The organism is Paraburkholderia bannensis, assembly GCF_014200455.1.
Taxonomy (GTDB): Bacteria; Pseudomonadota; Gammaproteobacteria; order Burkholderiales; family Burkholderiaceae; genus Paraburkholderia; species Paraburkholderia bannensis_A.
Genome location: NZ_JACHBW010000003.1, coordinates 230,687 through 288,357, shown reverse-complemented (window position 1 = coordinate 288,357; position 57,671 = coordinate 230,687). Strand labels below are relative to the sequence as shown.

48 protein-coding genes (2 of these 48 running past the window's edge) are annotated in these 57,671 nt (G+C 64.2%); 15 read left to right on the top strand and 33 right to left on the bottom strand.

Annotation, left to right across the window (positions count from 1 at the left end; all coding sequences use genetic code 11):
* Nucleotides 1-596, bottom strand: the 5' end (the start) of a protein-coding gene (locus tag F4827_RS07010) for an amino acid permease (protein ID WP_183723156.1). The gene continues 820 nt to the left of window position 1, outside the view; only the first 596 of its 1,416 coding nucleotides appear in the window; it begins with the start codon at nucleotides 594-596; its stop codon lies off the left edge, out of view.
* A 254-nt stretch (nucleotides 597-850) separates the two neighbouring features.
* On the opposite strand from F4827_RS07010, the gene F4827_RS07005 reads away from it, so the two are divergent.
* Complete coding sequence (locus F4827_RS07005; RefSeq protein ID WP_167055793.1) at nucleotides 851-1,324, top strand: Lrp/AsnC family transcriptional regulator; 474 nt, start codon at nucleotides 851-853, stop codon at nucleotides 1,322-1,324.
* A 253-nt stretch (nucleotides 1,325-1,577) separates the two neighbouring features.
* Here F4827_RS07005 and guaA read toward each other — a convergent pair whose 3' ends face one another.
* The 3 genes from guaA to guaB form a co-directional block, all read right to left on the bottom strand.
* Entirely contained in the window at nucleotides 1,578-3,161 is a 1,584-nt protein-coding gene (gene guaA, locus F4827_RS07000; protein ID WP_183723154.1) for a glutamine-hydrolyzing GMP synthase, read from the bottom strand.
* Between the two features lie 199 nt (nucleotides 3,162-3,360).
* Nucleotides 3,361-4,050, bottom strand: coding sequence for a hypothetical protein (locus tag F4827_RS06995; RefSeq protein WP_183723152.1), 690 nt, complete (start codon nucleotides 4,048-4,050; stop codon nucleotides 3,361-3,363).
* 6 nt (nucleotides 4,051-4,056) lie between these two features.
* Nucleotides 4,057-5,517, bottom strand: a complete 1,461-nt coding sequence (gene guaB, locus F4827_RS06990; RefSeq protein ID WP_183723150.1) for an IMP dehydrogenase — start codon at nucleotides 5,515-5,517, stop codon at nucleotides 4,057-4,059.
* 284 nt (nucleotides 5,518-5,801) lie between these two features.
* Between guaB and F4827_RS06985 the strand changes: the two genes are divergently transcribed.
* Nucleotides 5,802-6,851: a DMT family transporter gene (locus F4827_RS06985; RefSeq protein ID WP_183723408.1), complete on the top strand. Its 1,050-nt coding sequence runs from the start codon at nucleotides 5,802-5,804 to the stop codon at nucleotides 6,849-6,851.
* Between the two features lie 30 nt (nucleotides 6,852-6,881).
* Here the strand turns inward: F4827_RS06985 and F4827_RS06980 are convergent, their stop codons facing one another.
* Together F4827_RS06980 and F4827_RS06975 are read right to left on the bottom strand one after the other, a co-directional pair.
* Complete coding sequence (locus tag F4827_RS06980; protein WP_183723148.1) at nucleotides 6,882-7,229, bottom strand: RnfH family protein; 348 nt, start codon at nucleotides 7,227-7,229, stop codon at nucleotides 6,882-6,884.
* Nucleotides 7,230-7,231: 2 nt separating this feature from the next.
* On the bottom strand, nucleotides 7,232-7,669 hold the full coding sequence (locus F4827_RS06975; protein ID WP_027814808.1) for a type II toxin-antitoxin system RatA family toxin: 438 nt from the start codon (nucleotides 7,667-7,669) through the stop codon (nucleotides 7,232-7,234).
* 104 nt (nucleotides 7,670-7,773) lie between these two features.
* Here F4827_RS06975 and smpB point away from each other — a divergent pair, with 104 nt between their 5' ends.
* The gene (smpB, locus tag F4827_RS06970; RefSeq protein ID WP_183723146.1) at nucleotides 7,774-8,220 is read left to right on the top strand and encodes an SsrA-binding protein SmpB; all 447 of its coding nucleotides are present in this window, start codon (nucleotides 7,774-7,776) and stop codon (nucleotides 8,218-8,220) included.
* Between the two features lie 76 nt (nucleotides 8,221-8,296).
* On the opposite strand, the gene F4827_RS06965 is transcribed toward smpB, so the two are convergent.
* The 3 genes from F4827_RS06965 to ppsA form a co-directional block, all read right to left on the bottom strand.
* Nucleotides 8,297-9,253 carry an SPFH domain-containing protein gene (locus F4827_RS06965; protein ID WP_183723144.1) on the bottom strand — a complete coding sequence of 319 codons (957 nt, stop codon included), beginning with the start codon at nucleotides 9,251-9,253 and terminating at the stop codon, nucleotides 8,297-8,299.
* A gap of 47 nt (nucleotides 9,254-9,300) precedes the next feature.
* Nucleotides 9,301-9,738, bottom strand: coding sequence for an NfeD family protein (locus F4827_RS06960; RefSeq protein ID WP_183723142.1), 438 nt, complete (start codon nucleotides 9,736-9,738; stop codon nucleotides 9,301-9,303).
* Between the two features lie 141 nt (nucleotides 9,739-9,879).
* Complete coding sequence (gene ppsA / locus F4827_RS06955) at nucleotides 9,880-12,279, bottom strand: phosphoenolpyruvate synthase (RefSeq protein WP_183723140.1); 2,400 nt, start codon at nucleotides 12,277-12,279, stop codon at nucleotides 9,880-9,882.
* Between the two features lie 412 nt (nucleotides 12,280-12,691).
* Here ppsA and F4827_RS06950 point away from each other — a divergent pair, with 412 nt between their 5' ends.
* The gene (locus tag F4827_RS06950; RefSeq protein ID WP_183723138.1) at nucleotides 12,692-13,507 is read left to right on the top strand and encodes a pyruvate, water dikinase regulatory protein; all 816 of its coding nucleotides are present in this window, start codon (nucleotides 12,692-12,694) and stop codon (nucleotides 13,505-13,507) included.
* A 71-nt stretch (nucleotides 13,508-13,578) separates the two neighbouring features.
* Here F4827_RS06950 and F4827_RS06945 read toward each other — a convergent pair whose 3' ends face one another.
* From F4827_RS06945 to rpsB, 16 genes are all read right to left on the bottom strand, one after another.
* Complete coding sequence (locus tag F4827_RS06945) at nucleotides 13,579-14,364, bottom strand: RNA methyltransferase (RefSeq protein WP_183723136.1); 786 nt, start codon at nucleotides 14,362-14,364, stop codon at nucleotides 13,579-13,581.
* 94 nt (nucleotides 14,365-14,458) lie between these two features.
* Nucleotides 14,459-15,169, bottom strand: a complete 711-nt coding sequence (gene rnhB, locus F4827_RS06940; protein ID WP_183723134.1) for a ribonuclease HII — start codon at nucleotides 15,167-15,169, stop codon at nucleotides 14,459-14,461.
* Complete coding sequence (gene lpxB / locus F4827_RS06935; RefSeq protein WP_183723132.1) at nucleotides 15,166-16,335, bottom strand: lipid-A-disaccharide synthase; 1,170 nt, start codon at nucleotides 16,333-16,335, stop codon at nucleotides 15,166-15,168. Before lpxB ends, rnhB begins: the two co-directional genes overlap by 4 nt.
* Nucleotides 16,336-16,338: 3 nt before the next feature.
* Nucleotides 16,339-17,127, bottom strand: a complete 789-nt coding sequence (gene lpxA / locus F4827_RS06930; protein ID WP_183723130.1) for an acyl-ACP--UDP-N-acetylglucosamine O-acyltransferase — start codon at nucleotides 17,125-17,127, stop codon at nucleotides 16,339-16,341.
* A gap of 70 nt (nucleotides 17,128-17,197) precedes the next feature.
* The gene (fabZ, locus tag F4827_RS06925) at nucleotides 17,198-17,662 is read right to left on the bottom strand and encodes a 3-hydroxyacyl-ACP dehydratase FabZ (protein WP_167055848.1); all 465 of its coding nucleotides are present in this window, start codon (nucleotides 17,660-17,662) and stop codon (nucleotides 17,198-17,200) included.
* A gap of 265 nt (nucleotides 17,663-17,927) precedes the next feature.
* Nucleotides 17,928-19,004, bottom strand: coding sequence for a UDP-3-O-(3-hydroxymyristoyl)glucosamine N-acyltransferase (lpxD, locus tag F4827_RS06920; RefSeq protein WP_183723128.1), 1,077 nt, complete (start codon nucleotides 19,002-19,004; stop codon nucleotides 17,928-17,930).
* An 18-nt stretch (nucleotides 19,005-19,022) separates the two neighbouring features.
* Nucleotides 19,023-19,568: an OmpH family outer membrane protein gene (locus F4827_RS06915; protein ID WP_183723126.1), complete on the bottom strand. Its 546-nt coding sequence runs from the start codon at nucleotides 19,566-19,568 to the stop codon at nucleotides 19,023-19,025.
* Nucleotides 19,569-19,612: 44 nt separating this feature from the next.
* Complete coding sequence (gene bamA, locus F4827_RS06910; protein ID WP_183723124.1) at nucleotides 19,613-21,919, bottom strand: outer membrane protein assembly factor BamA; 2,307 nt, start codon at nucleotides 21,917-21,919, stop codon at nucleotides 19,613-19,615.
* 67 nt (nucleotides 21,920-21,986) lie between these two features.
* Nucleotides 21,987-23,492, bottom strand: coding sequence for an RIP metalloprotease RseP (gene rseP, locus F4827_RS06905; protein WP_183723121.1), 1,506 nt, complete (start codon nucleotides 23,490-23,492; stop codon nucleotides 21,987-21,989).
* A 133-nt stretch (nucleotides 23,493-23,625) separates the two neighbouring features.
* A complete protein-coding gene (locus F4827_RS06900) occupies nucleotides 23,626-24,804 on the bottom strand; it encodes a 1-deoxy-D-xylulose-5-phosphate reductoisomerase (protein ID WP_183723119.1) in 1,179 nt (392 codons plus the stop codon).
* A gap of 30 nt (nucleotides 24,805-24,834) precedes the next feature.
* Nucleotides 24,835-25,644, bottom strand: coding sequence for a phosphatidate cytidylyltransferase (locus F4827_RS06895; RefSeq protein WP_183723117.1), 810 nt, complete (start codon nucleotides 25,642-25,644; stop codon nucleotides 24,835-24,837).
* Nucleotides 25,638-26,420 carry a polyprenyl diphosphate synthase gene (gene uppS / locus F4827_RS06890; protein WP_183723115.1) on the bottom strand — a complete coding sequence of 261 codons (783 nt, stop codon included), beginning with the start codon at nucleotides 26,418-26,420 and terminating at the stop codon, nucleotides 25,638-25,640. Before uppS ends, F4827_RS06895 begins: the two co-directional genes overlap by 7 nt.
* Before the next feature lie 63 nt (nucleotides 26,421-26,483).
* Nucleotides 26,484-27,044, bottom strand: a complete 561-nt coding sequence (frr, locus tag F4827_RS06885) for a ribosome recycling factor (RefSeq protein WP_183723113.1) — start codon at nucleotides 27,042-27,044, stop codon at nucleotides 26,484-26,486.
* 92 nt (nucleotides 27,045-27,136) lie between these two features.
* Nucleotides 27,137-27,853: a UMP kinase gene (gene pyrH, locus F4827_RS06880; RefSeq protein ID WP_027814826.1), complete on the bottom strand. Its 717-nt coding sequence runs from the start codon at nucleotides 27,851-27,853 to the stop codon at nucleotides 27,137-27,139.
* A gap of 281 nt (nucleotides 27,854-28,134) precedes the next feature.
* Entirely contained in the window at nucleotides 28,135-29,016 is an 882-nt protein-coding gene (gene tsf, locus F4827_RS06875) for a translation elongation factor Ts (RefSeq protein ID WP_027814827.1), read from the bottom strand.
* A 212-nt stretch (nucleotides 29,017-29,228) separates the two neighbouring features.
* Nucleotides 29,229-29,984, bottom strand: coding sequence for a 30S ribosomal protein S2 (rpsB, locus tag F4827_RS06870; protein ID WP_183723111.1), 756 nt, complete (start codon nucleotides 29,982-29,984; stop codon nucleotides 29,229-29,231).
* 335 nt (nucleotides 29,985-30,319) lie between these two features.
* Here rpsB and map point away from each other — a divergent pair, with 335 nt between their 5' ends.
* The 3 genes from map (at nucleotide 30,320) to F4827_RS35940 (ending at nucleotide 36,306) form a co-directional block, all read left to right on the top strand.
* Nucleotides 30,320-31,144: a type I methionyl aminopeptidase gene (gene map / locus F4827_RS06865; protein WP_183723109.1), complete on the top strand. Its 825-nt coding sequence runs from the start codon at nucleotides 30,320-30,322 to the stop codon at nucleotides 31,142-31,144.
* Nucleotides 31,145-31,413: 269 nt separating this feature from the next.
* The gene (locus tag F4827_RS06860; protein ID WP_183723107.1) at nucleotides 31,414-33,993 is read left to right on the top strand and encodes a [protein-PII] uridylyltransferase; all 2,580 of its coding nucleotides are present in this window, start codon (nucleotides 31,414-31,416) and stop codon (nucleotides 33,991-33,993) included.
* Nucleotides 33,994-34,017: 24 nt separating this feature from the next.
* A complete protein-coding gene (locus tag F4827_RS35940) occupies nucleotides 34,018-36,306 on the top strand; it encodes a pseudouridine synthase (protein WP_184123783.1) in 2,289 nt (762 codons plus the stop codon).
* A gap of 109 nt (nucleotides 36,307-36,415) precedes the next feature.
* On the opposite strand, the gene def is transcribed toward F4827_RS35940, so the two are convergent.
* The 5 genes from def to F4827_RS06830 form a co-directional block, all read right to left on the bottom strand.
* Entirely contained in the window at nucleotides 36,416-36,949 is a 534-nt protein-coding gene (gene def / locus F4827_RS06850) for a peptide deformylase (RefSeq protein WP_183723101.1), read from the bottom strand.
* Nucleotides 36,946-39,006: an NAD-dependent DNA ligase LigA gene (gene ligA / locus F4827_RS06845; RefSeq protein WP_183723099.1), complete on the bottom strand. Its 2,061-nt coding sequence runs from the start codon at nucleotides 39,004-39,006 to the stop codon at nucleotides 36,946-36,948. The genes def and ligA overlap by 4 nt, the downstream gene beginning before the upstream one ends.
* A 336-nt stretch (nucleotides 39,007-39,342) precedes the next feature.
* The gene (locus F4827_RS06840) at nucleotides 39,343-40,671 is read right to left on the bottom strand and encodes a cell division protein ZipA C-terminal FtsZ-binding domain-containing protein (protein ID WP_183723097.1); all 1,329 of its coding nucleotides are present in this window, start codon (nucleotides 40,669-40,671) and stop codon (nucleotides 39,343-39,345) included.
* 179 nt (nucleotides 40,672-40,850) lie between these two features.
* Nucleotides 40,851-44,369: a chromosome segregation protein SMC gene (gene smc, locus F4827_RS06835; RefSeq protein WP_183723095.1), complete on the bottom strand. Its 3,519-nt coding sequence runs from the start codon at nucleotides 44,367-44,369 to the stop codon at nucleotides 40,851-40,853.
* Nucleotides 44,370-44,579: 210 nt separating this feature from the next.
* Nucleotides 44,580-45,728: a DMT family transporter gene (locus F4827_RS06830; RefSeq protein ID WP_183723093.1), complete on the bottom strand. Its 1,149-nt coding sequence runs from the start codon at nucleotides 45,726-45,728 to the stop codon at nucleotides 44,580-44,582.
* A gap of 234 nt (nucleotides 45,729-45,962) precedes the next feature.
* On the opposite strand from F4827_RS06830, the gene dapC reads away from it, so the two are divergent.
* From dapC to cls, 6 genes are all read left to right on the top strand, one after another.
* Nucleotides 45,963-47,198, top strand: a complete 1,236-nt coding sequence (gene dapC / locus F4827_RS06825; RefSeq protein ID WP_183723091.1) for a succinyldiaminopimelate transaminase — start codon at nucleotides 45,963-45,965, stop codon at nucleotides 47,196-47,198.
* Between the two features lie 144 nt (nucleotides 47,199-47,342).
* Nucleotides 47,343-48,170: a 2,3,4,5-tetrahydropyridine-2,6-dicarboxylate N-succinyltransferase gene (gene dapD, locus F4827_RS06820; protein WP_183723089.1), complete on the top strand. Its 828-nt coding sequence runs from the start codon at nucleotides 47,343-47,345 to the stop codon at nucleotides 48,168-48,170.
* On the top strand, nucleotides 48,170-48,538 hold the full coding sequence (locus tag F4827_RS06815) for an arsenate reductase (protein ID WP_167055900.1): 369 nt from the start codon (nucleotides 48,170-48,172) through the stop codon (nucleotides 48,536-48,538). Before dapD ends, F4827_RS06815 begins: the two co-directional genes overlap by 1 nt.
* Before the next feature lie 154 nt (nucleotides 48,539-48,692).
* Nucleotides 48,693-49,832: a succinyl-diaminopimelate desuccinylase gene (dapE, locus tag F4827_RS06810; protein WP_183723087.1), complete on the top strand. Its 1,140-nt coding sequence runs from the start codon at nucleotides 48,693-48,695 to the stop codon at nucleotides 49,830-49,832.
* A 32-nt stretch (nucleotides 49,833-49,864) separates the two neighbouring features.
* A complete protein-coding gene (gene prmB / locus F4827_RS06805; protein WP_183723085.1) occupies nucleotides 49,865-50,761 on the top strand; it encodes a 50S ribosomal protein L3 N(5)-glutamine methyltransferase in 897 nt (298 codons plus the stop codon).
* 177 nt (nucleotides 50,762-50,938) lie between these two features.
* Complete coding sequence (gene cls, locus F4827_RS06800; protein WP_183723083.1) at nucleotides 50,939-52,414, top strand: cardiolipin synthase; 1,476 nt, start codon at nucleotides 50,939-50,941, stop codon at nucleotides 52,412-52,414.
* Between the two features lie 24 nt (nucleotides 52,415-52,438).
* Here cls and F4827_RS06795 read toward each other — a convergent pair whose 3' ends face one another.
* The gene (locus F4827_RS06795; protein ID WP_183723081.1) at nucleotides 52,439-52,921 is read right to left on the bottom strand and encodes a glutathione peroxidase; all 483 of its coding nucleotides are present in this window, start codon (nucleotides 52,919-52,921) and stop codon (nucleotides 52,439-52,441) included.
* Between the two features lie 216 nt (nucleotides 52,922-53,137).
* On the opposite strand from F4827_RS06795, the gene F4827_RS06790 reads away from it, so the two are divergent.
* Both F4827_RS06790 and F4827_RS06785 read left to right on the top strand, forming a co-directional pair.
* Entirely contained in the window at nucleotides 53,138-55,087 is a 1,950-nt protein-coding gene (locus F4827_RS06790; RefSeq protein ID WP_183723079.1) for an ATP-binding cassette domain-containing protein, read from the top strand.
* A gap of 71 nt (nucleotides 55,088-55,158) precedes the next feature.
* Nucleotides 55,159-56,367 carry a CaiB/BaiF CoA transferase family protein gene (locus F4827_RS06785; RefSeq protein WP_409258773.1) on the top strand — a complete coding sequence of 403 codons (1,209 nt, stop codon included), beginning with the start codon at nucleotides 55,159-55,161 and terminating at the stop codon, nucleotides 56,365-56,367.
* Nucleotides 56,368-56,468: 101 nt separating this feature from the next.
* On the opposite strand, the gene F4827_RS06780 is transcribed toward F4827_RS06785, so the two are convergent.
* Both F4827_RS06780 and radA read right to left on the bottom strand, forming a co-directional pair.
* On the bottom strand, nucleotides 56,469-56,732 hold the full coding sequence (locus F4827_RS06780) for a DUF2866 domain-containing protein (RefSeq protein ID WP_167055917.1): 264 nt from the start codon (nucleotides 56,730-56,732) through the stop codon (nucleotides 56,469-56,471).
* Between the two features lie 154 nt (nucleotides 56,733-56,886).
* Nucleotides 56,887-57,671, bottom strand: partial view of a DNA repair protein RadA gene (radA, locus tag F4827_RS06775; protein WP_183723077.1) — the 3' portion only. Its footprint extends 592 nt past the window's final position; the window shows 785 of its 1,377 coding nt (coding positions 593-1,377); the start codon falls outside the window, past its right edge; it ends in the stop codon at nucleotides 56,887-56,889.

The window sequence follows — 57,671 nt, the reverse complement described above, 5'->3', positions numbered from 1 at the left end:
CACAGGTTCGAGATGCCGGCCTGCGGGCCCGCATTGCCCGAGACCAGCAGCCAGCCGCCGAAAGCGATCATGCCGACGATCGCCAGCACCTTGATGATCGCGAACCAGAACTCCAGCTCGCCGTAGGACTTCACGCTCGCCAGATTGATGCCGTTGATGACGACGAAGAAGCCGAGCGCCGATACCCACGTCGGCAGATTAGGCCACCAGTAATGCATGTAGATGCCGACTGCCGACAGCTCCGCCATGCTGACCAGCACATAGAGCACCCAGTAGTTCCAGCCGGAGAGAAAGCCTGCGAACGGGCCGAAGTATTTGTCGGCGAAATAGCTGAACGAACCGGCGACGGGCTCGTCAACCACCATCTCGCCAAGCTGCCGCATGATGAAGAACGCCACGATGCCCGCAATCGCATAACCGAGCAGCACCGAGGGGCCGGCCGTCTGGATCGTCTGCGCGATGCCGAGGAACAAACCCGTGCCGATTGCGCCGCCCAGCGCGATCAGCTGGATGTGACGATTCTTGAGCCCGCGCTTGAGATGACCGTTCTGGTCGTCGCGCTCGCCCGGGGACTTACCTGAAGTAGTGGAAACCATGTCTCTTCCTGTTTCTTTTTTATCGATGCGCCGACTGGAAAGCGGTTTGGCTATCCAGCACGGTCGCGCGAAATAATATTGCGCACGCAACTTGATGCGCTGGCGCGCTCCCAGAACCGCCGGGTGTGGCCGTCAGCCCTGTCAGGTGCGCCCAGTGTATAGGCGGCGAGGAAAAATATGATTTCATCTGATACGCAGGCAAACCCTGATTGGTACAATTTCATTTCGCATTGAACTAATTCCGAGCAAGAAAAGTGCAAACACTCGCCCTCGACCCCATCGATCTGCGTCTGCTCGCCGCGCTGCAGCAACACGGACGCGCCTCCAATCTCGAACTCGCTGAAGCCGTGAAGCTCTCGCCCGCGCAGACGCTGCGGCGTCATCGGCGGCTGGAGGAGCTAGGCGTCATCAAGCGCTATGAGACGCGCCTCGACCCGCAGGCGCTGGGCTTTGGCGTGGTCGCGTTCATTCAGGTGACGATGGAGCGCGGGCACATGCGCGAACTCGTGAAGTTCAAGGAACTCGTCGCGAAGTTGCCGCAGGTGCAGGAGTGCTATTCCGTGACCGGCGATATCGACTACGTACTGAAAGTGGTGGCACGCGATCTCAAGGCGCTATCCGAATTCCTGCTCGACACACTCATGCGCGCGCCCGGCGTCAGCAGCGTGCATTCGATTGTGTGCCTCGATGAACTCAAGGGGACGAGCGCGATGCCGTTGGAGGCGTGAGCGGAGCGCGGTGAAGCAGCTCGCTGGGGATAAGTCCAATGCGGATACGCAATTTTATCTCATTTGAGGGGCGTGGATGAGGGATGATTGCGTTTTGGACCTTGAATTGGACGGGAAATGGAACTGATTGCAGTCGCATCACGCCGATAATCCCGATGCCACAGCCCTACGATCCCTTAAAGAAAAAAGCCCGCGATCAACGCGAGCTTTTTGTCTTACTGCAACGTGCTATCAGTCGTCATGCAACGCCTGATCACTCCCACTCGATTGTCGCAGGCGGCTTGCCCGAAATGTCGTAGACCACACGGTTAATGCCGCGCACTTCATTGATGATGCGGTTCGACACATGGCCGAGCAGCTCATGCGGCAGATGCGCCCAGTGCGCCGTCATGAAGTCCAGCGTCTGCACGGCGCGCAGCGCGACGACATACTCATACGTGCGGCCATCGCCCATCACGCCCACGCTCTTCACCGGCAGGAACACCGCGAACGCCTGGCTCGTCAGTTCGTACCACGACTTGCCGGTTTCCTTGTCGATGGTGTTACGCAGCGTCTCGATGAAAATCGCGTCCGCGCGGCGCAGCAGATCCGCAAAATCGCGCTTCACTTCACCGAGGATACGCACGCCCAGACCCGGGCCCGGGAACGGATGGCGATACACCATCTCGTGCGGCAAGCCGAGCTTCACGCCCAGTTCGCGCACTTCGTCCTTGAACAGTTCGCGCAGCGGTTCGAGCAGCTTGAGGTTCAGCGTTTCCGGCAGGCCGCCCACGTTGTGGTGGCTCTTGATCGTGTGCGCGCCCTTCTTGCCCTTGCCTGCCGATTCGATCACATCCGGATAGATCGTGCCTTGCGCCAGCCACTTCGCGTCTGTCAGCTTGCCCGCTTCGGTCTGAAACACTTCGACGAATTCCGCGCCGATGATCTTGCGCTTGGCTTCCGGATCGGTCACGCCCGCCAGCTTCGACATAAACGCTTCGCTCGCGTCGACGTGAATCACCTTCACGCCGAGGTTGTCCGCGAACATCGACATGACTTGTTCCGCTTCGTTCAGACGCAGCAGACCGTGATCGACGAACACGCAGGTCAGCTGGTCGCCGATCGCGCGATGCAGCAGCGCCGCCGCCACCGACGAATCCACGCCGCCCGACAGACCCAGGATGACGTGCTCATTGCCCACCTGCTTGCGGATCGCTTCGACGGCTTCGTCGATGTAGTGACCCATTTCCCAGTCGGCCTTCGCACCGCAGATGCCCAGCACGAAGCGTTCGAGCATCGCGCGGCCCTGCACCGTATGCGTGACTTCCGGGTGCCATTGCAGGCCATAGAAGTGGCGCGCTTCGTCGGCCATGGCCGCGATCGGGCACGACTCGGTCGATGCCATCAGCTGAAAGCCGGCCGGCATTTCGATGACCTTGTCGCCGTGGCTCATCCACACCTTGAGCATGCCGTGGCCTTCGGCCGTACGGAAATCTTCGATGCCGTCGAGGAAGCTCGTATGGTTGCGCGCGCGCACTTCGGCGTAGCCGAATTCGCGCAGGTGGCCGCCGTCGACCTTGCCGCCGAGCTGTTCAGCCATCGTCTGCATGCCGTAGCAGATGCCGAGCACCGGCACGCCCAGCTCGAACACGGCTTGCGGCGCGCGCGGCGTATCGGTTTCGGTCACCGAGTTCGGGCCGCCCGAAAGGATGATGCCCTTCGGTGCGAACTCGCGGATGAACGCGTCGTCGACGTCGTACGGATGGATTTCGGAGTAGACGTTGGCTTCGCGCACACGGCGCGCGATCAGCTGGGTGACTTGCGAACCGAAGTCGAGAATCAGGATTTTGTCGTGCATGGCAGCGGACGAGACCTAAAAAAGAACGGATACAGAAAGCCGCGCACTGGCGTTCAAGCTCGCGCGCGGCGTGAATTCATCGGCGCCCTGGGCGCCTGCGCTTTAGCCCGGCAAACCGGGGGGGGGGCCGGTGCAACGCGGTTCGGGCGCAATCTGGCGGATGTCGCGTCTGACGGTTGGCGTCGACGCGCACCCCACCTCAACCTCGCAGCGGTGGCCGCTGCGCGTCGGCCGCTTCGTCACGGGCGGCCCGGCGCGCTTGCCCGGCCTGCTCCGCTCGCTCAACCGATGCTGCCTGCTGTGCCTGCACTGTCGTGTCTGGCGTCACGGCAGGCTTGACGCGCTCCACCGGCACCTCACCCGGCTCGGGACTGGTATGCGAGGCAGGCGAGAAAACCGGCTTCGAATAGACCACCGGCTCATCACGCCTGGCCTTGACGGCAAGGCGCGCTTCGCGTTCCTGCGCAGCGGCCTCGAGCGCCAGCGCCTTGTCGCGCAGCTTCACGCGACCGGCGAGACGCGCGCCGCCCAATCCAATGATGACGAGGCAGGCGGCCACCGCACCGGCCACCAGCTGACCGAATCCGGTGAGCTGCGGCTTATGCAAACCGATCAGCCAGACCAGCATCAGCACGCCGGCGATCCAGTTGACGTGTCCCGCCGTGCGACCGACCGTGGCAGTCAGCGCGCCATCGAAGGCCGCACGAAGCGCGAGCCAGGCAAACCCGGCCAGCACCACACCGAACGCCTGTCCGATGAGCGCCGGCTGCGCCTGCACCAGTTGCAACGCGTCGTAGAGCAAGGTCCAGGGCGTGAGGAGAAACAGCACGCCGAAGCCCAGCAATATCAACGCATCGACAATCAGCACTACGCGCAGCAGCGGCTTCATCGAGGCTTAGTCCACGTGGTAGTTGGGCGCTTCCTTGGTGATCTGCACGTCATGGACGTGCGATTCGTTCAGGCCGGCGCCCGTGATCTGCACGAACTCTGCCTTCGCATGGAGTTCGTCGATCGTGCGGCAACCGCAGTAGCCCATCGAGGCACGCACGCCGCCGATCATCTGGAACAGGATCGCGTTGATCGGGCCCTTGTACGCGACGCGACCTTCGATGCCTTCCGGCACGAGCTTGTCGATGTTCGCCGAGTTGTCCTGGAAGTAACGGTCAGCGGCGCCGTCCTTCATCGCACCGACCGAACCCATGCCGCGGTACGACTTGTACTGGCGGCCCTGGAACAGGAACACGTCGCCCGGCGATTCTTCGGTGCCTGCGAACATGCTGCCCATCATCACCGCGTTCGCGCCGGCTGCCAGCGCCTTCGAGACGTCGCCCGAGTAACGCACGCCGCCGTCGGCGATGCACGGCACACCGGTGCCCTTGAGCGCTTCCGCGACGTTCGAGATCGCCGTGATCTGCGGCACGCCCACGCCTGCGACGATACGCGTCGTGCAGATCGAACCCGGGCCGATACCGACCTTCACGCCGTCCGCACCGTATTCGACCAGCGCACGCGCGGCGTCCGCCGTCGCGATATTGCCGCCGATGACTTCAACGTGCGGGAAGTTCTGCTTGACCCAGCGAACGCGCTCCAGCACGCCCTTGCTGTGGCCGTGCGCCGTATCGACGACGATGACGTCGACGCCCGCCTGCACCAGCAGTTCGACGCGCTCTTCGTTGTCCGCACCGACGCCGACTGCCGCGCCTGCGCGCAGCTTGCCGTGTTCGTCCTTACAGGCGGCCGGGTGTTCGGTCTGCTTGGTGATGTCCTTAACGGTCATCAGGCCGCGCAGTTCGAAGGCGTCGTTGACGACCAGCACGCGCTCGAGGCGGTGGCTGTGCATGAGCGATTTGGCTTCGGCCAGCGGCGTGCCTTCCTTGACGGTGACGAGGCGCTCGCGCGGCGTCATGATCGAGCGCACGGGCTCGTCAAGACGGGTTTCGAAGCGCAGGTCGCGGTTCGTGACGATACCGACGAGTTGCGCGCCTTCCACGACCGGGAAGCCCGAGATGCCATGTTGCTGGGACAGCGCAATGACGTCCGCGACCTTCATCTGCGGCGGCACGGTGATCGGATCGCGCACGACGCCCGACTCGAAACGCTTCACCTTTGCGACTTCACGCGCCTGTTCGGCCGGCGTGAGGTTCTTGTGGACGATACCGACGCCGCCTTGCTGCGCCATGGCGATAGCAAGACGCCCTTCCGTGACGGTGTCCATCGCGGCCGAGACGAGCGGAATGTTCAGGGAGATGTTGCGGGTCAGCCGGGTCTTCAGGCTGGTGTCGCGCGGGAGAACGTCGGAAAAGGCGGGAACGAGGAGCACGTCATCGAACGTGAGTGCTTTCTGGATCAGACGCATGGCAAATCCTATAGGCGCAAAAGCAGATTATACGGGATAGCGCCCTGGAAATCATCAGTGCGTACAGTAGCTTAGCGCCGATTTCGGGATTTTTTTGAATTCCGGAGGCCACCGGGAAGGCACGCCAGGCCCCGGTTTCCGACCCGAATTTCTATTCATTTCGCAAGGATCGGGCGATGCTCCGTGAAAGCGCGCCGTGCAGAATTGAACAAGACGCCTGCGCATTGTCGCGGTTAAGCTGCGTGCCACTGAATGGGTATCACTGATTTGCGGAGGCAATGGAAATGCAGCGTGGTGTGTTGTACGGCGTGCTCGCCGGAGCGTTATGGGGAACGGTGTTCTTGGTGCCCCGGCAACTGGCGGAATTTTCGCCCCTGCTCCTGAGCGCCGGACGCTACGTGATGTACGGGCTGATATCGCTGGCTGCCCTGCTGCCGATGCTCAAGCGCGTCTGGCCGCGCCTCACGCGTGAAGACCTTGTCGCACTCGTGAAGCTGGCGCTGATGGGCAACCTGCTCTACTACCTGTTTCTGGCCAGCGCGATTCACCTCGTGGGCATCGCGCCGGCGTCGCTGATCGTCGGCGTGCTGCCCGTGACGGTCACGCTGCTCGGGCGCGCGGATCATGGCGCGGTGCCCCTCTCGAAGCTGGTCTGGCCGCTCGCGCTGATCGCGGCAGGTATCGTGTGCATCAACGTCGATGTATTTACGGCGTCCGCCAGCGCGGGCGACTCCGCGGGCACGTTCACCAAGATCGCGGGGATTGGCTGCGCAGTCGGCGCGCTGATGTGCTGGACGTGGTTCGCCGTGGAGAACTCGCGCTATCTGCAGCGCAATGCACATTTCAGCGGCAACGAATGGTCAGTGTTGTGGGGCGTGGTGACGGGCGCGCTCGGCGGGCTGCTGTGGCTCGTGATTCTCGTGCTGCCGGCGGGCACCGCGCAGGAGACGGTCGCCGACGGGCGCTGGACCACCTTCTGGCAACTCAATCTGGTGCTGGCGATTGGCGCGTCGTGGCTCGGCAACGGTCTGTGGAACGCCGCCGCCAAGCGGCTGCCGCTCACGCTATCCGGTCAGATGATCGTGTTCGAAACGCTGTTCGCCCTGCTCTACGGCTTCGTGTACGACCATCGTCTGCCGCGCGGGCTGGAGATCGCGGCCATCGTGCTGCTGGTGGTGGGGGTGAGCTGGTCGGTGCGCCAGCATGCGGGCGGTCCCGAGGACACGATGCACGGCGACGGCATCGTGCCGCAAGGCGATCTTCCCGGCATCGGGCAAGCGCAGAAGATCCATCGCAACGAAAACGGCGCCGAGCGGCGCCGCGCAGCGAACTGACTGCGTAATTGAGCACTGATTAGCGCAAGCTCAGCGCGAATCCTTGTTCTGCCACTTGCGCCCCTCGATCGAACCCGCCTTGCGGGTTTTGTCGACGCGGCGCTGGCGTGCGAGCTTGGGGTCCACAACCAGCGGCCGGTAGATCTCCACCCGGTCGTGATCGGCGAGTCCGGCGTCGAGCGGCTTGAGCTTGCCATACACGCCCACCTTCAGTTTCGTCAGATCGATCTCGGGATGACGCGTCAATATGCCGCTGGCGTCGATGGCCTGCTGCACCGTGGAACCGGCCGGCAACTGCACGTCGATGACCGTCTGCACATCGGGCAACGCGTAGCAGACTTCGATGGACAGGCTGCTGGAGGACAGATTCGCGCTCATGGTCAGGCCTTGCCGTAACGCTGATCGGCGCGTTTCACGAAAGAATCTACAAACGTGTTCGCGATGTGATGAAACACCGGCCCGATGATCTTTTCGAGAATGATGTTAGAAAACTCGTAGTGCAGCGCGAACTCGATCTTGCAGGCGTCCGCGCGCAGCGGCGTGAAGCGCCACGACCCGGTGAACTTCTTGAAAGGGCCGTCGGTGAACTCCATATCGATACGTTCGGGGCGCTTCTGCACGTTACGCGTGGCGAAGTGCTGCTTGATGCCCTTGAAGTTGATATCGATCTTCGCCTCCATACCGGTTTCGTCCTTGCGGCGAACCTCGACGCCGCCGCACCAAGGCAGGAAGTTGGGATAGTCGTCGACGTCGGTGACGAGGTCGAACATCTGTTCCGCCGAATGGCGAATCAACACGGTTTTCTGGACATCCGCCATAAATTGCGCAATGCGATGCAAGGGTGAAGAGGCGCAGCGGGCTTTCGCTGGCCCGCTTTGCTAAAATCGTAATTTTAAACGAGTTGGGCGTTTCCCATTTTCCTATGAGCATCATCGACAACAGAAAAGCCTTCTTCGATTACTTCATCGAAGAGCGCCACGAGGCGGGGCTCGTGCTCGAAGGATGGGAGGTCAAGGCCATGCGCGCCGGGCGAGCCAACATCAAGGAAGCCTACGTCATCATCAAGGATGGCGAGCTGTTCCTGATCGGCACGCACATCAGCCCGCTGCCGGAAGCCTCGACGCACATCCATCCGGACGCCACGCGCACCCGCAAGCTGCTGCTGCACCGCGAGGAAATCGACAAGCTGATCGGCAAGGTCGAGCAGCGCGGTTTCACGCTGGTGCCGCTGAACTTCCACTACAAGGGCGGTCGCGTGAAGTGCGAAATCGGCCTTGCCAAGGGCAAGAAGCTGCATGACAAGCGCGAAACCGAGAAGCAGCGCGACTGGCAGCGAGAGAAGGCGCGCCTGATGCGCAATCCCACTTGAGCGCGCAGGCATGACAAAGGGCGGCCCGGGCCGCCCTTTTGTCGATCTGGCACTTCTGAAACGCCAGAGAACGCGCTCAGACGCCCTTGGACGAATCGCGGCTCATCTGGGTCTCCTTCATGCCTGTGCGGTTCACGATCGTCAGCGCCGAAGCAATCATCGAGCTCAGATCGCTCATATTGCCCGGCACGATCAATGTATTACCCTGCTTCGCCAGGTTGCCGAAGGCTGTCACGTATTGCTCGGCGACCTTCAGGTTCACCGCATCCATGCCACCCTGCGCCTGGATCGAATTGCCGATCTTCTGGATCGCTTGAGCGTTGGCCTCCGCCACCGCCAGAATCGCCGCCGCCTGGCCCTGCGCCTGGTTGATCGCGGCCTGCCTCTCGCCTTCCGACTTCTGGATCGCCGCTTCGCGCGCGCCCGCCGCGAGGTTGATCTGCTCCTGCTTGCGCCCTTCCGAGGCCGCGATCAGCGCGCGCTTCTCGCGCTCGGCCGTGATCTGCGCCTGCATCGCGTGAAGAATTTCCTTCGGCGGCGTCAGATCCTTGATCTCGTAGCGCAGCACCTTCACGCCCCAGTTCGACGCCGCTTCGTCGAGCGACGACACCACGCTATGGTTGATGAAATCGCGCTCCTCAAAGGTCTTGTCGAGTTCGAGCTTGCCGATCACCGAGCGCAGCGTGGTCTGCGAGAGCTGCGTGATTGCGAACACGAAGTTGCTCGATCCATATGACGCCTTCATCGGATCCGTCACCTGGAAGTACAACACGCCGTCCACCTGCAGCTGCGTGTTGTCGCGCGTGATACAGATCTGGCTGGGCACGTCGAGCGGGATTTCCTTGAGCACGTGCTTGTAGGCCACGCGGTCGATGAACGGCAGAACGATCGTGAGCCCCGGCGTGAGCGTGCCGTGATAGCGGCCCAGCCGCTCCAGCACCCACGCATGCTGCTGCGGCACGATCTTGACGGTCTTCGAGATCAAGACGATGACGATCACGAGCAGAATCAGCCCGACAACTGGTACTTGCATGCGCTTCCCCTTGTTTTGATTCGACCGCTCTGGAACGTTGATGCGACTTACGCGTGATGCGCGCCCGCCACGATAAGGCAACTGCCGCGTACGGCCTTGATCTGATAGAGGTGGGCGTCTTCGGGCTCGCCGGGCGCGAGTTCGACGTCCCATTCGGCGCCGCGATACATGGTGCGCGCGCGGCCTTCATGCCAAGCGGCCACCGTGAGCGTGGAGCCAATATCGAGATTCACGCCGGGGTCGCTCGATGCATCGACCATGCGGCGCTTGCGTCCGAAGCGCGAGCGCCGCAGCGCGATCACGGCTACCAGCGCCACCAGCGCGGCGATCGCGAACTGCGCGTCGAGCGGCGCGCCCAACTCGAACGCGAGCGCGCCAGCCAGAAAGCCCAGCGCGATCATCAGCAGATAGAAGGTGCCGGTCATCAGCTCGGCCACGATCAGCACGCCCGCGCCGATCCACCAGAACAAACCATGCGGACCCACAGCGACCTCCCAAAGTAAAACACCCCGGATAGACCGGGGTGTTATAGCACGAAGCTGACACTCATTTCCGCCGCGTGCGAGCGCGCAATGCAAGCTGCATCAAGCCTCGTGCGCGGCGGCTATTTCGCGCTTACTTCACGCTCACTTCGCTTGCGCCTTCGCCAGCGCCTGCCACGTTTCGACCACCGTGTCGGGGTTCAGCGAGATCGACGCGATGCCTTCTTCCGCGAGCCATTGAGCGAAGTCCGGATGATCGGACGGCCCTTGACCGCAGATGCCGACGTACTTGTTCAGGCGAAGGCAGGTTTCGATCGCGCGCTTGAGCAGGAACTTGACGGCCGGATCGCGTTCGTCGAAGTCGGCGGCGAGCAGTTCCATGCCCGAATCCCGGTCGAGGCCGAGCGTGAGCTGCGTGAGGTCGTTCGAGCCGATCGAGAAACCGTCGAAGTACTGCAGGAACTCTTCGGCCAGAATCGCGTTGGTCGGCACTTCGCACATCATGATCAGGCGCAGGCCGTTTTCGCCGCGCTTCAGACCGTACTTCGCCAGCAGCGCGACCACGCGCTCTGCCTGCTTGAGCGTACGCACGAACGGCACCATGATCTCGACGTTCGTGAGACCCATCTCTTCACGCACGCGCTTGAGCGCCAGGCACTCCATTTCGAACGCCTGCGCGAAGTCGTCGGCGATGTAACGCGATGCGCCGCGGAAGCCCAGCATCGGGTTTTCTTCGTCCGGCTCGTAGCGCGAACCGCCGATCAGCTTCTTGTACTCGTTCGACTTGAAGTCCGACATACGCACGATGACGGGCTTCGGATAGAACGCCGCGCCGATCGTGGCGATGCCTTCCGTGAGCTTGTCGACGTAGAACGCACGCGGCGACGCATGACCGCGCGCCACGCTCTCGACCGCCTTCTTCAGGTCCGCGTCGATGTTCGGATATTCGAGGATCGCCTTCGGGTGAACGCCGATGTTGTTGTTGATGATGAATTCGAGACGCGCGAGACCCACACCGGCGTTCGGCAACTGCGAGAAGTCGAACGCGAGTTGCGGATTGCCGACGTTCATCATGATCTTGACCGGAATAGCCGGCAGCTCGCCACGCTGGACTTCGCTCACTTCGGTTTCCAGCAGACCGTCATAGATGCGGCCTTCGTCGCCTTCCGCGCACGAAACCGTCACCAGCGCGCCGTCCTTCAGCACGTCGGTTGCGTCGCCGCAGCCCACCACGGCCGGCACGCCCAGCTCACGCGCGATGATCGCCGCGTGGCAGGTGCGGCCGCCACGGTTCGTGACGATCGCCGCTGCGCGCTTCATCACCGGCTCCCAGTTCGGGTCGGTCATGTCGGCAACCAGCACGTCGCCCGGCTGCACGCGTTCCATTTCGGACGGGTCGTGAATCACCTTCACGCGGCCCGCGCCGATCTTCTGGCCGATGGCGCGACCCGTTGCGAGCACCTGCGACTGGCCCTTGAGCTTGAAGCGCTGCTCGGCTTTGCCGCCGGCCTGGCTCTTCACCGTCTCCGGACGCGCCTGGAGAATGAAGATCTTGCCGTCGAGGCCATCCTTGCCCCACTCGATGTCCATCGGACGCTGATAGTGCTTTTCGATGATGACGGCGTACTTGGCCAATTCGATCACGTCTTCATCGGTGATCGAGAAGCGGTTGCGCTGCTCGTGCGAAACGTCGACCGTCTTCACGCGGCCCGGCTCGCCCGGCTGCGTGAATTCCATCTTGATGAGCTTCGAGCCGATCGAGCGGCGGATGATCGGCGCCTTGCCTTGTGCGAGCGTGGTCTTGAAGACGTAGAACTCGTCCGGATTCACGGCGCCCTGCACCACGGTTTCACCGAGACCGTAGCTCGACGTGACGAAAACGGCGTCCTTGAAGCCCGATTCCGTGTCCAGCGTGAACATCACGCCGGCTGCGCCTCGGTCCGAGCGGACCATACGCTGCACGCCAGCCGACAGCGCGACTTCAGCGTGAGTGAAACCCTTGTGGACGCGATAGGAAATGGCGCGGTCGTTGTAGAGCGACGCGAACACGTGCTTGAGGCGGTCGAGCACGTCTTCGACGCCCACCACGTTCAGGTAGCTTTCCTGTTGACCGGCGAACGATGCATCGGGCAGATCTTCTGCCGTTGCCGACGAGCGCACGGCAAACGACAGCTCGGACGGCGAGCCGGCCTGCAGCGTGTCGAAGCCGGCGCGGATGTCCGCTTCCAGCTTCGGCTGCAGCGGCGCATCGACGATCCACTGACGGATTTCCTTGCCGGCCTCAGCCAGCGCCTTGACATCGTCGACGTCGAGCGTTTCCAGACGAGCGGCGATCCGTTCGGTCAGGTTGTTGTGCTTCAGGAAGTCGCGGAAGGCGAGCGCAGTCGTGGCGAAGCCCGTGGGCACGCGCACGCCGGCTTCAGCCAGCTGGCTGATCATTTCGCCGAGCGAGGCGTTCTTGCCGCCCACGATCTCAACGTCGGTCATCCGCAACTGCTCGAAAGGCACTACATAAGCCTGATCCTTGGCAACGGTGTTAGTCATACAAGCCCCTAAGTGTGAAAAAAATTCACGGCTGCGCAAGTGGGCTCGAACGCGAGTCACCCATTGGGGCGATTTCGCGTCTTGCGCAACCTGTTGGAGAAGCAATCGCCGAGGCTCCATGGGGCTGGAGCAGGCTTGAGGAAAAGCAGGGAGATGCGCGCGATTGCAGGAAGTTATACAGAATCGCTGCAAGTTGACGCCAGTTTGAGCCACGATGGACTCCGCTTTGGCGCGGTTGCACTGCAATTGCTTATCCAACAGGTTGCCGCTATTCTACCGTGCCGACTACGGAAAATGTGTCAGTCGGCGAGAAACGCGCGCCGGAATCGTCCCACAGCGGTCCGCCCAGCGCCTACCGGGCTTTCCAACCCGTCACGAGCGCACCAGCAGCTCACGTACCCAGCCTCAACCGATGCCGCCTACCGTATTCATCGTCTCCGACGGTACCGGGATCACTGCCGAAACGTTCGCGCATTCGATCCTGTCGCAGTTCGACCAGAAATTCCGCCTTGTGCGCGTGCCCTTCGTCGATTCTTCGGACAAGGCTTATGCCACCGCCGAAAAGATCAACGAAGCCGCGGTACAGGAAGGCCGTCGCCCGATCGTCTTCACGACGCTGGTGGACAGCAGCTCGAACGAGATCGTCAAACGCGCGAACGCGCTCGTGCTCGACATGTTCCAGACCTTTGTGGAACCGCTGGAGCAGGAACTGGAGCTGAAGTCGAGCCACGCCATGGGCCGCGGCCACCAGAACGCGGACACGGACGAATACAAGAATCGTATCGAGGCGATCAACTTCTCGCTCGCGCACGACGACGGCCAGTCCGACCGCAATCTCGCCGACGCCGACGTGATCCTGGTGGGCGTGTCGCGCAGCGGCAAAACGCCGACCAGCCTGTATCTGGCGATGCAATACGGCGTGAAGGCGGCGAACTATCCGCTGATTCCGGACGATTTCGAACGCGGCAAGTTGCCAACTTCGCTGCTGCCGCACCGCTCGAAGATTTTCGGGCTGTCGATCGATCCGCAGCGTCTGACGGAGATCCGTAACGAACGGCGTCCCGGCAGCAAGTATGCGGCGCTGGAAAACTGTCGCTACGAGGTCAACGAAGCCGAAGCGATGATGCGCCGCGAAGGCATCAAGTGGCTCTCGTCGACGCACAAGTCGATCGAGGAAATCGCCACGACGATCCTGCAAGAGATCCGCATCGACAAACCCGCGTACTAATCGCGGTTTGCAACAAAAAAGGCCTGCGATTGTTCATTCGCAGGCCTTTTTGCTTTACGCGGCGCGTCAGGTCAACGTGCGTGACGCTGCTGCCGGCATTGCTCGAACACGCACACCGCCGCCGCCGCCGCTACATTGAGCGACTCCATGCCGCCCGGCTGCGGAATCGTCACGCGCAGCGCCGCCGCGTCGCGCCACACCTGCGATACGCCCGCGCCTTCGTTACCGAATACCCAGGCGACCTGCCCCGTCAGATCGGCTTCGTCGATGGCCTTTGCGCCGTGCGAATCGGTGATGACGACCGGCACGCCGAGCATGTCGATCAGCGCCTGCGGCTCGACGTTCTCGTAGACCTTCAGCAGAAAATGCGCGCCCATCGCCGAGCGCAGCACCTTGGACGACCACGCGTAAGCCGTGCCCGGCGTGCAGAACACCCGTTCGATGCCGGCCGCCGCCGCGCTGCGCAGGATCGAGCCGACATTGCCTGCGTCCTGCAGACCGTCCAGCACGATACAGGTCGAGTCGACGCGCTGCGGCAGGCTCGCCTCGGGCATATCGACGAGCAGCAACATGCCCGCGCCGTGCACGACGTTGGATAGCTGGCCGAACAAGGCATCGGGCAATGTAATGACGCGGCGCTCGTCGACGCGCGCGACGATATCCTGCGCCTCTTCGTGGCCGAGTGCGCCTTCAGTGACGACGCAATATTCCGGCTGCGCGCCGCCATCGAGCCAGGCGCTCGCGAGGTGGAACCCTTCGAGCAGGGCCTGATGGGCACGCCGCTGTTGATGCGTCGAGCCGGCCAGCGCCTTGAGGCGCTTGTAGAGCGGATTGTCGCGCGAGGTAATGGCTTTCACGGGCAGGCCTGGCGAATCGAATGTTGATCGGTAAAAAGGAAAACGGCGCCGCACGAGGCGGCGCCGGATAAGTTCGGCAAGCGCATCGGCAAGCTCAGGCGGATACGATCACGCCATGCAGCTCATAGGCTTCGCGCACAGGCGCAAACGAGCGCCGATGATGTGCGCACGGGCCATGCGCGCGCAGCGCCGCCAGATGCTGTGGCGTGCCGTAACCGGCATGCGCGTCGAACCCGTAGGCGGGAAACGCCGTATGCAGCTCCAGCAGCATGCGGTCACGCGTGACCTTCGCAATGATCGAAGCCGCCGAGATCGCCGGGACCAGCGCGTCGCCGCCGATCACGGCTTCGCTGCGCACCGGCAGGACCGGGCAACGGTTGCCATCGATCTTCGCAAGCGTCGGCGTCACGCTCAGGCCCTCGACGGCGCGGCGCATCGCCAGCATGGTCGCGTGCAGGATATTGAGCGTGTCGATTTCCTCGACGCTCGCTTTGGCAACGCACCAGGCGAGCGAGCGTTCGACGATCAAGTCGTAGAGCGCGTCGCGCGACTTCGCAGTCAGCGCCTTGGAGTCGTCAAGACCTGCGATCGGACGCGCCGGATCGAGAATCACAGCCGCCGCGACCACGGGACCGGCCAGCGGTCCGCGCCCTGCTTCGTCTACGCCGCAGATGATGTCTTCAGGCGATTCGAACAGCAGGCCAGCCTGCTCCGCAAGCTGTAGACGAATGGCGCGTTTTTGCGCGGCCTGCGAAGGCGCTTTAGCCTTTGCAGCCTTGGTACGTTTGGTGATCCCCTCGCTCATGCCCGACCCTTGCGGCTTTCCAACACGCGCGCGACCACTTCGGCCGCGCGCTCCTGGGTGTTCTGACGCAGCGTGTGATGCATCTGCGTGAACACTTCGGTGAGCGTGCGCCGGTTTGCCTCGTCGTGCAACTGCGTGAGCGTGGCATCCGCGAGCGCTTCAGGCGTGGCGAAATGCTGGAGGATTTCCGGCACCACGAAGCGCCCTGCAAGAATATTGGGCAGCCCCACGTAAGGCAGATAGCCCTGACGGCGCATGATCTGCCCGGTGAGCCAGGGCACCTTGTACGAGATCACCATCGGCTTCTTGAGCAGCGCCGCTTCCAGCGTGACCGTGCCGCTTTTTACGAGAATCGCGTCGGCGGCCGTCATCGCGAGTTGCGACTGACCGTCGACGATCGTGAGCGCAAGCCCTTGATGCTGGCTCGCCAGCTCCTGCAACTGTGCATGAATCGCAGGCGTGGCCGCCGGCATCACGAAGCGCAGACCCGGTTCGCGCTCCTGCATGATCTGCATGGCGTCGAAAAACGTCGGGCCGATCAGGTTGATCTCGGAACGGCGGCTGCCGGGCAGCACCGCGATAATCGGGCCGCCATCGGGCAAGCCGAGCGCCCGGCGCGCGCCCGGCACGTCCGGCTCAAGCGGGATGTCGTCGGCGAGCGGATGACCCACGTAGGACGCCGCCACGCCGGCTTTTTCCAGGATCGCGGTCTCGAACGGGAACACGCAGAGCATGTGATCCACGGACTTCTGGATCTTCTTGATGCGCCCGCCCCGCCACGCCCAGATCGACGGACAGACGAAATGGATGGTGGGAATGCCGGCTTCGCGCAACGAATGTTCGAGGCCGAAGTTGAAATCCGGCGCGTCCACACCGATAAAAACATCGGGTTGCTCCGCAAGCAGCTGATGCTTCAACTCACGGCGGATGCGCAGGATTTCGGGAATATGCTTGAGAGCCTCGACGTAGCCGCGCACCGTGAGCTTGTCCATCGGCCAGTGCGCGTCGAAACCGACGGCCTGCATGCGCGGGCCGCCGATTCCGTAGTACTGCGCCGTATCCGGCAGCTTGCTGGTCAGCCCCTTGAGCAGCGACGATGCGAGCAGGTCGCCGGACGGTTCGCCAGCAACCATCGCGAGGCGCAACGGATGGGTTTGCAACGCCATCGTTTAACGGATGATGCCGCGCTGCGACTGCTCGACGAAGCTGAGCAGCGCCTTCACGTGCACGTCGCCGTCGCCGCCGGCCTGGGCGAGTTCGGCCAGTTGCAGCTTCGCTTCCTCAAGCGACAGGCTGTTCTTGTAGAGCGTGCGGTAAGCCGCGCGCAGCGCCGAGATCGCGTCGGGCGAGAAGCCGCGGCGGCGCAGACCTTCGACGTTAATGCCGTGCGGCACCGCCTTGTTGCCCGCGGCGATCACGAACGGCGGCACGTCCTGCACGAGCGCCGAAGCGCCGCCCACCATCGCGTGCGCGCCGATGCGCACGAACTGGTGCACGCCCGTCATGCCGCCGACGATCGCGTAATCGTCGACGATCACGTGCCCCGCGAGCTGCGCGTTGCTCGACATGATGATGTTGTTGCCCAGACGACAATCGTGCCCGACGTGCACGTAGGCCATGATCCAGCAGTCGTCGCCGATCGACGTGACGCCGGTGTCCTGCACCGTGCCCGTGTGCAGCGTCGTGAATTCGCGGATCGTGTTGCGGTTGCCGATCACGAGCTTCGTGGGTTCGCCGCGGTACTTCATGTCCTGCGGGCGGCCGCCGATCGAGGCGTAGTGACCGATGGAATTGTCTTCGCCGATCGTCGTGTGGCCTTCCAGCACGCTATGCGAGCCGACCTGGGTGCGTGCGCCGATGGTGACATTCGCACCGATCACCGCATAAGGGCCGATCTCGACCGATTCGTCAACTTGCGCGCCCGGCTCGACGATCGCAGTGGGATGGATCCTGCTCATTCGTCATGCTCTCCGATTCTGTTGTCGTGCCGAGGCGCCTGCAGGCGCGCTGCGGCACGCGAGGCGCAATTTACTGCGCCGCGTCCATTTTCTTGACGGTGCACATGAGTTCCGCCTCACACGCGACCACGCCGTCCACGTCGGCTTGCGCCTTGAACTTCCAGATGCCGCGCATGTAGCGCTCGAACGTCACGTTCAGGATCAGCTGGTCGCCCGGCTCGACCACGCGCTTGAAACGCGCGCCGTCGATACCGACGAAGTAGTACAGCGTGTTCTCATGGTCCTGCTCTTCTTCCGAGAACGTCAGCAGCGCGGCGGTCTGCGCCAGCGCTTCGAGGATCATCACGCCCGGCATCACCGGACGCTGCGGGAAGTGGCCCGTGAAAAAGGGCTCGTTGATCGTCACATTCTTCAACGCCTTGATGCTCTTGTGCGGCTCAAGTTCGAGAACCCGGTCCACCATCAGGAACGGATAACGGTGCGGGAGCAGCGTGAGGATCTTGTGGATGTCGAAGTTGAGTTTTTCGATGTTCATGGTGTTTCTGCTCACGCAGGAATTGCGTGTCACTTTCGATTGCGTCGCCCGAAGCGGCTGCCTGCGCAAAGCGGCGATAACCCTGCCGGTCAAAACTGCCCTGCGCTGCCCTGCGGCTCGCGCTTGAGGCGCAGTATGCGCCACGCGCGCGACTTCGGGCATGCGGATTCCCCCGGGCATGTGGACGAGGCGCGCGGCCAGGTTCACCTTGCACGAGGCTCGGCCCGGCATGCGGCGTGAAAGCCGCGATGCCAGACCCGTTTTCTTATGCGTCGCCCTGCGGTTTCTTGGCGACGGCGGCTTCGAGTGCACGGATGCGGTCGCGCAGCTTGTCGATATTGCGCAACAGCGCGGCGCTCTTGTTCCAGTCGCCGTGCTCCACGGCGGGGAACGCGCTGGTGTAGATGCCGGCCTTCGGCAGCGACTTCGACACGCCCGACTTCGCCGTGACGATCACGTAGTCGCCCAGCGTGACGTGTCCGGCGACGCCGACCGCGCCGCCAATCATGCAATGCTTGCCGATCGTGGTGCTGCCCGCGATACCGGCGCAACCGGCGATCACGGTATACGCACCGATCCTGCAGTTGTGGCCGATCTGCACGAGGTTATCGATCTTCACGCACTCCTCGATGATCGTGTCGGCCATTGCGCCGCGATCGATCGTGGTGTTCGCGCCGATTTCGACGTCCGGCCCGATCGACACGCCACCCACCTGCGGAATCTTGACCCAGCTACCGGTGCGCGCGTCGCCTTGGCCGGTGAAATCGGGGGCAAAACCAAAACCATCGGAACCGATCACCGCGCCCGCATGCACGATGGCGCGCGCGCCGATCTTGCAGCCGTGGTAGACGGTCACGCCCGGATAGAGATGCGAGCCCTCGCCCACTTGGGTGCCGCGGCCGATCACGACGTTGGCGTCCAGACGCACGCTCTCGCCGATCACCGCGCCCGCTTCCACCGTTACATTCGGACCAATCACGGCGCTGGCCGCAACCTTGGCCGTCGCGTCGATGTGCGCGCTGGCGTGCACACCCGGCTGCACTTTCGGTGCGGCGAGGTCGATGAACGCCTGCGCGACGCGCGCGAAATAAGCATACGGATTGGGTGTGACGATGAAGTTGCGAGCGTCGCGCGAAGCGAGTTTCGCCAGATCCTCGGGACTGATAAGGACCGCGCCCGCGCGGGTCGTTTCGACCTGCGAGAGATACTTCGGATTGGCAAGGAAAGCCAGTTGCTGCGGACCCGCCTGGTCGAGCGGCGCGAGCGAGCCGACGCGTTGCGTCGCATCGCCCACCACCTCGCCGCCGAACTGGGCGGCGATTGCCTCAAGCGTAAATGCCATGCGCGTGCTGCTCCTGCCTTAGTTGCTGTTGCTGCCGGTGGCGCCGTTGGCGAGCGCCTTCAGCACCTGGTCGGTGATGTCGATACGCGGACTCACGTAGACCGCTTCCTGCACGATCAGATCGTAGTGCTGCTGCTCGGCGATCTGCTTGATTACCTTGTTGGCGCGATCCAGCACCGCCGCGAGTTCTTCGTTGCGACGCTGGTTCAGATCTTCGCGGAACTCACGCTGTTTGCGCTGAAAGTCGCTGTCGAGCTGCGACAGATCGCGCTGCTTCTGCGCGCGATCGGCTGCTGCCAGGCTGGGCCCGCTCTTGTCGAGCGAGTCCGACATCGTCTTCAGACGCTGCGCCATGTCCTGCAGGTCCTTGTCGCGCTTCGCAAACTCAGCTTCGAGCTTGGTCTGCGCAGCCTTCGCGGGGGCGGATTCGCGCAGGATGCGGTCGGAGTTGACCGCCGCGATTTTCGCTTCCTGCGCATGGGCCGCGCCCGTGCCGAAAGCGAGCATCGCCAGCGACAGCGTCATGGCCCCGATCGTCCGCCTGGAAAACAGTCCCGTTAGCAAAGTTATCCTCTCGTTTCTGTAAATGCCTGTTCCTGCGCGTGCCGTCAGAATGCCGTGCCGATCTGGAACTGGAACTTCTGGTACTGATCGCCTTCGTGCTTCGTGACCGGGAAGCCCAGGCTCAGCTTGAGCGGGCCGATCGGCGAAATCCACGCAAGACCCACACCGTAGGCGTAGCGCAGGCCGTTCGAGCCGATGCTGGTGCCTTCGTCGCCCCAGACGTTACCACCGTCGATGAAGGTGAAGACGCGCAGCGTGCGGTCATAACCCGTGCCTGGCAGCGGGAAGGTCAGTTCGATATTGCCGACCACCATCTTCGAGCCGCCGATCGGGTCGTTCGTCTTGGCGTCACGCGGGCCCAGCGAGCTCGGTTCATAACCCCGCACCGAGCCGATACCGCCGGCGTAGTAGTTCTTGAAGATCGGGTACGGCTTGCCGCCGAGGCCGTTGCCGTAGCCGGCCTGGAAGTTCATCCCCAGAACGAAGCCGCGCGCGAACGAGTAATAGTACTGCGCCTGCACATCGGTCTTGTAGTACTGCGTCGAGCCGACGGGCGTGCCGTACTCGGCGTTGGCCTGCAGGAAGTAGCCGCGGCTCGGGATCAGCGCGCTGTCACGCGCGTCGCGCGACCAGCCAATCGTCAGCGGGATGTTGTTCGACACGCGGCCGAACGCGTTGACGTAGTCCTTGTAGGCCTGCGGCGTTGCGTCGTCTACGTCCAGGCGATCCTGCTCGAAGCCCACGCCGAAGAAGACGGTGTCGACTTCCGAGAACGGAATGCCGAATTTCAGATCGCCACCGGCGGTGATGATCTTGAAGCTCGAATCGGTCGAGTAGTACAGCGGCTGGTACGTGCGGTAGTAGACGTCGGTAATGCGCTTGATGCCGTCCACGGTGAAGTACGGGTCGACCTGCGTGACAGCCAGGGTACGGTACGACTTCGCCGTGTTGACGTTCACCGAAAGCGACGTGCCCGAACCGAACACGTTGTCCTGCGAGACGCCCGCCGAGAGCACCACCTTGTCGGTCGACGAGAAGCCCGCGCCCAGCGTGATCGCTCCGGTGGGCTTTTCGGTGACCTTCACGTCCACGTCCACCTGGTCGGCCGTGCCTTCCACGGGGACCGTGGTGACGTCGACGTCGGTGAAGTAGCCCAGACGGTTGATACGGTCCTTCGAGAGCGCAAGGCGGCTCGAATCGAACCACGAGCTTTCGAGCTGGCGCATTTCGCGGCGCACGACTTCGTCGCGCGTGCGGGTGTTGCCCACCACGTTGATGCGGCGCACGTAGACGCGGCGGCTCGGATCGACCTGCAGCGTGAGGTCGACGGTGTGATTCGCCTGGTTGATCTGCGGCAGCGCGTTGACGGTTGCGAACGCATAGCCGTATTCACCGAGCTTGTCGACGATGGCCTTGGTGGCCGCCTGCAGCTTTTCAGCCGAGAAGCGATCGCCTGCCTTGATCTTGACCAGCTTGTTGAGTTCCGCCTCGCGATCGAGCAGATTGCCCGCGAGATGGACGCCCGAGATCTTGTACGGCTCGCCCTCGTGAATCCCGATCGTGAGGTACATGTCCTTCTTGTCGGGCGAGATCGAGACCTGCGTCGAGTCGATGTTGAACTCGAGATAGCCGTGATTCAGATAGTACGAACGCACGTTCTCCAGGTCGCCCGTGAGCTTTTCCTTGGAGTAGAGGTCGTTCTTCGTGTACCACGAGAACCAGTTCGGCGTGGACAGCTGCATTTCGTCCAGCAACGTGCCGCTGCTGTACGTCTTGTTGCCGATAAAGTTGATCTGGCGGATCTTCGCGCTCGGACCTTCGACGACCGAGAACAGCAGACCGACGCGGTTGCGGTCGATCGGCGTGACGGTGGTCGTGACTTCGGCGGCGTAGAAACCGCGCGTGAGGTACTGGCGCTTGAGCTCTTGTTCGGCCTTGTCGACCAGCGCCTTGTCATAGTAGCGGCCTTGCGAGAGACCGACTGCGCGCAGCGCCTTGGTGAGGTTGTCCTTGTCGAACTCGTGGATGCCGGCGAAATCGATCGTGCCGATCGCGGGCCGCTCCTGCACCTGCACAACGACCACGCCGCCCTCAGTGGCGATGCGCACGTCGTTGAAAAAGCCGGTTGCATACAGTGCGCGAATCGCTTCGGAGGCCTTGTCGTCGCTGAACGTATCGCCCTGCTTGATAGGCAGGTACGCGAACACCGTGCCCGGCTCTACGCGTTGCAGTCCTTCGATGCGGATGTCCTGTACCACGAACGGCGTCGTTGCAGCATGGGCCACAAGCCCCTGTGCGGCAAGTGCCGCGGCCGCAACCGTTTTTGGAACCAAGCGATGAGGTCTAAACAACGTGCTTCCCCAGTGTGTATAGCTGCATCAGATCAGGCGGCCCGCCCACGGACGCCGCCAGACATCTTTAAAAATGGATTAACCGAGCCAGGTCGTTGAACAACGCGATCGCCGACAGCGCGACGATGCAGGCAAGTCCCGCACGCTGCAGCACCATCTGCCAGCGATCCGAGACGGTTTTGCCCGTTACGGCTTCAACCGCATAATATAACAGATGCCCCCCGTCCAATACCGGAATTGGGAGCAGGTTCAGTACGCCAAGGCTAATACTGACAAGGGCGAGAAAGGAAAGGAAAGCCGACGGACCGAGTCTCGCGCTCTTGCCGGCATAGTCAGCAATCGTCACAGGCCCCGAAAGATTCTTCAGCGAAGCCTCGCCCGTGAGCATGCGGCCGAACATCCGCAGCGAATACACGCCGATGTCCCACGTGCGGTTCGCGCCCAGCCGCGCACTTTCGAGCAGCCCGTAACGCACCTCCACCGACGGCCCCTGGGCGGAAAGCGCCGCGCCAATACGGCCTACCTGCTGGCCGGTTTCTTCGTCGCGCTGGATGGCGGGCGTGACGGCGATCGTCAGCGACTGCGGCGTCGTTGCCGTGGCTGTATTTGCTGCGTTGTTTTGCGCCTCGCTCTGGTCATCGGCCAGCGAGCCGTCCTTGTTCGCATCCTTGCGCGCGTCCTTGTTCACGTCCGGCACGGGGCCGCCGCGCAGGATCTGCAACTGCACCGGCTTGCCCGCATGAGCCTTTACATACGTGATGAAACTGCTTGCGCTGTCAACGGGATGCCCATCGATCGCGCTCAAACGATCGCCCTTCTGCAGACCCGCCTGCTGGGCCGCGCTGCCCGGCTCCACGCCCGCGATGCGCAGCGTGCCGCCGCCCGGTTCGAAGCCGATCCTCGACATGAAATCGTCGTCGAGGTCCTTGCTTTCGAGGTGCGAAAGATCGAGCGAATAATCGGAACTCGCCGAGCCCGCGTGAGCGTCGCGCGCCGCCACCACCACATGGCGATGATCGAAAGCCGCCGAAAGCAGCTTCCAGCGCAGATCGGCCCACGAACGCACCTGCTCCATGCCGTTGCCATTGGCCGCGCTCACGGCCAGCACGGTTTCGCCTCCCTGGAAACCGGCTTGTGCGGCAACCGACTGCGCGGGCGGCGCTGCCACGACCGCGGCAGGCTCGCTCACACCGCTCGCATAAACGACCGCGAGCAGCACGATGGCAAGAATGAAATTGGCGATGGGACCCGCCGCGACGATGGCGATGCGCTTGCCGACCGATTGCCGGTTGAAGGCATGCGGCAGATCGTCGGGGGAAATCGAATTCGGCCGGTCGGCGAATTCGCGCTCGTCGAGCATCTTGACGTAGCCGCCGAGCGGCAACGCCGAGATCGTCCATTCAGTTCCGCTCTTCTTGCTGACCCACTGCAAAAGCGGACGACCGAAACCAATGGAAAATCGCAGAACCTTGACGCCGCACAAGCGCGCGACACTGTAGTGTCCATACTCGTGAACGACGACGAGTACGCCAATCGCCACGACAAAAGCCACCAGTTCGGTGAGCAGATTCATATGTGCCTCCTATGCTGGAAGCAGCACGCCAGTGCGGGGAGCGGCCTGGCCTGCAGGCCGAACCTCGTGAGCCGCCGGGACGCCAGCCGTTGCTGCGCGGGTATCCCAGGCGGGGCCTGAAAGGCTCAATGCCTCAGGCCGGCACCGGCAGGCTGTCGATGATCTTGTTTGCCGCGCGGCGCGCGGCGGCGTCGGCTTCGAGCACCACGTCGAGGCTGGTGGCGCTGCGGTTCTGCAGCGCGTTCAGCACGGCGTCGACTGTCTGCGCGATCGCCATGAAGCCGATACGACGATTCAGGAACGCTTCCACCGCGACTTCGTTTGCCGCGTTGAGCGTCGCGCTGGCCACGCCACCCTCGGCCAGCGCTTTCATCGCCAGCGCCAGACACGGGAAACGCTGGTAATCGGGCTTCTCGAAGTTGAGCGTCGCGACCTGCGCGAGATCGAGTTGCGCGACGCCCGAATCGATCCGATCCGGGTAGGCCATCGCATGCGCGATCGGCGTGCGCATGTCGGGGTTGCCCAGTTGCGCGAGCACCGAACCATCCGCGTAGGACACCATCGAATGGATCACGCTCTGCGGGTGGATCAGCACGTCGATGCGATCGCCCGGCAGATCGAACAGGTAGTGCGCCTCGATCACTTCGAGGCCCTTGTTCATCATGGTCGCCGAGTCGACCGAGATCTTGCGGCCCATCGACCAGTTCGGATGCTTGCAGGCCTGCTCCGGCGTCACGTCCACCAGCGTCGAAGGCTCGCGCGTGCGGAACGGGCCGCCCGATGCGGTCAGAATGATCTTCGTCACGCCGCCGTGCGCGCCGTCATGCGGCATGCACTGGAACACGGCGTTGTGCTCGCTGTCGAGCGGCAGCAGCACCGCGCCGCTATCGCGCACCGTGTCCATGAAGATGTCGCCCGACATCACGAGCGCTTCCTTATTGGCCAGCAGGATGCGTTTGCCGGCCCTGGCGGCCGCGAGCGAAGGCTCCAGACCCGCCGCGCCGACGATGGCCGCCACCACCGTATCGCAGCCGTCGCTCTTCGAGACGTCGATGAGCGCCTGCGGGCCATGGGCCACGACGGTCTTCGAACCCGCCGCGCGCAGCTTTTGCTCGACGTGCTGGGCCGTTGCGGCGTCGCCGACCACGGCCACTTGCGGCGCGAAACGCAGACATTGATCGACGAGCTTGTCGCCGTTGCGGTGCGCCGTGAGCGCGTAGACGGAGAAGCGATCCGGATGACGTGCTACCACGTCAAGGGTGCTGTCTCCGATCGAGCCCGTGGAACCGAGCAGGGTGAGTCGTTTTTGCATTTTCATTTCTCTAACCGGGCGCGTTTGGCGTTAGCCGAGCAGCAGCATGGCCAGTGGCAGGACCGGCAACAGCGCGTCGATGCGGTCGAGGACCCCGCCATGACCGGGCAGGAGGCCGCTCGAATCCTTCACGCCAGCCTGGCGCTTGAGCATCGACTCGAACAGATCGCCGATCACGCTGAACGCGACCAGCACCGTCAGCACGAGGAGCGCACGGCCAACGCCCAACTGGGCGGCCAGCGCCGAATACAAGGTGGGCTCGAAAGCATGCAGCGCCAGCGCCGCAACCGACACGACCATCACCGCGACCCAGCCGCCCACGGCGCCTTCCCAAGTCTTGCCCGGGCTGATCGAAGGGGCCAGTTTATGCTTTCCGAATGCCTTCCCGGAGAAGTATGCGCCGATATCGGCCAGCCAGACCACGAGCAGCAGTGACAGCACAAAGCCCACACCGAGCGCTCGCGCGCCAACCAGCGCGTGCCAGCAGGCGGCGAAGATCACGAAACCGGCAGCCAGCAGGAAAGCTCGCCAGGCGCCGGCGGCCAGCACCGGCTTGCGCACCAGCACATAGGGGCCCGCAACGAGCCAGAAGATGCCTGCGGCCTGGTACAGCGGCCGCACGGATTCGAGCCGCGCACTGGCGAACACGAGAACCGCGGCGATAGCCGCATAGACGATCGAACCGGCCTTGCCGGCCTTGAGCAGGCGCGCCCATTCCCACGCGGCGAACACCACCACGAGGCCGATCAGCGCGCCAAAGGCGGCCACCGACGCGAACAGCGTAACCGGCAGGAAGACAGCCAGCAGGACGAGCGCCGTGATGACACGGGTCTTTAGCATGAAAGCGAGTCGGCGTTCTGGTTTTGGGTGACGAGCTGGGCGCTCGTGCGGCCGAAGCGGCGCTCACGATCGGCATAGGATGCGATGGCGCGATTGAGCGCGTCCGCATCGAAATCCGGCCAATACGTGTCGGTGAAATAGAATTCTGCGTAAGCGAGCTGCCAGAGCAGGAAATTGCTCACGCGCTGCTCTCCGCCAGTACGGATAAAGAGATCAGGCTCCGGCGCGTAGTTCATGGCCAGATACTGGCCGACCGTGTCCTCGGTCACCGGCACCGCCTCGCCCGCCGCTACGGAAGCCTCCACGAGCTTGCGGGTGGCCTGCATGATGTCCCAGCGGCCGCCGTAGTTCGCGGCGATGGTCAGCGTAAGACGGGTATTGCGCGCGGTCTTGGTCTCCGCGCGGCGAATCAGATCCTGGATGCGCTCATTGAACATCGTCAGGTCGCCCACGACACGCAGGCGAATGCCGTTCGCGTGCAGGCGCGCCACTTCGCGCTCCAGCGCGGTGACGAACAGACGCATCAGGAAGGACACTTCGTCGGTGGGACGCCGCCAGTTCTCGGAACTGAAGGCGAACAGCGTGACGAATTCGACGCCTTGCGCGACGCAGGCTTCGACGACCGAACGCACTGCATCCACGCCGCGCGTATGGCCTGCGACGCGCGGCAGGCGACGCTGCGTTGCCCAACGGCCGTTGCCATCCATGATGATCGCGATGTGGCGCGGTACGGCGGCCACATCGGGCACGTGAACGGTTGAGCTGGTATAGGTCATGGCCGTCGGAACAAGACTGCGAAAAGGAAAGGGAAACCCTGCGGGACTGGAAGCCTTGCGGCCTCAGACCGTCATGATTTCGGCTTCCTTCGTCTGGACGAGCTTGTCGATCTCGGTCACGAAGCGGTCCGTCAGCTTCTGGACGTCGTCGCTGCCGCGGCGCTCGTCGTCTTCCGAGATTTCCTTGTCCTTGACGAGCTTCTTGAGTTGCTCGTTGGCGTCGCGACGCAGGTTACGCACGGCAACCTTGGCCGTTTCGCCTTCGTTCTTGACGACCTTGGTGAGTTCCTTGCGGCGCTCTTCGGTCAGCGCAGGCATCGGCACGCGAATGAGATCGCCGTGCGTAGCCGGGTTCAGGCCGAGATCCGACTCGCGGATCGCCTTTTCGATCACCGGCACCATCTTCTTTTCCCACGCCTGGACGCCGATCGTGCGGGCGTCGACGAGCGTCAGGTTCGCGACCTGCGAGATGGGCACCGGCGAGCCGTAGTAGTCGACCTGGATGTGATCGAGCAGACCGGTGTGGGCGCGGCCCGTGCGGATCTTCGCCAGGTCGCCCTTGAACGAATCGATCGAGCGCTGCATTTTCTGCTCAACGCCCTTTTTGATGTCAGCCACAGCCATTTTGATACCTCCGAATCTTCATTACGGTACGGGCCCGCCAGCGCGCTGAATGGGCGGCGCGGCCCGAGATCGATCTCGTGTGAAACGAGAGTTTACACGTGGACGAGCGTGCCTTCGTCTTCGCCCTGAATGATGCGCTTGAGCGCACCCGGCTTGACGATCGAAAAAACCCGGATAGGCAGCTTCTGGTCGCGGCACAGCGCGAAGGCGGTGGCGTCCATCACCTGCAGATTGCGGCCGATTGCCTCGTCGAAGCTGATCGTCGAGTAACGCGTCGCCGTCGGGTCCTTCTTGGGGTCGGCCGAGTAGACGCCGTCTACCTTGGTCGCCTTGAGCACCACTTCCGCGCCCACTTCCGCGCCACGCAGCGCGGCGGCGGTGTCGGTGGTGAAGAACGGGTTGCCCGTGCCGGCCGCGAAGATCACGACCTTGCCCTCTTCGAGCTGACGGATCGCGCGCGGGCGGATGTACGGCTCAACCACCTGGTCCATGCGCAGCGCGGACTGCACGCGCGCTTCGATGCCGGCGTGACGCATGGCGTCCTGCAGCGCGAGCGCGTTCATCATCGTTGCGAGCATACCCATGTAGTCGGCGGTGGCGCGGTCCATACCGGCTGCGCCGCCTGCGACGCCACGGAAGATATTGCCGCCGCCGATCACGACGGCGAGCTGGGTGCCCAGGCGCACGACCTCGGCCACGTCCGCCACCATCCGTTCGATCGTGGCTCGGTTGATGCCGAAGGCATCATCGCCCATCAGGGCTTCACCGGAAAGTTTGAGCAGGACGCGTTTATAGGCGGGTGTGGGCATGGAGGTATCCAGGATCGCGCGCAAAAGGCACTAACAGGGCAATAACTTGAAACTGTAGGGGTGAAATACGGCTTGGGGCAAGCGCCGCCAGAAATAGCGAAGATTTGCGCCACGAGGCACGGCGGATGACCGCCATGCCCGGCGTCGCTATTCGGGCGTCGCTACGCTGCCCACCGCGGCAGTGAAACACTGCCGCGGCTTGCTACGGTACTGCGGTACGGCTTTGACTGCTTTGAAGCATGCTGCCTGACGATGAACGGCAGGCAAGGCTTGCGCGGCCTTTATTGCTGCTTTGCAGCAGCGACTTGCGCGGCCACTTCGGCTGCGAAGTCGTCTTGACGCTTCTCGATGCCTTCGCCAACGACGAACAGCGCGAACTTCTGCACCGAGCTGTTAGCAGCCTTCAGCATCTGTTCGATCGTCTGCTTGTCGTTCTTCACGAACGGCTGGTTCAGCAGCGACACTTCCTTCAGGTACTTCTGGACCGAACCGTCCACCATCTTGGCGACGATTTCAGCCGGCTTGCCCGATTCAGCAGCCTTCTGCTCGGCGATGCTGCGCTCCTTGGCGATCAGCTCGGCCGGCACGTCGTCCGACGACAGCGAAACCGGCTTCATTGCAGCGATGTGCATCGCCACGTCCTTACCGACTTGCTCGTCAGCGCCCGTGTAGTCCACCAGCACGCCGATACGCGTGCCGTGCAGGTACGCAGCCAGCTTGTTGGCGGTTTCGAAGCGCGCGAAACGGCGGATCGAGACGTTTTCGCCAATCTTGCCGACCAGTGCCAGGCGCACTGCGTCGACCGTCGAGCCTTCCAGCGGCAGAGCCGACAGGGCGGCGACGTCGGCCGGATTTTGCGTAGCGACCAGTTCGGCCACCGTGTTCGAGAATGCGAGGAAGTCGTCGTTCTTGGCGACGAAGTCGGTTTCGCAGTTCAGTTCGACCACGGCGCCAGCATTGCCGCCGATAAACGAAGCGATCACGCCTTCAGCCGTGACGCGCGACGCAGCCTTGCTCGCCTTGTTGCCGAGCTTGACGCGCAGGAGTTCTTCAGCGCGTGCCAGGTCGCCGTCGGCTTCCGTCAGCGCCTTCTTGCACTCCATCATCGGCGCATCGGTCTTCGCGCGCAGTTCTGCCACCATGCTTGCGGTAATTGCCGCCATCATTCGCTCCTTGAGTCTGTCTGGTACGCGCCAGCCGCATGCTTCGATGCGGCCGGCAGGAATTCGTTTCCGTTTATGCCCATGCTGAAACGCTTTTTTACAGCTGCTTCTACAGGACTACGGTGCCGCCCATATGACGCGGCGTCGAATGCCACGGCTTAAAAAAAAGGGGCCTATGGAAGCCCCCTTTTCTTGCCGGACACGGCGGCAGCTTACGCCTCCGGGTTGACCTCGACGAACTCGTCGTCGCCGTCGTTGCCGCGTGCAGCTGCGACCACTTCGTTCACCGAGTTCGCACGGCCTTCGAGGATCGCATCTGCCACGCCTTGCGTGTACAGCGCGACAGCCTTGCTGGCGTCGTCGTTACCCGGGATGACGTAGTCGATGCCTTCCGGCGAGTGGTTCGTATCGACCACGGCGATGACGGGGATGCCCAGCTTGTTGGCTTCCGTCACAGCGATCTTGTGGTAGCCGACGTCAACCACGAAGATTGCGTCCGGAATGCCGCCCATGTCCTTCACGCCGCCGATCGACTTTTGCAGCTTGGCGATTTCGCGTTCGAACAGGAGCGCTTCCTTCTTGCTCATCTTTTCGAGTTCGCCTGCCTCGACCGCTGCTTCCATGTCCTTCAGGCGCTTGATCGAAACCTTCAGCGTCTTGAAGTTGGTCAGCATACCGCCGAGCCAGCGTGCGTTCACGAACGGCATGCCAGCGCGTTGCGCTTCTTCAGCGATCGTGTCACGCGATTGACGCTTCGTGCCGACGAACAGAATCGTGCCACGGTTCGATGCCAGCTGACGCACATACTTCAGTGCGTCGTTGTACATCGGCAGCGTCTTTTCGAGGTTGATGATGTGAATCTTGTTGCGATGGCCGAAAATGAAGGGGGCCATCTTCGGGTTCCAGAAGCGCGTCTGGTGACCGAAGTGGACACCTGCTTCCAGCATTTGGCGCATGGTAACTGCCATGTTTGATTCTCCGCTAGGGTTGGTTTCTTAAGCCGGCTGCCGTATCAGATGCGCCGCCCCGCCATAAAGGATTCAGGACTGACGCGCCCGACACCCTGGGTGCGCCGGCTCGCGATTTTCACGATTGACTTCCTGAGCCACCACCCGGTGCCAGTTCTTATGAATGGGACGGGAGCGACTTAGCCGAAGAGTATAGCACGCAAAATGTGCATGCCTCAAGACGGCTAATACCCTCGGAATGCGGCTTGCCGGGCTGCTGCGCACATTCAAAAGCCAGCGACCGGGGGGATAAGGTGCGATAATTCGATATTCGACTGCATTTTCGGGCGCACACCATGGCCATTTCGATCAAGACCGAACACGACATCGCGCAAATGCGCGTCGCCTGCCGACTGGCAAGCGAGGTGCTCGACTACATAACGCCCTTCGTTGTGGCGGGCGTGACCACCGGCGAAATCGACCGGCTCTGTCACGAATACATGACCAATGTCCAGGGCACGGTGCCCGCGCCGCTGAACTACCAGCCGCCCGGCTACCCCCCGTACCCCAAGGCCATCTGCACCTCGGTCAACGACGTGATCTGTCACGGTATTCCGGGCGACAAGGCGCTGAAGAACGGCGACACGCTCAATATCGACGTGACGGTGATCAAGGATGGCTACTTCGGCGACACCAGCCGCATGTTCATCGTCGGCGAAGGCTCGATCCTCGCGAAGCGCCTCGTGCAGACCACCTACGAATGCATGTGGCTGGGCATCGACCAGGTTCGCCCCGGCGGCCATCTGGGCGACATCGGCCATGCGATCCAGCGGTATGCGGAAGCCCAAGGTTATAGCGTGGTGCGCGAATACTGCGGCCACGGCATCGGCACGGTGTTCCACGACGAGCCGCAAGTGCTCCACTACGGCCGCCCCGGCACCGGCGTGGAACTGCTGCCCGGCATGATCTTCACTATCGAGCCGATGATCAACGCCGGACGCCGCGACATCCGCACGATGCCGGACCAGTGGACGGTCAAGACCAAGGATCGCAGCCTGTCGGCGCAGTGGGAGCATACGGTGCTCGTCACGGAGAGCGGCTACGAGGTGTTGACGGTATCGGCCGGCACGCCCGCCAAACCGGCGATCGTCGCGCAGGCGGCGGCAGGCGCGACGGTCTGACGACGTAATGGCTTCCCGCAGCTCGCGGGAAGCCAGCGAACGCAGCGTCCGGCAGTAATGACCAGATTCGACCCGGTACGACCCGATTCACGCAGTATCGGCACCACCCCAGGCGTTGACTTGGTATTGAGCTGGCAGTAACCCGCTTCAAGCAGGCATTAAACGGCAACGGCCCGAGGCCGCCCCGGATATCCGGCCGACCAATGAGTTATCGAGGTCAATCGACCCGGCCCGCGCTTTCACAACCGCGCTTTCACCACCCCGACCCCATGAGCGTTCTCGCCGTCGCCGCACCCGATACGTCGTCGCTGAAGTCCGACTACAAGGCCGCCAAGGCCGAGTTGCTCGAACGCTTCAAGAGCGCGTCCAACGTCGATTCGCTGATGCGCGCGCTCGCCCGCACCACCGACGAAACCCTGCGCCGCGCCTGGAATCTGTGCGAACTGCCGGCTTCGCTGGCGCTCGCGGCCGTGGGCGGGTTTGGCCGCGGCGAACTCGCTCCCTTCTCCGACGTCGACATCCTCGTGCTGTTGCCCGACGACGAAGCGCTCGCGCCGCTCGAAGCACGCATCGAGCGCTTTATTGGCCTCGCCTGGGATCTTGGGCTGGAAATCGGCAGCAGCGTGCGCAGTGTCTCGCAATGCCTCGAAGAAGCCGCCAACGACGTGACCGTGCGGACCTCGCTGCTCGAAGCGCGCCGCATCACCGGCAGCACCACGCTTTTTGGCGACTTCGCCCAGCGCTATCGCGACGCCATGGATCCGCGCGCCTTCTTTCAGGCCAAGGTGCTGGAAATGCGCCAGCGCCACGCGCGCTTCCAGGACACGCCTTACGCGCTGGAGCCGAACGTCAAGGAAAGCCCCGGCGGGCTGCGCGATTTGCAACTGATCCTGTGGATCACGGAAGCCGCGGCCTTCGGCAGCAGCTGGAAAGAACTCGACCAGCGCGGCCTGATCACCACCCGCGAAGCCCGCGAGCTGCGCCGCAACGAGGCGTTCCTCAAAGCACTGCGCGCGCGCCTTCACGTGATCGCCGGACGCCGCCAGGACATCCTGGTGTTCGACCTGCAAACGCCCGTAGCCGAAAGCTTCGGCTTCAAGGCCAGCAGTGCGCGGCGCGCCAGCGAGCAGCTGATGCGGCGCTATTACTGGGCCGCCAAGGCGGTTACCCAGCTTGCAAGCATCCTGATCCAGAACATCGAGGCGCAACTCTTCCCGAGCACCAGCGGCATCACGCGCACGCTCTCGAATCATTTCGTCGAAAAACAGGGCATGATCGAAATTGTGTCCGACGATGTCTTCGAGCGCGAGCCGCACGCGATCCTCGAAGCCTTTCTGCTTTACGAACAGGTGCCCGGCGTGAAGGGGCTCTCCGCACGCACCATGCGCGCGCTCTACAACGCGCGCGAAAAGATGGACCTGCATTGGCGGCGCGACCCGGAAAACCGCCGTCTCTTCATGGAAATCCTGAAGCAGCCCGCCGGTATCACGCACGCCATGCGGCTGATGAACCAGACGAGCGTGCTCGGGCGTTATCTGCTGAATTTCCGGCGCATCGTCGGGCAGATGCAGCATGATCTCTATCACGTCTACACGGTCGATCAGCACATCCTGATGGTGCTGCGCAATATCCGCCGCTTTGCCGTGGCGGAGCACGCGCACGAATATCCGTTCTGCAGCCAGCTGATCGCCAATTTCGAGCGGCCCTGGGTGCTCTACGTGGCGGCGCTCTTTCACGATATCGCCAAGGGGCGCGGCGGGGATCACTCGGAACTCGGCATGGCCGACGCGCGGCGTTTTTGCCGCGAACACGGCGTCGAGGGCGAGGACGCCGATCTGATCGTATGGCTCGTCCAGCAACATCTGACCATGAGCCAGGTGGCGCAGAAGCAGGACACGAGCGATCCCGAAGTCGTCAAGCGTTTCGCCGATCTGGTGGGCACGGAACGGCGTCTGTCGGCGCTCTATCTGCTGACTGTGGCCGATATTCGCGGCACCAGCCCGAAGGTCTGGAACAACTGGAAGGGCAAGCTGCTCGAAGACCTCTACCGGGCGACGCTCGCCGTGCTCGGCGGCGCACGGCCCGATACGCATTCCGAACTCAAGACGCGTCAGGAGCTCGCGCTCGCGCTGTTGCGCCTCGAAACCGTGCCCGAGCACGCGCATCGCGCTCTGTGGGACAAGCTCGATGTCGGCTATTTCCTGCGCCACGACGCCGCCGATATCGCGTGGCAGACGCGCGTGCTTTACCGTCACGTCGAAACCGCCGCGCCCGTGGTCCGCGCGCGGCCCTCGCCGATCGGCGAAGCGTTGCAGGTGCTGGTCTATGCGAAGGATCGTCCGGATCTCTTTGCGACCATGTGCGCCTATTTCGACCGCAGCGGCCTGTCCGTGCTCGACGCGCGCGTGAGCACGACGCGTCACGGCTACGCGCTCGACAATTTCATCGTTGCCCACACCGAGGGCGACGTGCATTACCGCGACATCGCGAACCTGGTCGAACAGGAGCTCGCCGAACGCCTCGCGGCCGAAAGCCATGTGCTGCCGGAGCCGTCGAAGGGGCGGCTCTCGCGACTGTCGCGCACCTTCCCGGTGACGCCGCGCGTCGACCTGCGGGCCGACGAGCGCGGCCAGTACTACATCCTGTCCGTGTCGGCCAACGACCGGCCGGGCCTTCTTTATTCGATCGCGCGCGTGCTGGCTGAGCACCGGGTCGGCGTCCATGCGGCGCGGATCAACACACTCGGCGAGCGCGTCGAAGACGTATTCCTGCTGGACGGTTCGGGCTTGTCCGATAACCGCCTGCAGATCCGTGTCGAAACCGAACTGCTGCGCGCGATAGCGGTGTGAAAGTCAAAGCGAATTACCTGAATCATGCGAGCCAAACTCACAGCCAAACACCCGCGCCCGGCCACGCCGGAGCGCTCCCCCGTCCGACGCGGCAGCACGACCGCCCGCAAACCGGTACGGCCGGCTGAAGCGCGGCCCGCTGACGCACGGCCGGCATTTGCAAAACCTGCGGGCAACAAGCCTGCGCGCCCCGGCAAGCCGATGTCGCGCGACGAAGGCGGCGAGCGCCGCTTCCCGCGCCGCGATGACGGCGGTGAACGTCGTTCGTTTGGTTCGCGCGAAGATGGGGGTGAGCGTCGTCCGTTCCGTGCTCGCGAAGATGGCGGTGATCGCCGTCCTCCGCGCCGTGATGACGGTGAACGTCGTTCGTTCGGCCCGCGTGAAGATGGTGGAGAGCGTCGTTTCCCGCGCCGTGACGAAGGCAGTGAACGCCGCCCCTTCCCCGCTCGCGAAGGTGGCGGCGATCGCCGCCCGCCGCGCCGTGATGACGGCGAGCGCCGTTCGTTCGGCCCGCGTGAAGATGGCGGTGAGCGTCGTTCCCCCCGCCGTGACGAAGGCGGTGAACGCCGCCCCTTCCCTGCTCGCGAAGGCGGCGGCGATCGCCGCCCGCCGCGCCGCGACGATGGCGAGCGCCGTTCGTTCGGCCCGCGTGAAGATGGTGGTGAGCGTCGTTTCCCCCGCCGTGACGAAGGCGGTGAACGCCGGCCCTTCCCCGCTCGCGAAGGTGGCGGCGATCGCCGTCCTCCGCGCCGCGATGATGGCGAGCGCCGCTCGTTCGCTCCGCGTGAAGATAGCGGCGAGCGTCGTTTCCCCCGCCGTGACGAAGGCGGTGAACGCCGTCCCTTCCCCGCTCGCCAAGATGGCGGTGATCGCCGTCCTCCGCGCCGCGATGATGGCGAGCGTCGTTCGTTCGGCCCGCGTGAAGATAGCGGTGAGCGTCGTTTCCCCCGCCGTGACGAAGGCGGTGAACGCCGGCCCTTCCCCGCTCGCGAAGGTGGCGGCGATCGCCGTCCTCCGCGCCGCGATGATGGCGAGCGCCGCTCGTTCGCTCCGCGTGAAGATGGTGGTGAGCGTCGTTCCCCCCGCCGTGACGAAGGCGGTGAACGCCGGCCCTTCCCCGCTCGCGAAGGTGGCGGTGATCGCCGTCCGCCGCGCCGCGACGATGGCGAGCGCCGCTCGTTCGCTCCGCGTGAAGATAGCGGTGAACGCCGTCCCTTCCCCGCTCGCGAAGGTGGCGGCGATCGCCGTCCGCCGCGCCGCGATGACGGCGAGCGCCGTTCGTTCGGCCCGCGTGAAGATGGCGGTGAGCGTCGTTTCCCGCGCCGTGACGAAGGCGGTGAACGCCGTCCTTTCCCCGCTCGCCAAGATGGCGGCGATCGCCGTCCGCCGCGCGACGATTCCGGCGAGCGCCGCTTCGCGCGCCCAGTCAAGTCGTCCTACGGCAGCGAACGCGACAGCGGCGCACCGCGCAAGTTCGGCGACAAGCCCGCAGGCAAGTCCATCGACCGAGCCCCGCGCCGCGAATCCGCCCCGCAACGCGAGGAAGTCGACGGCGACAACGCGCTGCGTCTATCCAAGCGCATGTCGGAACTGGGTCTGTGCTCGCGCCGCGAAGCCGATGAATGGATCGAAAAGGGTTGGGTCTTCGTCGACGGCGTCGTGGTCGATACGCTCGGCGCCAAGGTCACGCCCGAGCAGCGCATCGAAGTCGATCCTGCCGCGCTCGCTGCACAGGCGCGCCAGGTGACGATCCTGCTGCACAAGCCGATCGGCTTTGTTTCCGGCCAGGCTGAAGACGGCTACGCCCCCGCCGCCACGCTGATCACCGGCGAGAATCACTGGGAAGGCGACCGCTCGGGTATCCGCTTCTCGGCGCAACACCTGCGCACGCTCGCGCCGGCTGGCCGCCTCGACATCGATTCGACGGGCCTGCTGGTGCTCACGCAGGACGGTCGCGTGGCGAAGCAACTGATCGGCGAAAGCTCGGACATCGACAAGGAATACCTCGTGCGCGTCACCTACGGCGACATCGAGACCGAAGTCGATCAACACTTCCCGGCCGAACTGCTTTCGAAGCTGCGCCATGGTCTCTCGCTCGACGATGTACCGCTCAAGCCCGCACAAGTGAGCTGGCAGAACGGCGAGCAGTTGCGTTTCGTGCTGCGCGAAGGCAAGAAGCGCCAGATCCGCCGTATGTGCGAGCTGGTCGGACTGCACGTGGTGGGCCTGAAGCGCGTGCGCATGGGCCAGGTGCTGCTGGGCGCACTGCCGCAAGGCCAGTGGCGCTACCTGTCGGCGGACGAGGGATTCTGAGCCTGACGAAATCGGCGCCACCTGGCGCCGGACCGTAAAAAATGGGAGCCGCGGGCTCCCATTTTTCTTGCGTGTCGCGTTGGTCGACCGACGCTACTTCGCCGCCAGATCAGTCGTCGCTATTCGGATCGAGATCCGGGAACAGCACTTCGGTAAAGCCGAATTTCGAAAAATCCGTGATCCGCATCGGATACAGCTTGCCGATCAGATGATCGCACTCGTGCTGCACCACGCGCGCGTGGAAACCTTCCGCGACGCGCTCGATCGGCTTGCCGTACTGGTCGTAGCCGTTGTAGCGGATCATCGAATAGCGGCTTACCGCGCCGCGCATGCCCGGCACTGACAGACAGCCTTCCCAGCCCTCTTCCATATCGTGCGAAAGCGGATGGATGACGGGGTTGATCAGCACCGTTTGCGGCACGGCCGGCGCTTCCGGATAGCGCTCGTTCTGCTCGAAGCCGAAGATCACTACCTGCAGATCCACGCCGATCTGCGGCGCGGCCAGGCCCGCGCCGTTGGCCGCGTGCATGGTGTCGAACATGTCGGCGATCAGCTCGTGCAGTTGCGGCGTGTCGAAATGATCGACGGGTCTGGCGATGCCGAGCAGGCGAGGATCGCCCATCCTGAGAATTTCGCGAATCATGTTGAATGCCCCTCCAGGAGCTTGTGCAACCCTTCTTCGTCGAGCACCGGCAAGCCGAGTTCCTCGGCTTTTGCAAGCTTGCTGCCTGCGTCGGCGCCCGCCACCACGTAGTCAGTCTTCTTCGACACCGATCCGGCCACCTTCGCGCCGGCCGCTTCCAGCATTTCCTTCGCCGCGTCGCGCGTGAGCGTTGGCAGGGTACCTGTGAGCACAACCGTCTTGCCCGCGAGCACCCCGACCGGCGCCTTCGGCGCAGGCGGACCTTCGACCCATGTGACCTTGCCCGGCGCGCGCAGTTGCTCGATCACGGTGCGGTTATGTTCTTCCGCAAAGAACTGGTGGATCGATTCCGCCACGATCGGGCCCACATCCTTCACTTCGAGCAATTGCTCGATACTCGCATCCATGATCGGGTCGAGCGAACCGAAGTATCTGGCCAGATCTTTCGCGGTGGATTCGCCCACCTGACGAATGCCCAGCGCGTAGATGAAGCGCGCGAGCGTGGTGGACTTGGCTTTTTCCAGCGAATCGAGCAGGTTTTGCGCCGATTTATCGGCCATGCGATCAAGCTGGGCGAGCGTGGCAAAGCCCAGATTGAAGAGATCCGCGGGCGTGCGCACGAGGTTCTGCTCAACCAGCTGGTCGATGATCTTTTCGCCCAGACCGTCGATGTCGAGCGCGCGGCGCTGCGCGAAATGCCAGAGCGCCTGCTTGCGTTGCGCCGGGCAGAACAGGCCGCCCGTGCAGCGCGCGATGGCCTCGTCCGGCAAACGTTCGATGCGCGAGCCGCACACCGGGCATTCCGTGGGCATGACGAATTCCCGCGCGTCTTCGGGGCGGCGCTCCAGCAGCGCGCTCACGACTTCGGGAATCACATCGCCCGCGCGGCGCACGATCACGGTATCGCCGATGCGGATGTCCTTGCGGCGCACTTCGTCTTCGTTGTGCAAGGTGGCGTTGGTGACGGTCGCGCCGCCCACGAACACCGGCTCCAGCCGCGCAACCGGCGTGATCGCGCCCGTGCGCCCCACCTGCACGTCGATGGCGAGCAGCTTCGTGAGCGCCTCCTGGGCCGGGAACTTGTGCGCCAGCGCGAAGCGCGGCGCGCGCGAGACGAAGCCAAGCGCATCCTGTTCGTCGCGGCGATTGACCTTGTAGACAACACCGTCGATGTCGTACGGCAGGCTCTCGCGCTTCTCGCCCACGGCGCGGAAGAATTCGAGCAGACCTTGCGCGCCCTTCACGACCGCACGCTCGCTGTTCACCGGCAAGCCCATTTCGGCGTACCAGTCGAGCAGTTCGGCGTGCGTGGCGGGCATCGGCTCGCCTTCAAGCACTCCGATGCCGTACGCGAAGAACGACAGCGGACGCTGCGCGGTGATCTTCGAATCGAGCTGGCGCAGACTGCCCGCCGCCGCATTGCGCGGATTGGCGAACTCCTTCTGGCCGGCTTCGCGCTGGCGCTCGTTCATGCGCGCGAAATCGCGGCGGAACATCAGCACCTCGCCGCGCACGTCGAGCACCTTCGGCACGCGCTTGCCTTTCAGGCGCAGCGGCAGCGAGCGGATCGTGCGCACGTTTTCGGTGACGTTCTCGCCGGTCGTGCCGTCGCCGCGCGTGGAAGCCTGCACGAACACGCCGTCGACATAGCGCAGCGAAATGGCCAGTCCGTCGAACTTGAGTTCGCAGGCGTAATCAACCTGATCGCCTTCGGCTTTGCCGAGTGTCTCGTGCACGCGCTTGTCGAACGCGGCAATGTCTTCGTCGGCGAAACCGTTGTTGAGCGAGAGCATCGGCACGTCGTGCACGACCGGCTCGAAGCCGGCCGATGCCTCGCCGCCCACGCGCTGGGTAGGCGAATCGGGCGTGATCAGATCGGGATGTGCGGATTCGATCTGCTGCAGCTCGCGGAACAGCTTGTCGTATTCCGCGTCGGGCAGATCCGGCTGGTCGAGCACGTAGTACGCGTGATTGGCGCGCTCAAGTTCGGCGCGCAGCCACGCCGCGCGCTCGGTCGCGGAGGATGCTTCGGGGGGACGGGCGGGATGACGGACCATGCGGGTTGCGGCTTCTGACGAGTGATTCAGGAGACAGATTATCTCAGGAAGCCGCGCCTGCCGCATCGGCCGAACGGCTAACTTCGTGCGCCGCCGAACGGGTCGCACGAACCTCCTGGCCGGATGGCTAACGTTGGCGCGAGGCCATTGACCGGGCGCGTGTCGGATGCGACCGTGAAAGCCCCGTCACACGCATGCAACCTCATTCGTGAATGCCAGATGAATACGTCACCAACCCCGCTTGCGTACCCATCCGGCCGCCGCACGCCCCTAAGAAAAAAGGCGCGGCGCCCTGATGGCACCGCGCCTTTTGCGCACGCTGAAGTGCGGCCAGGCTTACTGGCTGAACAAGCGGCGAGTCGCCGCCGAACCCGCAGGAATGCCGGCCTGTTCGAGCTTCGCGTAAAGCGTCATCAGTTGCTTGTCGATGTTCTGCAGCACAGATTCCGGCAGCGGGCGGCGCTGGTCGTCCACCACGCGCCCGCCGATGCGCTCCGCGAGCGAACGCGCATAGTCGCACATCAGGCGGAACGGCAGGATGTCCTCGTCGGCCACCGGCACATCGAGGATCAGCGTGATCATCTGGCCGCCCTTGTAGGTGAGATCATCGCGCAGGAAATTGGTGTCGCCGAACTGCAGCATGAAGACCGGGCTTTGCTTCGCGTCCAGCTTCACGAAACGCGTGCCGTCTCGCGAAAGCAGCAGGCCGTCCTGGGCCGACACCGCCTGCACGTAATTCGCCGACCACGGTGCGCCGTCCGACAGCACGTTGATCGAGAGCTGCGCGTCGCATTGCGCGGCGAAGCCATCAAGTTCGCGCGCCATCGCGACCGTCTCGGTCATATCCGGAAATTCGGGCAGGCCGTCGAGCGCATCGGCAAGCTGATGCACGCCCGCGACGAACTCCGAGAATTCCAGCTCGTTGAGCGGGCCGTTACGGTTCGCGAGTTGCGCAGCGGCGCGCAGTTCTTCGTAACGCACGCCGTTTTGCAGCAGCTCCCAGTTGTCGCCGCCTTCCGGCTTGCCTTCGATGTGCACGGGCTTGCTGCCCGCGCGGCGCAGGCGTTGCGCGAGCGGAATCACGCGCTCGCCCGGCAGCACCGCACCCAGACGGATCGGCACGATGCAGTCGATGCGGCGGTCCACGATCGCGGGCGGCGCCGAGGAAATCGTCGTCGCGGCGGGCAGCACGGGCTCGACGCGTTCGTCTTCACTTACGGGAGTCGGTTGATGCGCTGCGGCCTGTTCTGAAGGTGCGGCCGCGCCACCGTGCTCACCCGACTCGGCCTGCGCCACGACGGGCATCTCGCCTTGCGCGTGGGCGGCTTCGGTTTCGGCAAAACCGTTCGGCGAGGTGTTTTCGGCCTGGATATCAACCGGAGTGTCAGCGGGCGCGGCCGTGCCGAAGCCCGGCTCCACTCGCTCGACAGTCTCCTCGGTTCCGGCGGCCGCCAGCGAAGGCTCGCGCCGCGACGGTGCGCGCGCCGGCTCGATAAACGGGCTCGGCTCCTGCAGGTCGTCGCGTTGCGGCGACTCGACCGCTTCCTCGGGCATCGGGCGCGGCATGCGACGGCGCACCCTGGCGCCCTGCCACGCGTTGTATACCACCACGCCCCCGACGACTACGGCGCCAGCGCCGATCAACCCGAGAGTCAACTGATCCATGCATGCTCCATCTGCAATTCTTTTCCGGCGGCGCGCACCGGCCTGTGCCAATGCGCCTTGCGCAAGCGTGGCGTCGCGGCCCTGTGCGCCGGCCGCCTTCCTGAGGCGCTGCCGCGCGCGCACCGCGCGCCGTCCTTTAGTTCTCTAACTTAGTTCTCTAACTTCGTTCTCTGAATCGCTCAGCCGATATTCTGTGCGAAACCCGCGGCCGTTTCCATGTCCACGGCCACGATCCGCGACACGCCCTGCTCCTGCATCGTCACGCCGATCAACTGCTGCGCCATCTCCATCGCGATCTTGTTGTGCGAAATGAAGAGGAACTGCGTCTTGTCGGACATCGCGCGCACCAGGTTCGCGAAGCGTTCCGTGTTGGCGTCGTCGAGCGGCGCATCCACCTCGTCCAGCAGACAGAACGGCGCCGGATTGAGCTGGAACATCGCGAACACCAGCGCCGTCGCCGTGAGCGCTTTCTCGCCACCCGACAACAGATGAATGGTCGAATTCTTCTTGCCAGGCGGCTGCGCCATCACCTGCACGCCCGCGTCGAGAATCTCGTCGCCGGTCATGATGAGCTTCGCCTGGCCGCCACCGAACAGGCGCGGGAACAGCTCGCCAAAATGATGGTTCACCTGATCGAACGTGCCTTGCAGCAGCGTGCGCGTTTCCTGGTCGATCTTGCGGATCGCGTCTTCGAGCGTTTCGATCGCGCTCGTCAGGTCGGCCGACTGCGCGTCGAGGAAGGTCTTACGCTCCTTCGCGGCGGCCAGTTCGTCGAGCGCGGCCATATTGACCGGACCGAGCGCCGTGATCGCGTTGTTGATGCGCGTGACTTCGCCTTGCAGATAGGGCGCCTTGAGATCCGGCGTGAGCTTTTCCTGCAGCGCAATTTCATCCACGCCCGCCGCCTGAAGCTGCTCGACGAACTGCTCGCCGTTCAGGCGCGCGGCCTGTTCCTTCAACTGCAATTCGGTGATGCGGTCGCGCAGCGGCTGCAGCGCGCGTTCGGCGTTCAGGCGCGTTTCGTCGGCGGCACGCAGCTTCGCGCTCAGATCGTCGAGTTCGGCGCGCGCGTTGCGCAGCGCTTCTTCCTTTTCGGCGCGGATTTCCAGCGCGTCGTGCAGACCCGTGTGCGCGGTCTGCTCGTTGATGGTTTCGAGCTCGGCGCGCGCGTCTTCGAGCGACGCGGCCACACGCTCGCTCTGGTCGTGCGCGACCTGCACGTTGCGCTTGAGCTCTTCGATGCGGTTAGCCATGTTGCGCGCCGCGAAACGCGCATCGCCGGCCGCGCGTTCGAGATCGCGCGCCTGGTTGCGCGCCGCACCGAGTTCTTCGTCGAGCGCCTCGAACGCGAGCTGATTGTCTTCGAAGCGCGCCTGCAATTCGGCGAGTTCGGTGTCGTGACGCTCGAAATTCGCTTCCGACTCCGCACGCAGCGCGCGTTGCTCTTCGATCTGCGCGCGAATCTCTTCGAGCTCTTCGCGGATCTGGGTGCTGCGCGCCGTGTAGCGCTCATGCGCCTGGGTCAGCTTGAGCACGTCCATCTGCAGCGCGTGCACGCGCTGCGTGGCGCGTTCGGCCTGCTGGCGCAATTCGGCGAGCTGCTGGGCCGCCTGGGTGTGCGCGGCTTCGGCGCGCACTACGGCGGTACGCGCCTCGTCGGCAAGCAGCGCCTGGGCGCGCAGTTGCAGCGTGAGATTTTCGATTTCCTGCTGGCGCGCCAGCATGCCGGCCTGCTCAGAATCGGCGGCATAAAGCTGTACGCCGACGCGCGTGACCATATGGCCCGCCTTCACCACGAACACGCCGCCCTCGGGCAGTTGCGCGCGCTTCGCGAGACCTTCGGCAAGGTCGGCAGCAACGAAGGTCGTGCCGAGCCATTCGGTCAGCACCGCACGCAGGCCCGCATCGTCGATACGCACGAGCGAGAGCAGCGGCGTAAAGCCGGCAGGCGCAGCGGACGTGGCAGCCGCAAGCGGCGGCGCATAGAACGCGAGCTTGGCGGGCGGCGCGTCGCTGGCGAACGCCTTGACCCAGTCGAGATTCGACACTTCGAGCGCAGCGAGGCGCTCGCGCAGCACGGCTTCGAGCGCGGTTTCCCAACCGGCTTCCACGTGCAGCTTCTTCCACAGACGCGGCAGCGCACCCAGTTCGTGACGTTCGAGCCACGGCTGGATCTTGCCTTCGGTCTGGACGTTTTCCTGCAACTGCTTGAGCGCCGCCAGACGCGCTTCGAGCTGGTGCGTCTGCGCGCTTTCCGCGTTGACGCGTTCGTGCGCGGCGCGGCGCTGCGCATCCAGACGCGGCACAGTTTCCTGCGCATCGGACAGACGATCCTGAGCATCGCGCTGGATCTCTTCCTGCTCCGCCAGTTGCATGCGCAACTCTTCGAGCTGCACTTCGTCGGGCGCGTCGAGGCCGCCTGCTTCCGACTTCAGGCGCTCTTCGCGCTGCTGAAGCTGCTGAAGCATCTGGTCGGCGTTGCGCTGATGCGCGGCTTCGAGCTTGATCGCCTGCTCGGTGCGCGCGATGCCCGCGCGCTCTTCGTTCAGTTGCGATTGCGCATCGCGCCAGCGGTTTTCCAGCGCGGGCAAGGCTTCCTGCTTCGCGGCCGCCTCGTCTTCCGCGACAGCGGCCTTTTCCTCGCCCATCGCCAGTTGCTCTTCGGCGTCTTCGATGTCGTCCTGGGCCTTCTGCGCCTGAACCTGCCATTGCTCGCGCTGCGCGGTGAGCGCGGCGATCTGCGCCTGCACACGGTTGCGCGACTCGACGATGAACTTGATTTCGGCTTCGAGGCGGCTGACTTCCGCGTTGGCTTCGTAGAGCGAGCCCTGCGCGCCCTGCATGGCGTCGCTGGCCGAATAGTGGGCGACGCGCAGCGTTTCGAGCTGCGCTTCGACTTCGCGCAACTGCGCTGTGTGGCGTTCGAGGTCGATCTGCGCCTGCTCGATCGCGCGCTGCTGGCGCTGCTGCTCGGCCGCTGCTTCGTTCTTGCGCAACAGCCACAGCAGACGCTGCTTTTCCTCGCCATCGGCCTGCAGTTCGCGATAACGCGTGGCCACCACGGCCTGACCTTCGAGCTTCTCCAGATTGGTCGACAGCTCGCGCACGATGTCTTCCACACGCGTGAGATTTTCGCGCGTGTCGTGCAGGCGGTTTTCGGTTTCGCGGCGGCGTTCCTTGTACTTCGACACGCCTGCGGCTTCTTCGAGAAACACGCGCAGCTCTTCGGGCTTGGCTTCGATGATGCGGGCGATCATGCCCTGCCCGATGATCGCGTAAGCGCGTGGGCCCAGTCCCGTGCCGAGGAAGATGTCCTGGATGTCGCGGCGGCGCGCCGGCAGGTTGTTGATGTAGTAGCTGGACGTGCCGTCGCGCGTGAGCACGCGCTTGACGGCGATTTCGGCATACTGGCCCCACTGGCCGGCGGCGCGGCCATCCGCGTTGTCGAACACGAGTTCGACGCTTGCGCGGCTACCGGGCTTGCGCGCCGTGGAACCGTTGAAAATGACGTCCTGCATCGACTCGCCGCGCAGTTCGGAGGCGCGGGATTCGCCGAGCACCCAGCGCACGGCGTCGATGATGTTCGATTTGCCACAGCCATTCGGCCCGACCACTCCGACGAGTTGGCCCGGAACCTGGAAATGCGTGGGATCGACGAATGATTTGAAGCCAGCGAGTTTAATCGAGGTCAGACGCACGGCGATATCGCTGTTGGAATAGGAAGAGTGAACGGGACCGCCCGCGCCGCTGGTCGCAGGCCGCGCGCCGCCGACCGTCGGACCGGTCGCACGACGGCGCGGCGCGCCGCATCAGGCATACATCCAGCATCTCGGGCAGCCGCCACGGCTCGCCGCACCACGCGCTTCATACACTGCCTGCGCGAGACGGCCGGCGAGGATCAGCGGCAATCATACCATCGCACGTGAGCCATTCCGCCCGCTGCGCAGCGTGGCATCGGGTGCGGCGCTGTCTTTCGCGGCACTTTCGGGTTGTTCCGCGGCGTGATCGGCGTGGGCGGCCGCTTTCGAGCCGTGATCGCGCCGATCGCGCCGATCGCTGCCCGCGTCGACGGTTTCGTCGATACGGCTTGTCTGGGCGTGCGCGATCGCGCTGGCGTCGGCGCTTTCGTGGGCAGGCGGCGCGTCTGGCCGATTTTCACGTTTAGCATCCTGCGCGCGATGCACCCAGCTCGACAGCAGCGAAGCCAGCACGATGCACGCGCCGCCCGCCCATTCGCGCGGGCCCGGCGTTTCCCCGGCGAGCAGCCAGGACGACAGTGCCGTCACGACGATTTCGAACAGCATGATGATCGACGCGCGGTTCGCAGGGACGCGCGCCAGGCCGTATTGCACGAGCATATTGTTCGAACTGAGCAGCAGGCCGAGCACCAGCACCAGCAACACGATCTGCTCGACCGGCTCGCCCGCGTGAAGCACCGGCAGCGGCTCGAAGCACGCGGCCAGCGCGCCGAAAACGGCCGCGCCGCCAAAGATCACCGCCGTGCGCATTTCGGGTTTCATCTGCGGCAGTACGCGGCTCGTCTTGACCACCAGCACATTGCTCATCGCGAAACCCATCCCCGCCACCAGTCCGGCCCATTCCGCCGCGCTGCCCGGCAACGGCACGCCAAGCCTCGGCGACCACAGCATCATCACCGCACCCAGCAGCGACAGCCCCGCGAGCGCCGCGCCCGACCACGACAGGCGTTCATGCAGGATGAAGTGGGCGAAGATCGCGGTCCATGCCGGCGTGAGATAGAACAGCAGCAGCACGCGCATCACTTCGCCGTGGATCGCGCCCCAGACGAAGCCGATATTGGTCACGCCGGCCGCGAGACCCAGCATCGGCAACAGCCAGTGCCAGCGCACCGTGGCGATCGAGCGGCGGCGCAGCAGCAGCACGAACAGGCAGCCCGCCGCGCTGGTGGCGGCCCCCGCGGCGGTGCCAGTCAGCCCAAAGCTCGCGAGCGTGCGCAGCGGATACCAGATCACGCCCCACACGGAAGCACCGATCAGGATGGCGAGTGTCGGCCAGCCGGCCTTCAGGCTGGCGTTCATTGCACTTGCCGCGCGATGCGCCGCGTCCACTTCGTCGATTGCATGCTTTATGTCCGTCCTTTATATCGTCTATGAGCGCGCGGCCCGCGCCTGACGGCCCCGACGTGCGCATCACGCCAAGTTATAATTCGGGTTTTCCAGACGCAGCAGCCCGCGCCGCAAGCGACCGTTTGCGGTCCCGCCACGCCCGCTTGCGCTGCCACGCCGTCCCCGCCCAATACGCCCGCCAAGCCAGTGAATCCGCTACTCGACACCCTCCAGCCCTATCCCTTCGAAAAGCTGCGCGCGCTCTTCAAGGACGTCACGCCGAATGCCGGCCTGCGCCACATCAGCTTCGGGATCGGCGAGCCGAAACATCCGACGCCCGCGCTGATCCGCGACGCCATCGTCGCTTCGCTCGACGGTCTGTCGGTGTATCCGGCCACGGGTGGCACGCCCGCGCTACGCGAGGCGATCGCGAAATGGGTGAGCGGGCGCTACAGCCTGCCCGCAGTCGACGCCGCTACCCAGGTGCTGCCGGTGTCGGGCTCGCGCGAGGCGCTGTTCGCGCTCGCGCAGGCGGTGGTGGATCCCACGGCGGGCGCGAAAGATCCGGCAAAGCGGCCGATCGTACTCTGCCCGAACCCGTTCTACCAGATCTACGAAGGCGCCGCCCTGCTCGCGGGCGCGCAGCCGTACTTCGTCAACAGCGATCCGGCCCGCAACTTCGCCTGCGACTACTCGCAGGTGCCGGAAGACGTCTGGGCGCGCACGCAGTTGCTGTTCGTCTGCTCGCCGGGCAACCCGACGGGCGCGGTGCTCACGCTCGACGACTGGCGCGAACTGTTCGCGCTCTCGGACAAATACGGCTTCGTGATTGCCTCCGACGAATGCTATTCGGAGATCTACTTCGACGAGTCGAAGCCGCCGCTTGGCGGTCTGGAAGCCGCGCACCAGCTGGGCCGTGGCTTCGAGCGCCTCGTCATGCTGTCGAGCCTGTCCAAGCGCTCGAATGCGCCTGGCATGCGCTCGGGCTTCGTAGCCGGCGACGCGGCCATCCTCAAGCAATTCCTGCTGTACCGCACCTATCACGGCTCGGCGATGTCGCCGGTCTGGCAATCCGCCAGCATCGCCGCCTGGGGCGACGAGCAGCACGTGCGCGAGAACCGCGCGCAGTACGTGAAGAAGTTCTCGACCGTCACGCCCATGCTTGCCGAGGTGCTCGACGTCAAGCTGCCCGACGCGGCCTTCTACCTCTGGGCCAACGTCGCACGCACGGGCCTCACGGACGACGCGTTCGCCCAGCGCCTCTACGCCGACTATAATGTGACCGTTCTGCCGGGCTCGTATCTCGCGCGCGAAGCGCACGGCACGAATCCCGGCGCCGGTTTTGTGCGCCTCGCGCTCGTCGCCGACGTCGAGGAGTGCATCGAGGGCGCGAAGCGCATCGTCGACTTCTGCCGCTCGCTCGAAGCCAAACAGCAGCCATAAGCTGTTTGAACAGCTGCTCGTACTGCTACAGCAGCGCAAACCGCTCTCCCGCCCGTGCGCCCTGCCGCGCGGGCTTTGCCGATCACGCTCTTGCGGTGCGCTTTTTACCGCGATTTTTCACCGAACTCTCACGAAATCACCACCATGTCGCAACAACTTCAGCAGATCATCGACACCGCCTGGGAAAACCGCGCCGACTTCTCGCCCAAGTCCGCGCCGAACGACGTGCGTGAAGCCGTCGCCCACGTTATCGCCGAGCTGGACAAAGGCGCGCTGCGCTGCGCCGAGAAGAAGGACGGCGACTGGGTCGTCAACCAGTGGGTGAAGAAGGCCGTGCTGCTGTCGTTCCGTCTGGAAGACAACGCGCCGATGGCCGCTGGCGGCTTCACGCAATTCTTCGACAAGGTGCCCTCGAAGTTCGCCAACTACACGGCCGAAGACTTCGCCGCAGGCGGCTTCCGCGTCGTGCCGCCGGCCATCGCGCGCCGTGGCTCGTTCATCGGCAGGAACGTCGTGCTGATGCCGTCGTACACCAACATCGGCGCTTACGTCGATGAAGGCACCATGGTCGACACGTGGGCAACCGTCGGTTCGTGCGCGCAGATCGGCAAGAACGTGCACCTCTCGGGCGGCGTCGGCATCGGCGGCGTGCTTGAGCCGCTGCAGGCCAACCCGGTCATCATCGAAGACAACTGCTTCATCGGCGCGCGTTCGGAAGTCGTGGAAGGCGTGATCGTCGAAGAAAACTCGGTGATCTCGATGGGCGTGTACCTGGGCCAGTCGACCAAGATCTATGACCGCGAAACCGGCGAAATCTCGTACGGCCGCATCCCGGCTGGCTCGGTCGTGGTCGCGGGCAACCTGCCCTCGAAGGACGGCTCGCACAGCCTGTACTGCGCCGTGATCGTCAAGAAGGTCGACGCCAAGACCCGCGCCAAGGTCGGCCTGAACGAGCTGCTGCGAGGCGACTGATGGCGAAGGCCGCAAAGACTGTCGTCGTCTACGGCATTCCGAACTGCGATTCCGTGAAGAAGGCCCGGGTGTGGCTGGAAGAGCACGGCATCGAGTTCGAGTTTTACGACTTCAAGAAGGCCGGCGTGTCGAACGCGCTGGTGCAGGACTGGCTCAAGGATGTGTCGCTCGATCAGCTGATCAACAAGCGCGGCACGACCTGGCGCGGCCTGTCCGAAGTGCACAAGGCCGAAGCCGACTCCACTGCCGGCGCGATTGCGCTGATGAGCCACAAGCCGTCGATCATCAAGCGTCCGGTGATCGCCGTGAATGGCCGCGTCAAGGCGCTCGGTTTCGCCGCCGAGCAGCTCGAAGCGATTTTTGCCTGAAGTCGAGGCTCAAGGCGTGAGTCCGATGAGCGCGCCACGCAAATCGCGCACCTCGGACATCGCGCCGTCACATGCTGTTGCCGGCCCCTGACCCGTCAGCGGCGCCGGCATTTTCATTTGCAAACGGTACCAAACGGTCCCAAACGGTCCCTCCATGTCCGCCACCCTCGCCCTTACTGAAGCCCTGATCGCGCGCGCGTCCGTGACGCCCGACGACCAGCACTGCCAGCGCATCATGACCGAACGCCTCAGCGCGCTCGGCTTCGCGTGCGAAACGATCGAATCCAACGGCGTGACCAACCTGTGGGCCGTCAAACGCGGCGTGGCCGGCACCGACGGCCCGCTGCTCGCCTTCGCGGGCCACACCGACGTCGTGCCGACCGGCCCGCTCGAACAGTGGAGCTCGCCGCCGTTCGAACCCCATCACCGTGACGGCGTTCTCTATGGCCGCGGCGCCGCCGACATGAAGACCTCGCTCGCCGCCTTCGTGGTGGCCAGCGAAGAGTTCGTCGCCGCCCATCCGCAACATCGCGGCGCGATCGCCTTCCTCATCACCAGCGACGAGGAAGGCCCCGCCACCGACGGCACCGTCAAGGTGGTCGAAGCGCTGCAGGCGCGCGGCGAAAAGATGGATTACTGCATCGTCGGCGAACCGACTTCGTCGGCGACGCTTGGCGACTGCGTGAAGAACGGCCGCCGCGGCTCGATGTCGGGCAAACTCATCGTCAAGGGCGTGCAAGGCCATATTGCCTATCCGCATCTGGCGAAGAATCCCGTGCATCTGCTGGCGCCAGCGCTGGCCGAACTCGTCGCCGAAAAATGGGACGACGGCAACGAATACTTCCCGCCCACCACCTGGCAGGTTTCGAACCTGCACAGCGGCACGGGCGCGAGCAACGTGATCCCCGGCCACGCCGACGTGCTGTTCAACTTCCGCTTTTCCACCGCGAGCACGGTGGAGGGCCTGCAACAGCGCGTGCATGCGATCCTCGACAAGCACGGTCTCGAATACGATCTGCACTGGAGCGTAAGCGGCCTGCCTTTTCTCACGCCGCGCGGCGACCTGTCGAACGCGCTCGAAAAGGCGATCCTCGACGAAACCGGTGTGACGACCGAACTGTCCACCACGGGCGGCACGTCCGACGGCCGCTTCATCGCGCGCATGTGCTCGCAGGTCGTGGAATTCGGCCCGCCCAACGGCAGCATTCACAAGATCGATGAGCACATCGAGGTGAAGTTCATCGACCCGCTCAAGAACGTGTACCGCCGCGTGCTCGAACAACTGATCGCGTAAGCGCTACGAGCGCTCACGCTGGAGTCCACACTATGACCCATCCGCTTTCCACGACGTTTAGCACCGTGCGCGATCTGCTGCGCTACGGCGTCTCGCGTTTCTCCGCCGCACAGCTCGCATTCGGCCACGGTTCGAGCAACGCCTACGACGAAGCCGCATACCTGATCCTGCACTCGCTGCATCTACCGCTCGACCTGCTCGACCCGTTCCTCGACGCGCGTCTCGCGCCCGAGGAAATCGACAAGGTGCTCGCCGTGATCGAGCGCCGCGCCACCGAGCGCGTGCCCGCCGCCTACATCACGCAGGAAGCGTGGATGCACGGCCTGCGCTTCTACGTGGACGAGCGCGTGATCGTGCCGCGTTCGTTCATCGGCGAACTGCTAGCGGACGGTCTGCAGCCGTACGTCGAAGACCCGGAACAGGTCACCGCCGTGCTCGAACTCTGCACCGGTTCGGCGAGCCTCGCCATTCTCGCGGCGCACGCCTTCCCGAATGCCGATATCGACGCCGTCGATCTGTCCGCGCCCGCACTGGAAGTGGCGAAGCGCAATGTGCACGAGCATGAACTCGACGAGCGCATCGCGCTATTCGAGGGCGATCTCTACACGCCGCTGCCCGAGCGCCGCTACGACGTCATCATCACGAATCCGCCGTATGTGAACGCCGCCTCGATGGACGCGCTGCCGCCCGAATATCGCCACGAGCCAGAAATGGCGCTGGCGGGCGGGTCGGATGGCATGGACATCGTGCGCCGCATCGTCAAGGAAGCGCGCAACTGGCTCACCGACAACGGCGTGCTGGTGGTCGAGATCGGCAACGAGCGTGAAAACGTCGAAGCCGCGTTTGGCGGCCTCGACCTCGTCTGGCTCTCGACGAGCGCCGGCGACGATCAGGTGTTCCTGATCCAGGCCTGCGACCTGCCGGTTTAAATGCCGGTTTGGCGCGCCGCCAGCCACGCTGGCAGACACTCGCGCGTCGCCCTGCGGCGCGCGAGGTTGACGCAGGCGCCGTACTGACGGGCAAGCAGGTGAGCCCTGTTTGCGCCGGCTTCGGTAAGATGGACGCTTCCCGGCTTACGACAGGCTTCAGGAGCGTCCCGCGTCTTTATGCGATTCGACTGGTCAACTCTCGGCACCCTGCTCGCCATCGTCCATCTGCTCGGACTGATCGCAGCGTGTCACGCCATCCTCGTCACCCGCACCTCGCAAGGCGCGATCGCGTGGGCCGTCTCGCTCGCGACGATGCCCTATTTCACGCTGATCCCCTATCTGTTTCTTGGCCGCAGCAAATTCGCGGGCTACGCGGACGCCCGGCGGCTGCGCAATGAAACACTGCGCTCGCGCGCGCACGCGCCGGATCTGGGACAGCCTGGGAACGAATCCGGCGACCGGCTGGCCGCCAGCACGCACGGACCAGCCGAGCGCCGCGACGCACTGAACCCACGCGTGATCCGCACGCTCTCGCACCTGGGCGGCATGCCGCTCGTGCCCGGCAACGCGGTGCGTACGCTGGTGAACGGCGAGGCCACGTTCTCGGCGATCTTCGACGCCATCGAGCAGGCCCGTCACTATGTCATCGTGCAGTTCTTCATTGTGCGCGCCGACGCGCTGGGCGACATGCTCAAGGACCTGCTGCTCGCCTGCGCGGCGCGCGGCGTGCGCGTGCACTTTCTCTACGACAGCATCGGCAGTTTCGATCTGCCAGCGAGCTATGTGCAAGCCCTGCGCGCGGGCGGCGTGGAAGTGCATCCGTTCTCGACCAAACGGCGCTTCGTCAACCGCTTCCAGCTCAACTTCCGCAATCACCGCAAGATCGTCGTGGTGGACGGCGAGCGCGCGTTCGTGGGCGGCCACAACGTGGGCGTCGAATACCTGGGCGCCAAGCCGCCGCTTTCGCCGTGGCGCGACACGCATATCGAAGTGCGCGGCCCGGTAGTGGCCAACATCCAGTTCGCGTTCACCGAGGACTGGTACTGGGTCACGCAGGAACTGCCCGGCAGCGAGCCGCCGCCGCTCAAAGCCCTCGACGGCGACGACATGGCCTGTCTCGTGATGCCCACCGGCCCGGCCGATCGTCAGGAGACCTGCTCGCTTTTTTTCGTGGAAGCGATCAACGCGGCCAACTCGCGCATCTGGATCACCACTCCCTATCTGGTGCCCGATTCGGCCGTGTTCGCCGCCCTGCGGCTGGCGGTGCTGCGCGGCGTGGACGTGCGCATCCTGATCCCCAGCCGCCGCGACCACTACGTGGTGTTCGAAGCCTCCACGCTCTACGCCTACGATGCCGTGCGCGCGGGCATTCGCATCTTCCGCTATCAGCCGGGCTTCCTGCACCAGAAGGTCGTGCTGATCGACGATACGGCGGCCGCCATTGGCAGCGCGAACCTGGACAACCGCTCGTTCCGCCTGAACTTCGAGATCATGGTGCTCACGGTTCACGCGGGCTTCGCTTCGGAAGTGGAGGCGATGCTGCTGCACGACTTCGAAGCGAGCCTGGAAATCGATCGCAGCGAGTATCGCGATGCGCCGGCATGGCGCAAGATCGCGATGCATGTTGCCCGCCTGTTCTCGCCGATTCTCTGAGCACGTGCGCCTTTGCTGCGCTTTTTACAGCAGCTTTTCGATATCGGCGGCGATGGCGTCCGGCTTCGTGACCGGTGCATAGCGCTTGACGACCTTGCCGCTGCGGTCCACCAGGAATTTCGTGAAATTCCATTTGATGCTTTCGAGCCCGAGCAGCCCCGGCGCCTCGCCCGTGAGCCAGTTGAAGAGTGGATGTGCGTTCGCACCCTTCACGTCGATCTTCTCGAACATCGGAAACGTCACGCCGAAGTTCTTTTCACAGAACGCGCCGATCTGCGTGGCGTCACCCGGCTCCTGCTTGCCGAACTGATTGCACGGAAAGCCAAGCACGGCGAGACCGCGCGGGGCGTACTGGTCGTAGAGCTTTTGCAGGCCTGCGTACTGCGGCGTGAAACCGCATTCGCTGGCAGTATTGACGATCAGCAGGACCTTGCCCGCGTATTGTTCGAGGCTCACGGGTGCCGTACCGCCAAGCGGTTGCGCCGTGAACGAATAGACCGTGGTCATCGGGTTCCTCCCCAAAGGAAAGTGCCAGTCTACGTGAGAAAGCCTGCCGCCCGCACCCTGGCCAGATGGCCAGCGAACGAGTGTGAACGTCGGGTGAATGTCCGGCGACTTGTTTGCGAATCGGCCGCAATGACGCACTCGCCGTTCGGCCGATGCCGGGCGAAGCGCGAGCCAGTTTAAAATGGCGTTTTACGTTTTGTCTGCGCTGGCGCTCCCGTGATCCGCTTCAATCAATTCAGTCTTGCCCGCGGCACCAAGCCGCTTTTCGATCAGGCCTCGTTCACCCTCAATCCGGGCGAAAAAATCGGTCTCATCGGCGCGAACGGCGCGGGCAAATCGACGCTGTTTGCCGTGCTGCGCGGCCAGCTCCACGCGGACGCGGGCGACTTCTCCATGCCGCCTTCGTGGTCGATCGCCCACGTCGCGCAGGAAACCCCGGCCGTCGACAAGAACGCGCTCGACTACACGCTCGACGGCGACGCCCCGCTGCGCGAAATCGAGGCGCGTATCGCCGCGGCCTCCGCGGCCCACGATGGCGCCGCCGAAGCCGAAGCGCACGCCGCCTTTGCGGACGCCGACGGCTACACCGCCCCAGCCCGAGCGGAAGCGCTGCTGCTTGGTCTGGGCTTCACGATGGACCAGACCCGCCAGCCGGTTGCGAGCTTCTCGGGCGGCTGGCGCATGCGCCTGAACCTCGCCCAGGCGCTGATGTGCCGCTCGGACCTGCTGCTGCTCGACGAACCCACGAACCACCTGGACCTGGACGCCATCGTCTGGCTCGAAGACTGGCTGCATCGCTATCCCGGCACGCTCATCGTGATTTCGCACGATCGCGAATTCCTTGATTCGGTCTGCAACGTCACGCTGCACCTGGAAAACCAGCAGATCAAGCGCTACGGCGGCAACTACTCGCAGTTCGAGATCCTGCGCGCGCAGCAGATCGCGCTCCAGCAAAGCGCGTTCGAAAAGCAGCAGCGCACCGTCGCCCATCTGCAAAGCTTTATCGACCGCTTCAAGGCGCAGGCCACCAAGGCGCGTCAGGCGCAAAGCCGCGTCAAGGCGCTTGAGAAGATGGAGCTGATCGCACCCGCTCATGCGACGTCGCCCTTTACGTTCGAATTCCGCACGCCCGATTCCGCGCCCAATCCCATGCTGGTGATGGACCGCGTGCGCTGCGGCTATCGCGCCGAAGACGGCAGCGAGACGCCCATCGTCGAAGGCGTCGCACTGTCGATCCAGAACGGCCAGCGCATCGGCCTGCTCGGCGCGAACGGCCAGGGCAAATCCACGCTCATCAAGACGCTCGCCGCCACGCTCGCGCCGCTCTCGGGCGAGTTGCGCACCGGCAAGGGCCTGCAGATCGGCTATTTCGCGCAGCATCAGCTCGAAACGCTGCGTCCGGCCGACACGCCGCTCCAGCATCTCGCGCGGCTCGCGCCCGACACGCGCGAGCAGGAACTGCGCGACTTCCTCGGCGGCTTCAACTTCCCAGGCGAAATGGCCACCGCGCCCATCGCGCCGTTCTCGGGCGGCGAAAAGGCGCGCCTGGCGCTGGCGCTCATCATCTGGCAGAAGCCCAATCTGCTGCTGCTCGACGAACCGACCAACCACCTGGATCTGGAAACGCGTCACGCGTTGACGATGGCGCTCGCGCAGTTCGAAGGCACGCTGATTCTGGTCTCGCACGACCGGCATCTGCTGCGCGCCACCACGGACCAGTTCATGCTGGTCGCCAGGCACCGCCTGCAGCCGTTCGACGGCGACCTCGACGACTATCGCGACTGGTTGCTCCAGCACGCCGCCGAACAGCGCGCAGCGCTCAAGGCGGCCGCCGGCGGCCCGGCGAATGCGGCCGCAGGGACGAGCGGTGACGACGGCGTCAACCGCAAGGAGCAGCGCCGTCAGGAAGCGGAAACGCGTCAGCGTCTGGGACACCTGAAAAAGCCCTTGCAGCAAAAGATCGCCAGAATCGAGAAAGAGATGGACGCGCTCAATACGGAAAAGAGCACACTGGACGCGTTCGTCGCCGATCCGGCCAGCTACGAAGCCGCGCAAAAGAGCAAGCTGACCGAATCGATCCGCCGTCAGGCGGAAGTCCAGTCGCGCCTCGACGCGCTCGAAGCCGACTGGCTCGAAGCCCACGAGGAACTCGAACAGATCGGCTGATCGTCGGCCCGTCTGATCGTCTGATCGTCTTTTCTCAACCGTTGTCAGCGCCATCGCCAGGAGCCAGCCGAGTGTCGACACCCGCCGCATTGCAGGGCCTACGCGTTCTCGATCTGACCCGGCTTCTTCCCGGGCCCGTCGCCACATTGCGCCTTGCGGAAATGGGCGCGGACGTGCTCAAGATCGAGCCGCCCGGCGCCGGCGATGCCTCGCGCGCCATGATGCAGAACACGGCCGATGAACTCGCGGGTCGTCCCGGGGCGTTCTACCGGCTGGTGAATCGGGGCAAGCGCGAGACGCGGCTCGACCTGAAATCCGAGAGCGGGCGCGCCGTGCTGCTGGCGCTCGCGCGTGACGCCGACGTGCTGGTCGAGAGCTTCCGCCCGGGTGTGATGGACCGGCTCGGCGTGGGTTACGAGACACTGCGCGCGGCCAACCCCAAGCTCGTCTATTGCGCGATCACGGGTTATGGCACGAATAGCCCGTTCTCGGAGCGCGCGGGCCACGACATCAACTACATCGCCTATGCAGGCGTGCTCGATCAGATCGCTGGGCGCGACGGTGCGCCGGTGCTGCCGAATTTCCAGATCGCCGATCTGCTCGGCGGCGCGCTGTCCGCCGTTACGCAGATCCTCGCGGCGCTCTGGCATGTGTCGCGCTCAGGCGAAGGCCGCTTCGTCGATATCTCGATGGCGCGCGAATCGCATGTCAACAACGTGGTCGCGCAGGTGGCGCTCGCCAACGACGACGCGGCGGCGCTGCAGCCCGGCGGTGGCCTGCTGAACGGCGGCGTGCCCTGCTACAACCTCTACCGCACCCAGGACGATCGCTGGCTCGCGGTCGGCGCACTCGAACTCAAGTTCTGGCAGACGCTGTGCACCGCGCTGGGTCGCGAGGACTGGGCGCAGCGCCACTGGAGTCTCGGCCAGGCGATCGGCGGATCGGACGCGGCCTCACTTACGCGCGAGCTGGGCGCGCTGATCGCATCCGAAACGCTGCAAACCTGGATCGACCGGCTGGAATCGATCGACTGTTGCGTGTCGCCGGTGCTTAAGCCCGGCGAGGCCGCCAATCATCCGCTCTTCAATGCCGATGTATTGCAGGCCTTGCTCGCCGATATCGAGGCGCAGCGTCAGGTCGCCACGCAGCCGCCGGCAAGCGTGGCGCGCCTGCCCATGGGCGCCGCGCCAGCGGGGCCGCCTGCTGTCTCGCCAACCAGCGCACATCCGCAAGCCGGCCAGGGCGGCAAGAAGCCGTTCAACTATGGGCCTTGGGGCTAAACGCGGTTAAAACGTCACGCGCTTGAAACTTCACGCTGTAAAAACAGCAATGGGCGCATTGTGCGCCCATTGTCTTCCCAGCTTCTGGAAAAACCGCACGCCTAGCGTCGCGGCAAGGTCTGGCGCGGTGCGCGCTCATCGTCATAAAGCACGTGCTTGCGGCCTTCGATGTGGTGGGAGATGGTGCTGCGCACCTGCGCGGCGGTCACATTGCCGGCCACCACCTGCCGCGAGATGCGGCCATCGCCGTCGATCCATTCGACGATGCGGCAACTGCTGCCCCAAGGCTGCATGAGCGGCTCGGAGACGCGGCAGCCGCGCACGACGATCGAACTGCCGCCAATGGACGTTTCTGTCTGTTTCAAAGTCGCTATCCTTTCCGCTTTATGCGGGGTTGCTCATTCGGGCAAGGATAGGGAAATCGCAAAACTTTCTGGTTACAGCGCGCGCCAGGGTTGTTACTAATGATTACGCGCCAGACCGCGCCTGCGCGCGCCTTGTCTGGCGCGCGGGCAACGCTTAGTCGAACTCGCGCACGCGATCGATCGCTTCTTCGATCCGCTCGACGGCGATCACGTTCAGACCTTCGATTGGCTGTTTCGGCGCGTTGGCGCGGGGAATCAGCGCGCAGGTAAAACCGAGCTTTGCCGCTTCCTTCAGACGATCCTGGCCGCGTGGCGAGGGTCGGATCTCTCCAGCCAGACCGACTTCGCCGAAAACGATCAGACCCTTTGGCAACGCCTTGTTACGCATCGAGGAATGAATCGACAGCAACACGGCAAGATCCGCAGCCGGTTCGGTGATCTTCACGCCGCCCACGGCGTTGAGGAACACGTCCTGATCGAAGCAGCCGATGCCCGCGTGCCGATGCAGCACCGCCAGCAACAGCGCCAGACGGTTTTGCTCCAGCCCCACGGCCAGACGGCGCGGGTTGGGCACCTGCGCCGTATCGACCAGCGCCTGCACTTCCACCAGCAGCGGGCGCGAGCCTTCCTGGGTCACCATCACACAGGAACCCGGCACGCTCTGCTCGTGCTGCGACAGAAACAGAGCGGAAGGATTCGCCACACCGCGTAAGCCTTTTTCCGTCATCGCGAACACGCCCAGCTCATTGACCGCGCCAAAGCGGTTCTTGAACGCGCGCACCAGCCGGAACGACGAATGGGTGTCGCCCTCGAAGTACAGCACCGTGTCCACGATGTGTTCCAGCACGCGCGGCCCGGCGAGGTTGCCCTCCTTCGTGACGTGGCCGACCATGATGATCGACGTGCCCGACTGCTTGGCGATGCGCGTGAGCTGCGCCG

Excerpts from the sequence above, each read along its gene's own strand:
- guaA (WP_183723154.1), bottom strand. The coding sequence starts at position 3,161 with ATGCACGACAAAATCCTGATTCTCGACTTCGGTTCGCAAGTCACCCAG.
- F4827_RS06995 (WP_183723152.1), bottom strand. The coding sequence starts at position 4,050 with ATGAAGCCGCTGCTGCGCGTAGTGCTGATTGTCGATGCGTTGATATTG.
- guaB (WP_183723150.1), bottom strand. The coding sequence starts at position 5,517 with ATGCGTCTGATCCAGAAAGCACTCACGTTCGATGACGTGCTCCTCGTT.
- F4827_RS06985 (WP_183723408.1), top strand. The coding sequence starts at position 5,802 with ATGCAGCGTGGTGTGTTGTACGGCGTGCTCGCCGGAGCGTTATGGGGA.
- F4827_RS06980 (WP_183723148.1), bottom strand. The coding sequence starts at position 7,229 with ATGAGCGCGAATCTGTCCTCCAGCAGCCTGTCCATCGAAGTCTGCTAC.
- F4827_RS06975 (WP_027814808.1), bottom strand. The coding sequence starts at position 7,669 with ATGGCGGATGTCCAGAAAACCGTGTTGATTCGCCATTCGGCGGAACAG.
- smpB (WP_183723146.1), top strand. The coding sequence starts at position 7,774 with ATGAGCATCATCGACAACAGAAAAGCCTTCTTCGATTACTTCATCGAA.
- F4827_RS06965 (WP_183723144.1), bottom strand. The coding sequence starts at position 9,253 with ATGCAAGTACCAGTTGTCGGGCTGATTCTGCTCGTGATCGTCATCGTC.
- ppsA (WP_183723140.1), bottom strand. The coding sequence starts at position 12,279 with ATGACTAACACCGTTGCCAAGGATCAGGCTTATGTAGTGCCTTTCGAG.
- F4827_RS06950 (WP_183723138.1), top strand. The coding sequence starts at position 12,692 with ATGCCGCCTACCGTATTCATCGTCTCCGACGGTACCGGGATCACTGCC.
- rnhB (WP_183723134.1), bottom strand. The coding sequence starts at position 15,169 with ATGAGCGAGGGGATCACCAAACGTACCAAGGCTGCAAAGGCTAAAGCG.
- lpxB (WP_183723132.1), bottom strand. The coding sequence starts at position 16,335 with ATGGCGTTGCAAACCCATCCGTTGCGCCTCGCGATGGTTGCTGGCGAA.
- lpxA (WP_183723130.1), bottom strand. The coding sequence starts at position 17,127 with ATGAGCAGGATCCATCCCACTGCGATCGTCGAGCCGGGCGCGCAAGTT.
- fabZ (WP_167055848.1), bottom strand. The coding sequence starts at position 17,662 with ATGAACATCGAAAAACTCAACTTCGACATCCACAAGATCCTCACGCTG.
- lpxD (WP_183723128.1), bottom strand. The coding sequence starts at position 19,004 with ATGGCATTTACGCTTGAGGCAATCGCCGCCCAGTTCGGCGGCGAGGTG.
- rseP (WP_183723121.1), bottom strand. The coding sequence starts at position 23,492 with ATGAATCTGCTCACCGAACTGGTGGCTTTTGTCGTGGCGATTGGCGTA.
- F4827_RS06900 (WP_183723119.1), bottom strand. The coding sequence starts at position 24,804 with ATGCAAAAACGACTCACCCTGCTCGGTTCCACGGGCTCGATCGGAGAC.
- F4827_RS06895 (WP_183723117.1), bottom strand. The coding sequence starts at position 25,644 with ATGCTAAAGACCCGTGTCATCACGGCGCTCGTCCTGCTGGCTGTCTTC.
- uppS (WP_183723115.1), bottom strand. The coding sequence starts at position 26,420 with ATGACCTATACCAGCTCAACCGTTCACGTGCCCGATGTGGCCGCCGTA.
- frr (WP_183723113.1), bottom strand. The coding sequence starts at position 27,044 with ATGGCTGTGGCTGACATCAAAAAGGGCGTTGAGCAGAAAATGCAGCGC.
- pyrH (WP_027814826.1), bottom strand. The coding sequence starts at position 27,853 with ATGCCCACACCCGCCTATAAACGCGTCCTGCTCAAACTTTCCGGTGAA.
- tsf (WP_027814827.1), bottom strand. The coding sequence starts at position 29,016 with ATGGCGGCAATTACCGCAAGCATGGTGGCAGAACTGCGCGCGAAGACC.
- rpsB (WP_183723111.1), bottom strand. The coding sequence starts at position 29,984 with ATGGCAGTTACCATGCGCCAAATGCTGGAAGCAGGTGTCCACTTCGGT.
- map (WP_183723109.1), top strand. The coding sequence starts at position 30,320 with ATGGCCATTTCGATCAAGACCGAACACGACATCGCGCAAATGCGCGTC.
- F4827_RS06860 (WP_183723107.1), top strand. The coding sequence starts at position 31,414 with ATGAGCGTTCTCGCCGTCGCCGCACCCGATACGTCGTCGCTGAAGTCC.
- F4827_RS35940 (WP_184123783.1), top strand. The coding sequence starts at position 34,018 with ATGCGAGCCAAACTCACAGCCAAACACCCGCGCCCGGCCACGCCGGAG.
- def (WP_183723101.1), bottom strand. The coding sequence starts at position 36,949 with ATGATTCGCGAAATTCTCAGGATGGGCGATCCTCGCCTGCTCGGCATC.
- ligA (WP_183723099.1), bottom strand. The coding sequence starts at position 39,006 with ATGGTCCGTCATCCCGCCCGTCCCCCCGAAGCATCCTCCGCGACCGAG.
- F4827_RS06840 (WP_183723097.1), bottom strand. The coding sequence starts at position 40,671 with ATGGATCAGTTGACTCTCGGGTTGATCGGCGCTGGCGCCGTAGTCGTC.
- F4827_RS06830 (WP_183723093.1), bottom strand. The coding sequence starts at position 45,728 with ATGAACGCCAGCCTGAAGGCCGGCTGGCCGACACTCGCCATCCTGATC.
- dapD (WP_183723089.1), top strand. The coding sequence starts at position 47,343 with ATGTCGCAACAACTTCAGCAGATCATCGACACCGCCTGGGAAAACCGC.
- F4827_RS06815 (WP_167055900.1), top strand. The coding sequence starts at position 48,170 with ATGGCGAAGGCCGCAAAGACTGTCGTCGTCTACGGCATTCCGAACTGC.
- dapE (WP_183723087.1), top strand. The coding sequence starts at position 48,693 with ATGTCCGCCACCCTCGCCCTTACTGAAGCCCTGATCGCGCGCGCGTCC.
- prmB (WP_183723085.1), top strand. The coding sequence starts at position 49,865 with ATGACCCATCCGCTTTCCACGACGTTTAGCACCGTGCGCGATCTGCTG.
- cls (WP_183723083.1), top strand. The coding sequence starts at position 50,939 with ATGCGATTCGACTGGTCAACTCTCGGCACCCTGCTCGCCATCGTCCAT.
- F4827_RS06795 (WP_183723081.1), bottom strand. The coding sequence starts at position 52,921 with ATGACCACGGTCTATTCGTTCACGGCGCAACCGCTTGGCGGTACGGCA.